Source organism: uncultured Campylobacter sp., from assembly GCF_938039205.1.
Lineage (GTDB): Bacteria > Campylobacterota > Campylobacteria > Campylobacterales > Campylobacteraceae > Campylobacter_A.
In genome coordinates, this window is the sequence record NZ_CALHVM010000017.1 from 1 (window position 1) to 53349 (window position 53349).

Annotated in this window: 67 protein-coding genes; 23 read left to right on the plus strand and 44 right to left on the minus strand. The window is 44.8% G+C overall.

Annotated elements, in window-relative coordinates; genetic code table 11:
• Positions 1–140: 140 nt before the first annotated feature.
• Together Q0394_RS01900 and Q0394_RS01905 are read right to left on the minus strand one after the other, a co-directional pair.
• A complete protein-coding gene (locus tag Q0394_RS01900; RefSeq protein WP_002949437.1) occupies positions 141–458 on the minus strand; it encodes a hypothetical protein in 318 nt (105 codons plus the stop codon).
• 222 nt (positions 459–680) lie between these two features.
• Positions 681–1211, minus strand: a complete 531-nt coding sequence (locus Q0394_RS01905; RefSeq protein WP_298945297.1) for a chemotaxis protein — start codon at positions 1209–1211, stop codon at positions 681–683.
• 150 nt (positions 1212–1361) lie between these two features.
• On the opposite strand from Q0394_RS01905, the gene Q0394_RS01910 reads away from it, so the two are divergent.
• The 3 genes from Q0394_RS01910 (at position 1362) to Q0394_RS01920 (ending at position 4464) form a co-directional block, all read left to right on the plus strand.
• Positions 1362–3608 carry a nitric-oxide reductase large subunit gene (locus Q0394_RS01910; RefSeq protein WP_298945299.1) on the plus strand — a complete coding sequence of 749 codons (2247 nt, stop codon included), beginning with the start codon at positions 1362–1364 and terminating at the stop codon, positions 3606–3608.
• Between the two features lie 76 nt (positions 3609–3684).
• The gene (locus Q0394_RS01915; RefSeq protein ID WP_298945301.1) at positions 3685–4230 is read left to right on the plus strand and encodes a DUF1523 family protein; all 546 of its coding nucleotides are present in this window, start codon (positions 3685–3687) and stop codon (positions 4228–4230) included.
• 96 nt (positions 4231–4326) lie between these two features.
• A complete protein-coding gene (locus Q0394_RS01920) occupies positions 4327–4464 on the plus strand; it encodes a hypothetical protein (RefSeq protein ID WP_002949443.1) in 138 nt (45 codons plus the stop codon).
• 66 nt (positions 4465–4530) lie between these two features.
• On the opposite strand, the gene Q0394_RS01925 is transcribed toward Q0394_RS01920, so the two are convergent.
• From Q0394_RS01925 to Q0394_RS01935, 3 genes are read right to left on the minus strand one after another with little or no spacing between them, the layout of a single operon-like run.
• Positions 4531–6966 (minus strand): GGDEF domain-containing phosphodiesterase, encoded by a 2436-nt coding sequence (locus Q0394_RS01925; protein WP_298945303.1) that lies wholly within the window; start codon positions 6964–6966, stop codon positions 4531–4533.
• Positions 6963–7847 (minus strand): cytochrome c peroxidase, encoded by an 885-nt coding sequence (locus tag Q0394_RS01930; RefSeq protein WP_298945306.1) that lies wholly within the window; start codon positions 7845–7847, stop codon positions 6963–6965. The genes Q0394_RS01925 and Q0394_RS01930 overlap by 4 nt, the downstream gene beginning before the upstream one ends.
• Before the next feature lie 43 nt (positions 7848–7890).
• A complete protein-coding gene (locus Q0394_RS01935) occupies positions 7891–8610 on the minus strand; it encodes a class I SAM-dependent methyltransferase (protein ID WP_298945308.1) in 720 nt (239 codons plus the stop codon).
• Between the two features lie 51 nt (positions 8611–8661).
• On the opposite strand from Q0394_RS01935, the gene Q0394_RS01940 reads away from it, so the two are divergent.
• Positions 8662–9057 carry a thioesterase family protein gene (locus Q0394_RS01940; RefSeq protein ID WP_002951634.1) on the plus strand — a complete coding sequence of 132 codons (396 nt, stop codon included), beginning with the start codon at positions 8662–8664 and terminating at the stop codon, positions 9055–9057.
• A 152-nt stretch (positions 9058–9209) separates the two neighbouring features.
• Here the strand turns inward: Q0394_RS01940 and Q0394_RS01945 are convergent, their stop codons facing one another.
• Entirely contained in the window at positions 9210–9584 is a 375-nt protein-coding gene (locus tag Q0394_RS01945; RefSeq protein ID WP_002951633.1) for a transcriptional repressor, read from the minus strand.
• A 112-nt stretch (positions 9585–9696) separates the two neighbouring features.
• Between Q0394_RS01945 and Q0394_RS01950 the strand changes: the two genes are divergently transcribed.
• The 4 genes from Q0394_RS01950 to Q0394_RS01965 all read left to right on the plus strand — a co-directional run bounded on the left by Q0394_RS01950 (position 9697) and on the right by Q0394_RS01965 (position 14185).
• A complete protein-coding gene (locus Q0394_RS01950) occupies positions 9697–10623 on the plus strand; it encodes a zinc ABC transporter substrate-binding protein (RefSeq protein ID WP_298945310.1) in 927 nt (308 codons plus the stop codon).
• The gene (locus tag Q0394_RS01955) at positions 10624–12189 is read left to right on the plus strand and encodes a DUF1007 family protein (protein ID WP_298792470.1); all 1566 of its coding nucleotides are present in this window, start codon (positions 10624–10626) and stop codon (positions 12187–12189) included.
• Positions 12186–12941 (plus strand): ABC transporter ATP-binding protein, encoded by a 756-nt coding sequence (locus Q0394_RS01960; RefSeq protein ID WP_298945312.1) that lies wholly within the window; start codon positions 12186–12188, stop codon positions 12939–12941. The genes Q0394_RS01955 and Q0394_RS01960 overlap by 4 nt, the downstream gene beginning before the upstream one ends.
• Before the next feature lie 446 nt (positions 12942–13387).
• Positions 13388–14185, plus strand: coding sequence for a metal ABC transporter permease (locus Q0394_RS01965; RefSeq protein ID WP_298792466.1), 798 nt, complete (start codon positions 13388–13390; stop codon positions 14183–14185).
• A 115-nt stretch (positions 14186–14300) separates the two neighbouring features.
• Here Q0394_RS01965 and Q0394_RS01970 read toward each other — a convergent pair whose 3' ends face one another.
• Positions 14301–14939 carry a hypothetical protein gene (locus Q0394_RS01970; RefSeq protein WP_298945315.1) on the minus strand — a complete coding sequence of 213 codons (639 nt, stop codon included), beginning with the start codon at positions 14937–14939 and terminating at the stop codon, positions 14301–14303.
• A 39-nt stretch (positions 14940–14978) separates the two neighbouring features.
• Positions 14979–15872 (minus strand): DMT family transporter, encoded by an 894-nt coding sequence (locus Q0394_RS01975; protein ID WP_298945317.1) that lies wholly within the window; start codon positions 15870–15872, stop codon positions 14979–14981.
• Between the two features lie 73 nt (positions 15873–15945).
• Here Q0394_RS01975 and Q0394_RS01980 point away from each other — a divergent pair, with 73 nt between their 5' ends.
• Positions 15946–16107, plus strand: a complete 162-nt coding sequence (locus Q0394_RS01980) for a hypothetical protein (protein ID WP_298945319.1) — start codon at positions 15946–15948, stop codon at positions 16105–16107.
• Here the strand turns inward: Q0394_RS01980 and Q0394_RS01985 are convergent.
• Complete coding sequence (locus tag Q0394_RS01985; RefSeq protein WP_298945320.1) at positions 16099–16986, minus strand: DMT family transporter; 888 nt, start codon at positions 16984–16986, stop codon at positions 16099–16101. The genes Q0394_RS01980 and Q0394_RS01985 overlap by 9 nt on opposite strands.
• 14 nt (positions 16987–17000) lie before the next feature.
• Positions 17001–17765 (minus strand): DUF4197 domain-containing protein, encoded by a 765-nt coding sequence (locus Q0394_RS01990; protein ID WP_298945321.1) that lies wholly within the window; start codon positions 17763–17765, stop codon positions 17001–17003.
• 299 nt (positions 17766–18064) lie between these two features.
• Between Q0394_RS01990 and Q0394_RS01995 the strand changes: the two genes are divergently transcribed.
• The gene (locus Q0394_RS01995) at positions 18065–18631 is read left to right on the plus strand and encodes a manganese efflux pump MntP family protein (RefSeq protein WP_298945322.1); all 567 of its coding nucleotides are present in this window, start codon (positions 18065–18067) and stop codon (positions 18629–18631) included.
• A gap of 56 nt (positions 18632–18687) precedes the next feature.
• Here the strand turns inward: Q0394_RS01995 and Q0394_RS02000 are convergent, their stop codons facing one another.
• From Q0394_RS02000 to Q0394_RS02010, 3 genes are all read right to left on the minus strand, one after another.
• A complete protein-coding gene (locus tag Q0394_RS02000) occupies positions 18688–19182 on the minus strand; it encodes a hypothetical protein (protein ID WP_298945324.1) in 495 nt (164 codons plus the stop codon).
• A gap of 220 nt (positions 19183–19402) precedes the next feature.
• Positions 19403–19729 (minus strand): YnfA family protein, encoded by a 327-nt coding sequence (locus Q0394_RS02005; protein WP_298945325.1) that lies wholly within the window; start codon positions 19727–19729, stop codon positions 19403–19405.
• Complete coding sequence (locus Q0394_RS02010; RefSeq protein ID WP_298945327.1) at positions 19723–20493, minus strand: exodeoxyribonuclease III; 771 nt, start codon at positions 20491–20493, stop codon at positions 19723–19725. The genes Q0394_RS02005 and Q0394_RS02010 overlap by 7 nt, the downstream gene beginning before the upstream one ends.
• A 94-nt stretch (positions 20494–20587) precedes the next feature.
• Between Q0394_RS02010 and Q0394_RS02015 the strand changes: the two genes are divergently transcribed.
• Genes Q0394_RS02015 through Q0394_RS02025 form a run of 3 tightly spaced genes read left to right on the plus strand, consistent with a single transcriptional unit; the run spans position 20588 to position 21919 of the window.
• Positions 20588–21256 carry a hypothetical protein gene (locus Q0394_RS02015; protein WP_298945329.1) on the plus strand — a complete coding sequence of 223 codons (669 nt, stop codon included), beginning with the start codon at positions 20588–20590 and terminating at the stop codon, positions 21254–21256.
• 10 nt (positions 21257–21266) lie between these two features.
• Positions 21267–21521, plus strand: a complete 255-nt coding sequence (locus Q0394_RS02020; RefSeq protein ID WP_122872954.1) for a replication/maintenance protein RepL — start codon at positions 21267–21269, stop codon at positions 21519–21521.
• A complete protein-coding gene (locus Q0394_RS02025; protein WP_298945331.1) occupies positions 21518–21919 on the plus strand; it encodes a sel1 repeat family protein in 402 nt (133 codons plus the stop codon). Before Q0394_RS02020 ends, Q0394_RS02025 begins: the two co-directional genes overlap by 4 nt.
• Before the next feature lie 587 nt (positions 21920–22506).
• Here the strand turns inward: Q0394_RS02025 and prfA are convergent.
• Both prfA and rpsT read right to left on the minus strand, forming a co-directional pair.
• Entirely contained in the window at positions 22507–23574 is a 1068-nt protein-coding gene (prfA, locus tag Q0394_RS02030) for a peptide chain release factor 1 (RefSeq protein WP_298792291.1), read from the minus strand.
• 11 nt (positions 23575–23585) lie between these two features.
• Positions 23586–23852, minus strand: a complete 267-nt coding sequence (gene rpsT / locus Q0394_RS02035) for a 30S ribosomal protein S20 (protein WP_002949506.1) — start codon at positions 23850–23852, stop codon at positions 23586–23588.
• Between the two features lie 400 nt (positions 23853–24252).
• On the opposite strand from rpsT, the gene glmM reads away from it, so the two are divergent.
• From glmM to hemJ, 4 genes are all read left to right on the plus strand, one after another.
• Positions 24253–25596, plus strand: a complete 1344-nt coding sequence (glmM, locus tag Q0394_RS02040; protein ID WP_298945333.1) for a phosphoglucosamine mutase — start codon at positions 24253–24255, stop codon at positions 25594–25596.
• Positions 25589–26116: a signal peptidase II gene (locus Q0394_RS02045; protein WP_298945334.1), complete on the plus strand. Its 528-nt coding sequence runs from the start codon at positions 25589–25591 to the stop codon at positions 26114–26116. Before glmM ends, Q0394_RS02045 begins: the two co-directional genes overlap by 8 nt.
• Positions 26109–26471, plus strand: coding sequence for an NINE protein (locus tag Q0394_RS02050; RefSeq protein ID WP_298945335.1), 363 nt, complete (start codon positions 26109–26111; stop codon positions 26469–26471). The genes Q0394_RS02045 and Q0394_RS02050 overlap by 8 nt, the downstream gene beginning before the upstream one ends.
• Positions 26472–26811: 340 nt before the next feature.
• Positions 26812–27246 (plus strand): protoporphyrinogen oxidase HemJ, encoded by a 435-nt coding sequence (gene hemJ / locus Q0394_RS02055; RefSeq protein ID WP_002949512.1) that lies wholly within the window; start codon positions 26812–26814, stop codon positions 27244–27246.
• A 182-nt stretch (positions 27247–27428) separates the two neighbouring features.
• Here hemJ and Q0394_RS02060 read toward each other — a convergent pair whose 3' ends face one another.
• A complete protein-coding gene (locus Q0394_RS02060; protein WP_298945337.1) occupies positions 27429–27683 on the minus strand; it encodes a helix-turn-helix transcriptional regulator in 255 nt (84 codons plus the stop codon).
• A 96-nt stretch (positions 27684–27779) separates the two neighbouring features.
• On the opposite strand from Q0394_RS02060, the gene Q0394_RS02065 reads away from it, so the two are divergent.
• Genes Q0394_RS02065 through Q0394_RS02080 form a run of 4 tightly spaced genes read left to right on the plus strand, consistent with a single transcriptional unit; the run spans position 27780 to position 30349 of the window.
• On the plus strand, positions 27780–28358 hold the full coding sequence (locus Q0394_RS02065) for a TerD family protein (protein ID WP_298945339.1): 579 nt from the start codon (positions 27780–27782) through the stop codon (positions 28356–28358).
• Positions 28359–28367: 9 nt separating this feature from the next.
• Entirely contained in the window at positions 28368–28970 is a 603-nt protein-coding gene (locus Q0394_RS02070) for a TerD family protein (RefSeq protein WP_297939729.1), read from the plus strand.
• Positions 28967–29335, plus strand: a complete 369-nt coding sequence (locus tag Q0394_RS02075; RefSeq protein ID WP_298945341.1) for a stress protein, tellurium resistance protein TerZ — start codon at positions 28967–28969, stop codon at positions 29333–29335. Before Q0394_RS02070 ends, Q0394_RS02075 begins: the two co-directional genes overlap by 4 nt.
• 9 nt (positions 29336–29344) lie before the next feature.
• The gene (locus tag Q0394_RS02080) at positions 29345–30349 is read left to right on the plus strand and encodes a TerC/Alx family metal homeostasis membrane protein (protein WP_298945343.1); all 1005 of its coding nucleotides are present in this window, start codon (positions 29345–29347) and stop codon (positions 30347–30349) included.
• A 125-nt stretch (positions 30350–30474) separates the two neighbouring features.
• Here Q0394_RS02080 and Q0394_RS02085 read toward each other — a convergent pair whose 3' ends face one another.
• The 9 genes from Q0394_RS02085 to Q0394_RS02125 form a co-directional block, all read right to left on the minus strand.
• Complete coding sequence (locus Q0394_RS02085) at positions 30475–31611, minus strand: PLP-dependent aspartate aminotransferase family protein (protein ID WP_298945345.1); 1137 nt, start codon at positions 31609–31611, stop codon at positions 30475–30477.
• Positions 31612–31627: 16 nt separating this feature from the next.
• Positions 31628–32362, minus strand: a complete 735-nt coding sequence (locus Q0394_RS02090) for an amino acid ABC transporter ATP-binding protein (RefSeq protein WP_298945347.1) — start codon at positions 32360–32362, stop codon at positions 31628–31630.
• A complete protein-coding gene (locus tag Q0394_RS02095; RefSeq protein WP_298085028.1) occupies positions 32362–33030 on the minus strand; it encodes an amino acid ABC transporter permease in 669 nt (222 codons plus the stop codon). The genes Q0394_RS02090 and Q0394_RS02095 overlap by 1 nt, the downstream gene beginning before the upstream one ends.
• A gap of 6 nt (positions 33031–33036) precedes the next feature.
• Positions 33037–33789 (minus strand): amino acid ABC transporter substrate-binding protein, encoded by a 753-nt coding sequence (locus Q0394_RS02100; RefSeq protein ID WP_298945349.1) that lies wholly within the window; start codon positions 33787–33789, stop codon positions 33037–33039.
• Between the two features lie 41 nt (positions 33790–33830).
• Positions 33831–34589, minus strand: coding sequence for an amino acid ABC transporter substrate-binding protein (locus tag Q0394_RS02105; RefSeq protein ID WP_298792271.1), 759 nt, complete (start codon positions 34587–34589; stop codon positions 33831–33833).
• A 472-nt stretch (positions 34590–35061) separates the two neighbouring features.
• Positions 35062–35850: a pyrroline-5-carboxylate reductase gene (gene proC / locus Q0394_RS02110; RefSeq protein ID WP_298945352.1), complete on the minus strand. Its 789-nt coding sequence runs from the start codon at positions 35848–35850 to the stop codon at positions 35062–35064.
• Entirely contained in the window at positions 35847–36476 is a 630-nt protein-coding gene (locus Q0394_RS02115; protein ID WP_298945354.1) for a hypothetical protein, read from the minus strand. Before Q0394_RS02115 ends, proC begins: the two co-directional genes overlap by 4 nt.
• Positions 36427–36687 (minus strand): hypothetical protein, encoded by a 261-nt coding sequence (locus tag Q0394_RS02120; RefSeq protein WP_298945355.1) that lies wholly within the window; start codon positions 36685–36687, stop codon positions 36427–36429. Before Q0394_RS02120 ends, Q0394_RS02115 begins: the two co-directional genes overlap by 50 nt.
• A 98-nt stretch (positions 36688–36785) precedes the next feature.
• Positions 36786–38045, minus strand: a complete 1260-nt coding sequence (locus tag Q0394_RS02125) for a glutamate-5-semialdehyde dehydrogenase (RefSeq protein ID WP_298945356.1) — start codon at positions 38043–38045, stop codon at positions 36786–36788.
• A 187-nt stretch (positions 38046–38232) separates the two neighbouring features.
• On the opposite strand from Q0394_RS02125, the gene nhaA reads away from it, so the two are divergent.
• Complete coding sequence (gene nhaA, locus Q0394_RS02130; protein WP_298945357.1) at positions 38233–39393, plus strand: Na+/H+ antiporter NhaA; 1161 nt, start codon at positions 38233–38235, stop codon at positions 39391–39393.
• Between the two features lie 105 nt (positions 39394–39498).
• Entirely contained in the window at positions 39499–39627 is a 129-nt protein-coding gene (locus Q0394_RS02135) for a hypothetical protein (RefSeq protein ID WP_258031180.1), read from the plus strand.
• A gap of 87 nt (positions 39628–39714) precedes the next feature.
• On the opposite strand, the gene Q0394_RS02140 is transcribed toward Q0394_RS02135, so the two are convergent.
• From Q0394_RS02140 to Q0394_RS02230, 19 genes are all read right to left on the minus strand, one after another.
• Complete coding sequence (locus Q0394_RS02140; protein ID WP_298945358.1) at positions 39715–40185, minus strand: FixH family protein; 471 nt, start codon at positions 40183–40185, stop codon at positions 39715–39717.
• Positions 40178–40747 (minus strand): hypothetical protein, encoded by a 570-nt coding sequence (locus Q0394_RS02145; RefSeq protein ID WP_298945359.1) that lies wholly within the window; start codon positions 40745–40747, stop codon positions 40178–40180. The genes Q0394_RS02140 and Q0394_RS02145 overlap by 8 nt, the downstream gene beginning before the upstream one ends.
• Positions 40748–40853: 106 nt before the next feature.
• Positions 40854–41066, minus strand: coding sequence for a DUF4006 family protein (locus Q0394_RS02150; protein ID WP_087581734.1), 213 nt, complete (start codon positions 41064–41066; stop codon positions 40854–40856).
• Positions 41066–41929: a cbb3-type cytochrome c oxidase N-terminal domain-containing protein gene (locus Q0394_RS02155; protein ID WP_298945360.1), complete on the minus strand. Its 864-nt coding sequence runs from the start codon at positions 41927–41929 to the stop codon at positions 41066–41068. The genes Q0394_RS02150 and Q0394_RS02155 overlap by 1 nt, the downstream gene beginning before the upstream one ends.
• Entirely contained in the window at positions 41917–42129 is a 213-nt protein-coding gene (locus Q0394_RS02160) for a cytochrome c oxidase, cbb3-type, CcoQ subunit (protein WP_298945362.1), read from the minus strand. The genes Q0394_RS02155 and Q0394_RS02160 overlap by 13 nt, the downstream gene beginning before the upstream one ends.
• Positions 42130–42138: 9 nt before the next feature.
• Positions 42139–42804, minus strand: coding sequence for a cytochrome-c oxidase, cbb3-type subunit II (ccoO, locus tag Q0394_RS02165; protein ID WP_298945364.1), 666 nt, complete (start codon positions 42802–42804; stop codon positions 42139–42141).
• Positions 42804–44294 (minus strand): cytochrome-c oxidase, cbb3-type subunit I, encoded by a 1491-nt coding sequence (ccoN, locus tag Q0394_RS02170; RefSeq protein ID WP_298945366.1) that lies wholly within the window; start codon positions 44292–44294, stop codon positions 42804–42806. The genes ccoO and ccoN overlap by 1 nt, the downstream gene beginning before the upstream one ends.
• A 92-nt stretch (positions 44295–44386) precedes the next feature.
• Positions 44387–45070: a response regulator transcription factor gene (locus tag Q0394_RS02175; protein WP_009294849.1), complete on the minus strand. Its 684-nt coding sequence runs from the start codon at positions 45068–45070 to the stop codon at positions 44387–44389.
• On the minus strand, positions 45063–45803 hold the full coding sequence (locus Q0394_RS02180; protein ID WP_298945368.1) for a HAMP domain-containing sensor histidine kinase: 741 nt from the start codon (positions 45801–45803) through the stop codon (positions 45063–45065). Before Q0394_RS02180 ends, Q0394_RS02175 begins: the two co-directional genes overlap by 8 nt.
• Positions 45796–46440, minus strand: coding sequence for a sulfite exporter TauE/SafE family protein (locus tag Q0394_RS02185; RefSeq protein WP_298945370.1), 645 nt, complete (start codon positions 46438–46440; stop codon positions 45796–45798). The genes Q0394_RS02180 and Q0394_RS02185 overlap by 8 nt, the downstream gene beginning before the upstream one ends.
• Positions 46441–46462: 22 nt before the next feature.
• On the minus strand, positions 46463–47581 hold the full coding sequence (gene carA, locus Q0394_RS02190; RefSeq protein ID WP_103570631.1) for a glutamine-hydrolyzing carbamoyl-phosphate synthase small subunit: 1119 nt from the start codon (positions 47579–47581) through the stop codon (positions 46463–46465).
• The gene (locus Q0394_RS02195; RefSeq protein WP_002939254.1) at positions 47581–48132 is read right to left on the minus strand and encodes a DUF507 family protein; all 552 of its coding nucleotides are present in this window, start codon (positions 48130–48132) and stop codon (positions 47581–47583) included. Before Q0394_RS02195 ends, carA begins: the two co-directional genes overlap by 1 nt.
• A 49-nt stretch (positions 48133–48181) precedes the next feature.
• Positions 48182–48622, minus strand: a complete 441-nt coding sequence (locus tag Q0394_RS02200) for an isoleucyl-tRNA synthetase (RefSeq protein WP_298945373.1) — start codon at positions 48620–48622, stop codon at positions 48182–48184.
• 248 nt (positions 48623–48870) lie between these two features.
• Positions 48871–49731 (minus strand): formate/nitrite transporter family protein, encoded by an 861-nt coding sequence (locus Q0394_RS02205; protein WP_103651974.1) that lies wholly within the window; start codon positions 49729–49731, stop codon positions 48871–48873.
• Between the two features lie 183 nt (positions 49732–49914).
• Entirely contained in the window at positions 49915–50361 is a 447-nt protein-coding gene (locus Q0394_RS02210; protein WP_021085388.1) for a hydrogenase 3 maturation endopeptidase HyCI, read from the minus strand.
• Positions 50361–50705, minus strand: coding sequence for a formate hydrogenlyase maturation HycH family protein (locus Q0394_RS02215; RefSeq protein ID WP_148785733.1), 345 nt, complete (start codon positions 50703–50705; stop codon positions 50361–50363). The genes Q0394_RS02210 and Q0394_RS02215 overlap by 1 nt, the downstream gene beginning before the upstream one ends.
• Positions 50702–51526, minus strand: a complete 825-nt coding sequence (locus Q0394_RS02220) for an NADH-quinone oxidoreductase subunit B family protein (RefSeq protein ID WP_298945375.1) — start codon at positions 51524–51526, stop codon at positions 50702–50704. The genes Q0394_RS02215 and Q0394_RS02220 overlap by 4 nt, the downstream gene beginning before the upstream one ends.
• A complete protein-coding gene (locus Q0394_RS02225) occupies positions 51523–52062 on the minus strand; it encodes a formate hydrogenlyase complex iron-sulfur subunit (protein WP_002939210.1) in 540 nt (179 codons plus the stop codon). The genes Q0394_RS02220 and Q0394_RS02225 overlap by 4 nt, the downstream gene beginning before the upstream one ends.
• Positions 52059–53349: nickel-dependent hydrogenase large subunit (locus tag Q0394_RS02230; RefSeq protein ID WP_298945376.1), on the minus strand; the 1291-nt coding region annotated here is incomplete at its 5' end. The genes Q0394_RS02225 and Q0394_RS02230, both read right to left, overlap by 4 nt.

The window sequence follows — 53349 nt, forward strand, 5'->3', positions numbered from 1 at the left end:
TTTTAAATAGCGAGCGGTTTATGGCCGCTCGCTAGCTTGATTTGCTTTCATTTAATTTGATCCGAATTTATATCGCTTAAGTAAAAAACCAAATCTTAAAGGCCAAATTTGGGTGGTTTTATCAGTGCACAAATTTAACGCTAAACCGTCTCCCAAAATCTCGGTTTCGTTTTGATCGTATCCTTATTTTTCTCGTGCAAAATTTGCAAGAACTCTTTAAAATTTGGAGTAAAAATCGAAGCCGCTGGCGCAAATTTATACTCGCTCGTGCCGTCTTTCTCAAACTCGTCCGCAAAACAAATCCGCCAAATTCTAGCGCTATTTATCCATATTTTCGTACTCTCAAGCGCTGTAATTTGCTCAAATTTATACCTAGACGCGAGTTCCTGCCCTCTAAAAACATAGATGTAATTTTGATCAAACCAAAGGCTTTCACGCGAGATGAAAAACCGCTCCAACCAAAGTAAAAATGGCCGTACGGAAAGTCTTTTTATCGCGCTTGATTCGCCTATTGCAGCGAGCTGACGCGGGCTAAGCTTGCTAGGATTTCGCCAAAATATCGTCCAAATAATCCCGCCAAAAAGTAAAACGTTAAAAGTTATGATTAAAATTGCGGTTATTTTTAAAATTTGAGCCCTTTCAAAAATATGAATTTAGCCTCCGTGTCGCTTGCGCCGAGCTCACGCTGCTTTTATGCCGCCATTAAATTTAGCGCCTTTAAATTTGAGTTCGCCGCAAAATCTTTTGCCAAATTTTGCCTCGACGATGAGAACTAGCACGAAAAATATCTTTTCGTCGTTTAAAAAAGAAATTTGGCGCAAGGTTTGATTTGCTCCATTAAATTTGACGCCGTTTTCGCGTAATGTGCGGCAAAACTCGGCCTCATCAAAGCCTAGTTTTTGCGAGATTTCAGCGATCGTATAGGGCTCGAGCGAGGCGATGATGCGGTCCATGTTGCACATGCTAGGATTTTTGCGACGAGTGACGACGTCTGTAAATTCATTTGCGAGTTTGATGAGCTTTTTCTTGCGATTTATCACGTGTAAAACGGCTGCAAGCGCAACCAAAAAGCCCGCAAATTTATGTGCGCCCATCCAAAATTCGCCATACTCTCCGAGCGCGAAATTTACCCCCGAAAACGCGAGCAAACTAAGCCCCAAAATCAGCGTGCAAATGAGGCAAAATTTATAAACAATCTCGAATTTAAGCATAAAATCCCCCAAAATATATTTTCGTAATTATACATTTTTAAAATAAGCAATATTTTAAGGACAGATTTTATCCTTTTATTGATATACATCATTTTTGTGCAAATTTATTTTGGATAAACTTTATACGAATTTTTCAAAAGGAGACAAAGTATGCGTGAATACAAGAAGTATTGGTGGGCGCTGGTAGCAGTCGTTACTATCGCCTTCGGGATACTGGGCTATTACGGCGTAGAGGTTTATCGCGAAGCGCCGCCGGTAGTGAGTTTTGCCGATAAAAACGGCAAAATAATAGTCGAGCAAGAGCAAATTTATAAAGGCCAAGAGGCCTGGCAAAGCATCGGCGGTATGCAGGTGGGCTCGGTGTGGGGACACGGAGCGTATCAAGCGCCTGACTGGACGGCTGATTGGCTACATAAAGAGCTAGTCGCGTTTATGGATATAAAGGCAAATCAGCTTTACGGAGCCAAATTTGACGCTCTAAGCGCCGAGCAACAAGCCAACATCAAGGCTCTAACAAAGAGCGAATATCGCACGAATACGCTAAAAAACGGCGTTATAACGATCAGCGACGAGAGGATCGCCGCAGCAAAGGTAGTACGCGACGAGTATAACGGGCTTTTTGGCAACGATCCGAAATACCAAAAACTACGCGAAAACTACGCGATGAAAAACAACACGTTAGCCAAAGAGGAAAACCGCGAGCAGCTAAATGATTTCTTCTTCTGGGCGACCTGGGCTACGGCGACGAATCGCCCAAATAGCGAGGCTACGTACACGAACAACTGGCCGCACGAGCCGCTAATCGACAACGTTCCGACGAAAGAAAACGTATTTTGGACGATTATCAGCGTTACGATTTTGGTTGCGGGCGTTGGCTTACTGGTTTGGTTTTCAAATTTCTACGGAGAAAAAGATCACGAGAAACTCGCTCCTATCGACGCCGATCCGCTCTCAAGGCTAAATTTGACCCCGTCTCAAAAGGCGCTTGGCAAATACCTTTTTGTAGCGCTAGCTCTTTTTGTTTTCCAGATCATGATAGGCGGCTTCGTGGCGCACTACACAGTCGAGGGGCAGGAGTTTTACGGCATAAATTTATCCCAGTACATCCCGTACTCTTTGGCGCGCACTTGGCACATCCAGGCGAGCATTTTCTGGATCGCGACGGGCTTTTTGGCAGCCGGACTTTTCCTAGCGCCTATCATCAACGGCGGCAAGGATCCTAAATTTCAAAAACTAGGCGTTGATTTGCTATTTTACGCACTACTTTTCCTAGTCGTGGGCAGCTTTATCGGCGAATACATGGCGATAGCGGGCAAGATGGATACTAGCCTGAGCTTTTGGCTTGGTCACCAAGGATACGAGTATATCGAGCTTGGCAGAGTTTGGCAGCTTATTTTGTTTGTCGGTCTTGTTATCTGGATGGCGCTTGTGCTTCGTGGATTTGTCGGCGGATTTAAGGCTGACGGCGATAAAAACCTGCTAGCTATCTTTACGGCTTCTGCTATCGCGGTGGGACTTTTCTACGGCGCGGGGCTATTTTACGGTCAAAGAAGCCCGCTGCCGGTGATGGAATACTGGCGCTGGTGGGTCGTTCACCTTTGGGTCGAGGGCTTTTTCGAGGTATTTGCGACCGCTTCGCTTGCGTTCGTGTTCGCATCTTTAGGCTTAGTTGGCAAAAAATTCGCGACCTATTCGACCTTGGCAAGCGCTAGCTTGTTTTTGATTGGCGGTATCCCTGGCACTTTCCACCACCTTTATTTTGCGGGAACGACCACTCCGATCATGGCTGTGGGCGCTAGCTTTTCCGCGCTTGAGGTCGTGCCTTTGGTGCTTCTTGGAGCCGAGGCGTTTCATCAGTATTCGCTTCAGTTCGCGCAAAGCTGGGCGAAAAATCTCAAATGGCCACTTTACTGCTTTATAGCGGTGGCGTTTTGGAATATGCTGGGTGCGGGCGTATTTGGCTTCCTTATCAACCCGCCGCTATTTTTGTTCTACATCCAGGGTCTAAACACCACTTCGGTGCACGGACACGCGGCGCTGTTTGGCGTTTACGGATTTTTGGCGCTAGGTTTTGTTTGGCTCGTGGCGCTTTACCTTTTCAAAGGGCAAGAGTTTAACGACAAGCTGATGAAAGTAGGCTTTTGGTCACTAAATGCGGGACTAATGCTGATGATCGTAGCGTCGCTGCTTCCGATCGGTCTTTATCAGGCGGTCGCTGCGATAGATGTCGGCATGTGGTACGCTAGAAGCGCGGAGTTCTTGCAAATGGATCACTTGCAAAATTTACGCTGGCTAAGGATGATCGGCGATACGATCTTCATCATCGGTGGCGTTTGCTTCTTTATCCAGATTCTTAAATTTATCGCGGGGAGCTGCGGCTGCAAGGCCAAAGCCTAATCCGCCTAAGCCCCTGTTTTAGGGGCTTAGCTTCTTCTAAACTTCTATCTTGTAAAATTCGTCCCAAAGGACGAAAATGCAAAAATTTAAAAAATACCTTCAAATTTTCATCATTAGTTTTCTGTTTGCTCTGCATGCCTTGGTATTTACGGCGATAAACTACGCTTTTCCCCACTACGACGAGGCGATCATTACGGGCGGTGAGGTCAAGCGCATGGACAAAGACGGCTTTATCGATGCGCAAAATCCGGCCGATGGCCCGACGCGCGATGTTTATTTTATCTACACGCGCGAGATTAACGGTACTAAAGTAATGCCGTATCGCAACGAAGACACGGGCTGGGGCTTGCCGCTTTATTTTAAATTTAACTCCGCCGACGTCCAAGCCGCCGCGCAAAGCCTAGTGGGCGAAGGCAGGGCACAGATCAAATACTACGGCTGGCGCATCGCGATGTTTGATATGTTTAGAAACGCCGTTTCGGTTAAAAAGCTAAAAGAGGGCGAGACCCGCGCAAATCCTATTTTTAGCTATATCTTTTACGCTTTGACGGCAGTTTCGTTTGTAGTTTGCGCTGTTTTTGTTAGAAGGAAATTTAAAGACGAGCCAAGCTCAAATTTATAATCCAATCCAAATTTGAGCGGCTTTTCGTCGCCTCGCTCAAATTTGACTAGGCAGTAGTAGCAAATTTGACGTAAAATTTGAGGCCAAAGGATATGCGTGAGCGAGCTATACATCTTTATTTCCGAGCTTTGCGCTCTGATAAACGAAAATTTAAAAAAGAATTTCTATTTTCAGGCGGGATTATTTTTGGTTATATTTTTGCTCGGATTTTTGGCGGTCTGGATACAGGATTAGTCAAATTTGAGCGGGCAAATTTGACTAAGACGAGCTAAATTTAACGGCTCAAAGCCACCGCGCGTTTTACTCCTCGATATTGCTCGGCGAGGTCGGCTTGCCCAGCAAAAACCCTTGCGCGTATTTGATGCCAAATTTCTTTATCTCGGCGAGGATCTCCTCTGAGCTAACAAACTCCGCCACGACGTTGTAGCCCTGTCTTCCGGCAAAGTCGATGATAGTTTGCAGCAGATAGCGCGCGTTTTTGTCGTACGGGAGCTTTTTGATGATCGAGCCATCGATCTTGATCGTGTCGATATCAAGCTCTAGGATGCGGTAGTAGTTTGAGTAGCCGCTACCGAAATCATCGATCGAAATTTTGCAGTCGTAGGCGCGGATCTTGTTGATGAAGTCATTTACGATCTTATAATCATCCACGCCCTCGCTCTCTAATATCTCAAAATACACGTGCTCAGGCCTTGAGCAGACGCGTAGCTTTTTCTCGATGAGATCCCTTATGCTTTCGTTTGCGATATCGCTGCTAGAAAGGTTCATAGAAAAGCTTGTATTCGTAAACTTCTCAACTAGCCTAAATACGTGCTCGATGACCTTTTTCGTGATATCGTTATAAAGCGAAATTTTCTTTGCTATGTCCAAAAACTCGCCCGGATAGCGGATCTTGCCGTTTTCGTCGATGAGGCGCACGAGCACTTCGTAGTATTTGACCCGCGCCGTTTCACCAGATACGTCGTAGATCGGCTGACACTCGACGATCACGGTATCGTTATATAGCGCGTTTTCGATGGTGCGCGACATGATTTGGTTGTGGTAGTACTGCTGCTCGATGTGGCTGTTTTCGGTGTAGAACTGCACCGTTTCGCCGTTTTGCTTAGCTTCGTGGTGAGCCAGCATGGCTTGAGTTAGGCGGTTTGTTTGCGGAGTGTCTTGAGGCATGCTAACGCCGATGGTTATTTTGATATTTGGGATAAACTCTCTTGTTCCCTCAACCGTGATATAGAGATTATTTGCCTTAAAATAATCGATAAATTTACGCACTACACGCTCTGCATCGTCACCGCCGTACCAGATACAAAACTCGTCAAACTGCACTCTATAAATGTTCGCATCAATTTTATAAGTATCGATACAAAGCTGAAGCGTCGTCGCAAATGAAGCGATGATGGCGTCCACGGTCTTTGTTTTGTAAAAAAACCGAAAATCCATAAAGTTGTTGATGTTTATATAGATGACCATGCCGCCTGAGCCCTGCTCCATCCTTTGCGTCAGAGCAAAATAACTGCCAAGCCCCGTTAGCTTGTCTTTTAGCGCTTCGTTTTGCAGCTCTTTGTTTTTGTTTTCGAGCTCTTTTGTCATCGCGATCTCTTTGGTTTTATCAAATTTGATCGACATATAGCCGTCTTTGTCGCCGCTTTCGTTAAAAAGCGGAGAGAAAATAACCTGCTCGTATATGAGTTCGCCGCTTTTTGTTTTACTCACCAGCTCGTCGGCTCGCCAAATTTGATCCGATTCTATCGTTTTTAGCATATCTTGATAAAATTCGTTTGAGTGCTGATGGGACTTTATGATGTTTATATTTTGATCTTTTAGCTCCTCAAATTTATAACCGAAATTTTGCTCGAAAATTTTATTTACGTATTTGACCTTTCTATCTAGGTCGGTAAAGGTTATGGCGTTAAAGCTATTATCGACGGCTTGCTCGAAACGGTTTAGTAGCCTGATGTTGTTTCTAGCTCTAGCATAAGAAATATAAACAAATATCGACGCAAGCCCAAACAACACAAACACTAGCGCCATCGTCCTACGTAAATTCGATAAGACGTTTTGTATGTAGCGCTCGCTACTTTCTTTGAGGTCGGATAGTTTATTGTAAATTTCAAGCGAAATTATATCGCGGTAAAGCTTTTGCGCCTGCTCGTAGTGGCCGATCAGTTTTTGTGTGCTCGATAAAAATCCTACGTCGTTTTTAGTTAGTTTTGGGTTCTTTAAATACTCGTTTAAAAGCTTTTTGGGTGCCGCTAGATCAGTGTTTAAGTCGTATCTAAACATCAAAATTTGCGGCATCAGCTCGTTAAAATACAGCCCGTCTAAAGCCTCGAATTTTAAGATTATTTCGTTATAAACGAGCTTTGCCATTATCGTCACGGAGTTAAATTTATCCGTTAGCTCGACTCTTTTTTCAACCGCTTCCTCTAGCTCGCTAAAAGTTTTTTCGTTTAACGCTAGCTTTTCAAAGGAGATCAGGTTACTTGAATCAAGCTTTTTTAGAGCCTTTTGAAACTCCGCCGTATGGCGCATGATCGCGTCGTAGTCGGCCTCTAGAAGGCTTTTTTCGAGCAAGAAATTCGCCTCGTCGTTAGCTTCCATTGCGCTTTCTATCGTGCCTTTCCACTCATAGGCGGTTACTAGGTCCTTGGTGGCCTTATGGGTCATCACGGTTCCAAAAAATACGATACAAACGATAGTAAAAAATAAAATTTTATGAAAGATTATCTTGTGTTTCATTTTAAAATTTCCGGTTTTTCGCCGCTTAAAGTCAGCAAGAATTTATAAAGCGCGTGCGTCTGCTCGTCGCTTAGATCGTAGTTTATGCGCATTTTAGCGATTATTTTTAGCGCCTCTTTTAGATCGGCTAGCTCGCCGCTATAAAGATACGGCGCGGTTTTTTCGATATTTCGAAGGCTGGGTACTTTGTAGCGGCCGGTTTTGTTGCCGTCTGCGTCAAATTTTAACTCGTAGTAGAGATTTGCGCCCATATTTGCGCCGCTGTGGCAGTTTATGCAACCGATTGTTTTAAAAAACTCAAATCCGCGCTTTTCCTCTTCGTCAAAAACGCTCTCGTCTCCGCTGATAAATTTATCAAATTTGGCATTTGGCGTGACGAGGGCTTTTTCAAAATTTACCAGCGCATCGACGATACTTTCAAAGCTTACCCCATCCTCATAAAGCTCTTCAAATTTATTCCTATAAACGGAGTTTTGATTTACCTTTTGGACTAGAAATTTCGGCTCGCTAGCAAGCTGATTTTTATCGGTCAAGCTCTGTCTAACCTGCCCCGCTAGATCCTTAACTTCGCCGTTTTTAAAAAAGATAAAATTTAACGCCGAGTTTAGCGCAGTTGGCGGGCTAATCTCCTCGTCGGCGGAGATTTTTACGTTTTTTTTGCTAGTACCGCTTAAGTCCCAGTAAAGGTTGTGGCATTTCTCGCAAGATAGCGTTCCGCTCGGGCTTAGCGAGGCGTCGAAAAATAGCTCCTTGCCTAGTCTGGCTTTTTGTTCGTCAAATTTCGGCTGAGCGACCGGAGATAAAACGTGCGAAGCGGCGAAAGTTTGAATGCAAAAGAAGTATAAAACGCACGAAAATATCTGCAAAAACGCTCGCGACAACTAAAATCCTTTTTAAATTTTAAATAAATATCGCGATTATATCTTAAAAAACTAAAAGCTTCATTGAAGAGACGATTTTTTCCGTAACCAAGCCGTCCTGCGCGATGCTCTGTAGCCGCGATCTGACCACGTTTTCATCGTGCGTAAAATTTGCGATTTGTAAATGCCAAAGTGCGTTTTGCGTCATCTCTTCAAGCGTGCGTTTTTGCTCGCGAAACTCTTCAAGCACGCAGGAGTTAAAAGCGATATTTTCGCGGCGCAAGTACTCTTCGAAAAAATTTGCCTTTTCTTTAAAGCACCCTCTCTGCGAGCCCTCGTAAAAAAGCTCCAAAACGCTTGAATAACGCGGTTTGTTCCACCAAAGATAGACCCTTTTTTCGCCCAAATTTATAAATTTGACAAAATCCTCCTCGTCCGCGATCGCGGGGCTCATTGTACTGAAAGCCACGTCGTAAACGCAGTTTGGATTAAAGTTTTTAAAATCGCTTTGAACGGCGGTTAAATTTGAAATATTAAATTTGGCCGCGTCTTCAACCATGACTTTTAGCATCTCGCCCGAGATATCCATACCCGTTATCTCGCGGCAAATTTGCGCCAAAAACAGCGTATGCACGCCCGTGCCACAGCCTATATCCACGACACTTTTGCCCTCAAATTTGATGCCAAACTCGGCGATCTTAGCGTAAAGCCCTCTATGAAAAACGCTAGGTTCGCCCGTAAATCGCGGATAGCTCGCCGCCTTTTTGTCCCACATCTCTTTCATTTTGTTTGCCTTTAAATTTTTGCTACAATTTTAGCGTTTTTAGGAGCGAAAATGAAAATTTTTTATTACGAATTTACAGTGGGCGAGGACGCCATCGACGTGAATCATCATGCAAACAACGCTCACTACGTCATCTGGATGCAAGAAGCGGCCAACGCGCACTCAAACGCCGTTGGCGACCTCATCGAGACAAATCTCGCGCAAAACCGCACGTGGATGGTGCGCAGGCACGAGATAGACTATCTGGGGCAGCTGTTTTTGGGCGATAAAGTGCGCGTGAAAACCTGGACGCAGCCTGAAAAAAGAAGCTGCTCGAAGCGTTTTTACGAGTTTAGCAAAGATGGCGTATCTGTCGCTAGCGCGGTGACGACTTACGTGTTTTTTGATCTTGCGCGCGGTCGTCCGATCGCGATACCGCCAGAGATTGCAAAGCTTTACGAGGATTAGTTTTATAGAGCCCGCGTCAAATTTGAGTTTTTAAATTTGACTAAGCGGCCGCTTTAAATTTAGTAGATCGTATTTTTATAAAATTTGCGACAAAATTTGCTCGGCAAGCGGATTTAAGCTGCAAAATTTGCCGTCAAATTTAAGCGAAAAATTTAAAAGCACTCGTCGCAAACACCCTTAACCACGACGCTTTTGACGTGATTTTGTTTTAGACGAGGCATGTCGATGTTTGTCATCTTGTGGCAGACGTCGCAGACGAAATACGCCTTTGCCCCGCTTTCAAGCTCGTAGAAATTTTTGCGGTTATTTTCGCTTTTTAGCACGATGCCCTTAGCTTCAAAAAGGTCCATACAGCGGTAAAACGTGGTTTTGTTCGCGTCGATTTGCGCTAAAATTTCATCATAACTAAGCGGTGCGGCGGCGGCGTGTAAAATGTGCAAAATCTCAAGTCTAAGCGGAGTGATTTTGATATCATTTTTCGTTAAAAGCTCCTCAAAACCGGCTTTTTCTTCCAAATTTTCGCCCATATTTTTCCTCCGCGTTAAGAATTTTAGGGTATTATACCTTGAGAAAAATTAATTTGCAACTAAGTTGCTTTTGATATAATTTCGCCCAAATTTTAACACGGAAAGGATAAAAATGAGAAAAATTTTCGCGTTTTTATGTTTGGGCTTAGTCGCGTTATACGCCAAAGGGCAAGTTAGCGTCAGTATTTTGCCGCAGCATTATTTCGTCAAGCAAATCGCAGGCGACGCGGTCGAGGTAAACGTAATGGTAGGCAAAGGAGCCGATCCGCACACGTACGAACCAAAGCCAAAACAGATGACCGCGCTTGAAAAAAGCGACCTTTATTTTGCTATCGGGATCGAGTTTGAGGAGGCTTGGCTGCCTAAATTTCAAAAATCCTATCCAAATCTCAAAATCGTAAAAACCGATGAGGGTGTGGAAAAGATCAAATTTGAAGGTCACCACGAGCACGCGGACCACGATCATCACCATGACGCCAAGCACGAACACGCTCACCACGATCACAAACACGAGCATGCAGGTCATGACCACCATGACCACGAGCATCACCACGGCGAATTTGACCCGCACATCTGGCTAGATCCCGTCTTGGTAAAAATCCAAGCTAAAAATATCGCCGCCGCGCTAAGCGAAAAATATCCTGAGAACAAGGCTCTTTTCGAGGCGAATTTGGCTAAATTTGAAGCTAAGCTCGACGAGCTTGACGGCTTTATCAAAAACACTCTAGCAAATGTCAAAAACCGCGAATTTATCGTATATCACCCGTCTTGGGGCTACTTTGCTAAGCGCTACGATCTGGAGCAAATCGCGATCGAAGTAGATGGCAAAGAACCAAAACCGGCCGAGCTAAAAGAGCTCATCGAGGAAGCCAAAGAGCACGGCGTGAAGGTCATTTTCGTCGCTCCGCAGTTTTCTAAAAAAGCTGCGCAAACCATCGCTAAAGAAAGCGGTGCTAGCGTCGTAGAGATCGATCAGCTGCCGCTTGATTGGGATGCCGAGCTACGCAAAACGGCGCAAATTTTCGCAAAGAGCCTATAAATGAAATTTGGACGCATACTCGCTATTTTCGCGCTTTTTGCGTCCTTTTTTAGCTTTGCGCACGCCTGCGCTCTGTGCTCGCTTTACACTCCGACCGCGCATGCCGACATTAAATTTAACCTGCAAGGCGACATGATAAAAACAGCCGTCGTAACATGGACGTTTTCTGAAAATTTCACCGAACTAACGCTACAAAGCTACGACGAAAATGCCGACAAAGCGCTTAGCAAAAACGAAGCGTGGAAGGTGCAAAAATCCCTGCTCGACTACATCGTGCCGCGCGGATATCTAACTAGCGTGGGTTACTACGACGGCGCGGGCGAGACCGTAAACCTGCATACCAAAACGCTCTCGCAGCGGGTTTATCTGGATGGGGGCAGGCTAAATTTCGAGTATATTTTAGAGCTAAATTTAGCGGTCAAGGACGGCCGCGTCGTCACGGTCGAGGTTTTTGACCACGAGGGATTTTTTAACTTTAAAATAAGCTCGCCCCAGCCCTACGCACTCACGGATAAAATTTATCTCGTGCCAAACGTAAATTTGAGTACGGCATTTTTTGAGATGACCTCAAAAGCGCCTAAAATAGAGCCTGCAAAGCCCGAGCTTAGCTCGCTGGTTAAGCCAAAAAATAAGCAAAATTTAGAACAAATAGACGCCGAGGATAGGGCGAAATTTGACTCCGTTTCGGGTATGAGCCTTCAGTTTTTAGAGCGCTTAAAAGAGCTCATCAAGATAAACAGCGCCGAGCTAAACGCGCTAAATTTCGCCTTGCTAGCCGCGGTCAGCTTTTTTTACGGATTTTTGCACGCAGCTGGCCCTGGGCATGCAAAGATGCTAACGGCTAGCTACTTCGTCGCAAACGGCGGCAGCTACTCGCGCGCGCTGGTTTTTGCGATGAAGGTCGGATTCGCGCACGTTACGGGAGCGTTTTTGCTCGTACTTTTTAGCTACGTTTTTTTAAACGCGTTTTTGACGGACAAGGTCAGCGACATAGCGGGCGCGATGACGAAAATCTCGGCCGTAACGATCGTTTGTGTGAGCCTTTATATGATCTATGCTAAGATTAAAAAAACGGCGCTAAAGCCTAAATTTAGCTTTGCCGCCGCGCCTGTCTCGGGCGAAAAAGGCGCAAATGGGGCGAGTAAAGTTTTTGGTTCAAATTTAAACTCCGTGCCAAATTTGAGCGCAAATTCCGTCAAATTTAGCCCTATCGCCCACGAAAGCGAGTGCGGCTGCGCAGCCTGTAGGGCCTCTAACGAGGCGCCAAAAACAGCTAGCGAGTGGCTGGTGGTACTAGCTGGCTCGCTCGTGCCGTGTCCTGGCACACTGCTGGTTTTCGTGCTAGCATTTAGCCTAAACAGCTACGCGGCGGGGCTTGCTAGCGGCCTGTTTATGGGGATTGGGATGGGTGCGGTGATATTTCTGGCGGCCGTTTGCGGCTTTAAGCTAAAGGGCGCAGTGAGATTTCGCGCGCTGCGGACTTGCTGCGAGTTTGCCGCGCTTTTTGTGATGCTTGGGCTTGGCGTTTTTATGTTTTATATTTCGGGTAAGGTGAGCGTTTTATGAGCGACATTTCGGTGCGAAATTTGAGCTTCGGTTACGATGAGAACCTCGTGTTTGAGGGCATAAATTTAGAATACGACTGCAAGGATTTTCTAGCCGTCATAGGCCCAAACGGCGGCGGTAAAAGCACGCTTTTAAAGCTAATGCTAGGCCTAAACAAGCCAAGCGGTGGGACGATCGAGGTGTTCGGTCAGGAACCCGCTAGCGTGAGCAAGGCCGTGGGCTACGTCCCGCAAAATATCCCGATAAATCAAAGCTTCCCGATGCGCGTGCTCGAGGTCGTTTTGATGGGGCGGATAGATAAAAAGCTATTTGGATTTTACGGAAAGGACGACAAGACAGAGGCCGAAGCGGCGCTCGAGCGCGTCGGGATGGGCGAATTTACGCGGCGAAAGATCGGCGAGCTAAGCGGAGGACAGCGCCAACGCGTCTATATCGCGCGTGCGCTTTGCGCGAAGGCTAAAATTTTGATGCTAGACGAACCCACCGCCAGCATCGACACGAAGGGTCAAGCCGACGTCTATAAGCTGCTAAAACAGATCAATGCTGAAGGCACTGGCGTCGTGCTCATCAGCCATGACGTAAATTTGACGCTAAATTTTGCCACCAAGGTCGCCTACGTCAATCACGATCTTTTCATGCACGAGATCTCGCACGGTTCCAAGCAGGATTTTATCGAGCATTTGGCGAGAGATCATAGGCATTTTTGCGATGTGGAGGTGGCGTTGAAAGAGTGCGGCTGCGGAAAGCACTAAGTAATTTGCGGCTTGTCTTTTGAGCGTCTTTGAATGAGTTTGCAAAAATATCGCTGCGGCAACCTATTTGGTTAGCCTTGCTCATTTTTGCTTCACAACATTCAAATCCATCTCAAAATACTTCGCCTTAACTTTTTGCATTCAAATTTGAGTTGCCGAAACCCGCACCTTGAAAATGTAAATTTAAAACCTGCGACGCTTTGCGGTAGCAAAGCAGTGTCGCCACATTAAAAGCGTCGTAGGGAGAGGGGGATTAAAGGGGGTGGGGAGCGACTTCGCAATTTAAGCCCCCAACCCCTTTACAACAAAGTAAAAAACAACCTTAGATGGTTGTTTTTTACGAAAAGAATCTAACTAAATTTGACTAATTCAAATTTAGCACCTTAAAGATGCGGGTCTCGGCGAATAACATCAAAAAGCGCCGAAAAAAATAAAAAAGGAAACAAATGCTAGAAGCTCTTAGCTTAAATTTCATGCAAAACGCCCTGCTGGCGGGCATCCTCGTTAGCATCGCTTGCGGCGTGATCGGCACACTTACGGTCATAAACCGCATGGTTTTCATCGCGGGTGGCATCGCTCACGGCGCATACGGCGGGCTTGGCATCGCGTTTTATTTTTCGCTCGAGCCGCTGCTTGGAGCGAGTCTGTTTTCGCTGTTTTTGGCGCTACTCATCGCCACGATCACGCTCAAAGACAAAAGTAAGATGGACTCCGTTATCGGCGCGCTGTGGGCGTTTGGCATGGCGTTTGGCATCATTCTCACCGACCTGGCGCCCGGCTACAATGTCGATCTAATGAGCTATCTTTTTGGTTCGATTTTGGCCGTGCCGCAGGGCGATCTTGTTTTCATGGCGGTCGCAAACTGCGTCATACTAGCGTCAGTCGCGCTATTTTACCGCCAGTTTGAGGCGCTTAGCTTTGACACGGAGTTTGCGCGGCTGCGTGGGGTGCGCACGACGCTGCTATACTACGCGCTAACGTGCATGATGGCGCTAAGCGTCGTGATGACGATACGCGCGGTCGGACTCATCCTGGTTATCGCGCTGCTCACGATCCCGCCCTATATCGCGGGTGCGGTCTCGAGCCGCCTGGGCACGATGATGCTAAACGCCGCGCTCATCTCGGCCGCGTTTTGCGTGAGCGGGCTGTGGCTGAGCTTTGAGGCGAATCTCACTAGCGGCGCTAGCATTATCCTCATCGCTTCGGTTTGCTTTTTTATATTTACCGCGGTAAAAAGGCGGTAGATTCGGCGTTTTGGGTTAAATTTGATGAAATTTGACTCGCGATCTGCGGCTTAAATTTGATGTCAAATTTGCAGTCGCTAGCATATACGGGCAAATTTGACCAAGCAAAGCCAAATCAGATAAATTCCTTCTCCAAAGGCTGCTTAGCGTTACCGTCGGCATCGAAAAGCACACGCCCGCATACTTCGCAAACCTCATCCCTGGGCGATGACTCGTCCTCATCTAGTTGCCATACGGACATTTCGCCGCACTTGCAGTTTATGACGTAAAGGATCTGTCTTTTGCGACGCTTGCCCCACGGTGCGATATCCCAAAACAGCTCCTCGCGCTTTGCCATTTTCTTAAAGTCTTTTTCGGCGTCCTTGTGTGCTATGAGTAGGCAATAAGCGTCGTTATGCAGATCCAAAGTAAATAGCCTAAAATCGCTCTTTTTGAGCGCCTTTTGAAACTCGTTCATCAAAAATAGGCTCGCGTCGCCGCGCTCAAAACCATCTTTTTTTGCCTCTTTTTCGAGCCTTGCGTAAATTTTATCACACTCTATCGTCACGCTGCTTTGTAGCTCATCAAGCCTAGATCGGATAAATTTACCCACGTCACCCGTGCTGTCTTCGCCGGCCCAGTCAAGCATCCAAATAAGCCCTTTCCCGATAAGCAAGTCTAAAAACTCGCCGTCGCCCAGCTCGCCCGCTTTTTCAAAGCCACCCGTTTCGCCCGCCGTCAAATGCTTTAGGACGCAGCACTGATCTTTCGTCATTTTCGCTCCTTTGATTAGATTTGTCAAATTTAGCCGCCCTTACGAGCCGGCTACTCGCGATCTTTTGTTTTTATAGTAGCTGCCCACCTCGCTAACGACGATGCCAAAGAGTATGAGTCCGGCTCCTGCTATCTGCATGCCGCTTAATATCTCGCCGCCGAAAAAATACCCCACGATCCCCGCGCTCACGGGCTCAAATGTAAAGATGAGCGAGGTTTTAACGGGCGTCGTGTAGCGCTGCGCCGCGGTTTGTACAAAAAACGCCAAAACTGTCGCAAACACCGACGTCACCGCAACCGCGACGAAAAACGCCTCGTCTAAAACGGGCACGACGCCGCGTGGCTCGAAAATCTGTGCCGCAACAAAACAAAGCGCCGCGACGGCCGTAAACTGCGCGCTCACCATCCAGTATAGCTCGCACCTGCGCACCAAAACGCCCGTGAAAATGATATGTAGCGCAAAGCCAAGCGCGCAAACGACGCTAAGCGCCTCACCCGCGCCAAAACCCAGCTCGCTGCCAGTTAGAAAATAAAGCCCCGCTGCCGATAAAAACGCGCCGATAAATGCGTAAACGACGACCTTTTGTCCGAAAAACGCAAGCGTGATAAATGGCGTAAAGACAGCATTTAGTCCCGTGATAAAGGCGACGGTGGAGCTTGGGGCGTACTTGAGGGCAAAGGTCTGAAGCGTAAAGGCCGCAAATAAAAGCGCGCCTAAAAATGTGCCGAGTCTTAGCGAATTGCGGTCGATTTTTCGAGTAAATTTGAGGCTTATTAGCGCCATCAGCGCGGCCGCAATCAAAAATCGCCAAAACAAAAGCGTAAAAACGCCGTTTGTCTTTAGCGTCTGCGCCATCGGCAAAAACGTCACGCCCCAAACCACTGCGATCACGAACAGCGCGAGGTCGGCCTTAAATTCGGTTGATTTTTTCATCTGATTTCTTTAGCTAAATTTAAGGGGCAAATTTAACGCAATTTCTCTAAATTCGGGCTTTATCGCGTCAAATTTGAGAGTCGCCGCGCTCTTGCTAGCTGGCAAAAATGGCGATAAATTTAAGAAAGAAAATCGCCGCGAGAGTAAATTTGGCGGCGATTTGATAAATTTGATCTTACGGCGGGTCGGCGCCTTGAGCAAAACGCCAAGCAAAACCCGCCGAAATTTAGGCTAAATTTTCCTTTTTAGCGCGCAGGTAGCTGCCTATCTCGCTGATCAAAACTCCGACCAAGATAAGTGCCGCGCCGCAAAGCCTATATGCGCTGATGTCCTCCGCGCCGACGAAATAGCCCATCGCTCCGGCGGTTACGGGCTCGAGAGTGAAAAATATCGCCGTTTTAACGGGCGTGGTAAATTTTTGCATCAAGGCCTGCGCAAAAAACGCAAACGCCGTACCCAGCACGCCCACGACTAGCATCGCTATGATAAACGCCCTGTCCACGACGGGAGCGATTTTAGCGTCCTCAAAAACCAAAATAGCTACAAAACAAAGCGCGATTAGGGTCAAAATTTCAAAATAAACCATATTTACGAGGTTGCATTTTTGCACCAAGCGGTTGGTGAGAACGATGTGAAAAGAGTAGGCGCACGCACAAACCAGAGCCAAAATCTCGCCCAGGCCAAAACCGACCTTCGTATCGCCTATCATATAAAGCCCCGCCACCGCAAACGCCACGCCCGCATACGCGTAGGAGTAAATTTTATGCCTAAAAAGACCCGCCGCGATAAAAGGCACCAAAGCCACGTTTAGCCCGATGATAAAGGCCACGGACGAGGTATCGGCGTACTTAAACGCGAAAGTCTGACTGACAAATCCCGTAAACAAAAACAGACCCAAGATCACGCCAGATTTTATATCAGGCGCGCTTACGTCTTTTAGCTTTTTATAAAATATCGCGCCGGCTATGATCGCCGCCAGCAAAAATCTCCAAAACAAAACGCCAAAAACGCCGTTAGTAGCAAGCGCTAGCGAGGTAGGCAGATAGCCCAAACCAAAGACTATCGCAACAAAAATCATGCCTACGTCGGCGCGAAATTCCAAACTATTTTTCACTATTCTCCCTTATTTTACTTGAAAATTCCCTGCAGGATTTTCGTGCCCTGCTCCACGGCGCCGCCTCGTAGCGAGCTTTCCTTCTCGCTCATAACGTTAAATAGCCCATCTAGCGTCTTGCGCGTGATGTAGCCATTTAGATCCTCGTTTTCCTGCGGGATGTATTCGCCCGCGCCCATGCTAGTTGCGATGCCTTTTAGCTGTTTTGCGGTATCTGATTTTGCCAGCGCGCTACCAGCGACGAACGAATTTAGCCCGTTATACGCGGTGGCAAAGGTATTATCGCTCATCATTTTGGTGATGATCGGCTTAAATACGGCTTGCAGTTTCTGGCTCGAGTTTTGTTGCAAAAACTTCGTAAAGCTGTCCTTGCCGCCTTCTAGCACCTTTTTCACGTCCGCGTCGCTCATATTTTTTATCACGCCCGAAAATACGTCTGCAGCCCCCGGCACAGCCGCGCTTGCAGCGTTATTTATCGAGGTTACCATCTCGTTAGCCCACTTTTGGCCGCCCACTTTTTTAGCCAAATTTGCCGCCGTTTCCAGGCTCTTTGGCAGCGGGATTTTAGCCGTTGCGTTTTTTAAAAATCCTCCGTTTGATAGCTCCTTAACGGCGGCGTTTAGAGCCGAGCTGACCGCGCTTTTGTAGTCGCCCGAGTTTGCCGCGCCCAGTATCTGCGCGCCTTGATTTAGCGTTTCTTTATTTAGCGCGTCCTGCCAGCCTGCTGCGTGCGCCGAAGCTGCGAGCAAAATAGCGCATAAGATCAAACTTTTCTTCATCGTTTTTTCCTTAAAGTAAAATTCGGCGGTTATGATATTAAATTTCAGCTTTTAAACGGGTAAATTTGGCCTTTTTAGAGCGAATTTACCCGCATTTTTACGGCACGGCGGCTTAAATTTGCAAAATTTAAATCGCAAATTTGAGCCTGGATTTAAGGGCTAAATTTAAGTGCAAATTTATACGGCGCGCTCGTCTGTTTGGCTCTAAATTTCAGACGTCAAATTTAGCCGCAAATTTGAGCGAGATTAACCGCAAGAGGCAAATTTTGAGTTAAAATTAGCCTTTTTGAAAGGATGAAATGGAGCTTTTACTTCTCTCTATCGCGCTTGCTATGGACGCGGCTGCTCTTAGCATCGCAAACGGCGCAAAATACCGCAATCTCGCACTATCAAAGATTTTATTTATCGCGTTTGTTTTTGGATTTTTTCAGGCGGCGATGCCGCTTGCGGGCTATTTTTTGGGTGCTGCGTTTGCTAGATTTATCGCGCAGATCGATCATTTTATCGCGTTTGCGATTTTGGGCTTTTTGGGCGCAAAGATGATCCGCGAAGCCTGTAGAAACGAGCCCTGTGAAGCTGTGAGCCTTGATACGAAGATGCTGCTCTCAGGCGGGTTTGCGACCAGTATTGACGCGCTAGCCGTGGGCGTGACGCTGAGCTTTACGGCCGCAGACATCTACTTTAGCGCCGCTGTTATCGGGATAGTTTGCTTCGCGCTTAGCGTCGCTGCGTTTTACGTCGGCAAATTTGCTGGAGAGTTTTTGGAGCAAAAGGCGCTGATTTTAGGCGGCGCGATCCTCATCGGACTTGGATTTAAAATTTTAATCACGCACCTTTTAGATCACGGGTTTTTGAGTCAAATTTGACGGCGCCTCGCGCTAAGCGCCGTTTTTCTTGCATAAATTTCCTATATTTATATGATCTATATTTCTTTTATGTTTATTATTTTTCTTACTTGAATTACTTTTTCATATTCTGCCGCTTCTTTGTGCGTTATATATTTATCTTGCAATATTTTTTCTTTATCTGGGTTTGATTCGATTTCACATATAGGTTCTTGCATCTCTAAATGAACGTTTGAAAATTTTGTTTGTGGAATAACCAGGTGTTGAATTTGGTGATTTGTTGTCGTAGTCATTCCTGCAATCTTAAAATCTTGGCTATCTTGGTCGTAAAAGAAGACCCATTTATCTGCTTTATCATCTACTTCAAGCATTTTTACTTTTAGATCCGCTACCAAAGCGTCGTATTTAGTATTTGGGTTATCGCAAACCTCTTTTAGGCTTTTTGCTATCTTTCCGCTAGGCTTATCTACTTTGGCGGCCTTGCTTCCGCTAGCTCCCGAATCAAAGCAACCGCTTAGGGTTAAAACGGTAGCTCCTGCTAAAATAGCCGATAATATAGTTTTGTTTGTCATTTTTTCCTTTAAATTTGATTACGTAAAAGCCTTTTGGCTCGCCTATTTGTCGCTTTTTTCGTTAGATATTATAATTATATACGCATATATCGCGGCTTAAATTTAAGCGTTTGGTTTTTAAAAAGCGGGTGCAAAATTCGGACTTAAATTTGGCAAATCGCGCGACGAGTCAAATTTGACCCAAAATCACCCGCCGTAAAAGCGTAAATTTAGCTCAAATTTAACCCCCGCCGCCGTAAAGCACCACGCAAGCACCCAGTAGGCAAATCGCGCCGCCGATTAAGTCCCATTTGGTAAAGGCTTGCTTTTCTACAAAATGCAGCCAAAGCAGCGACGAGACGATGTATATACCGCCGTAAACGCAGTAAGCGCGTCCGGCGAAGTCTAAATTTACACGCGTCAAAATATAAGCAAACGCCGCGAGCGACGCCCCACCGAGCCCCAAAAACAGCGCGCTTTTGCCCAGCCTAAAATACGCCCAAAAGCTAAAGCAGCCCAAAATCTCAAAAAATGCCGCCGCAAAATAAAGCAAGATTTCTTTTAGCAAAGCCTGTCCAGATCGATCTCGATACCGACGGGGCAGTGATCGGAGCCCGTGATATCGCTCAGGATAAACGCGTCTTTTAGGCGGTCTTTGAGGCTTGCCGAAATGAAAAAATAATCGATCCTCCAGCCGACGTTTTTGGCGCGGGCGTTAAAGCGGTAGCTCCACCACGAATACGCGTCCGCTGCATCGCCGCGCACCTGCCGAAAGGTGTCGATAAAGCCGCGTGCGACGACCTCGTCCAGCCACGCGCGTTCGATAGGCAAAAAGCCCGAGGTTTTGGCGTTTGCTTTTGGGTTTTTGAGGTCGATCTCGCGGTGAGCGGTGTTTACGTCGCCGCAAAATATCACGTCTTTGCCCTGTTTTACGAGCTCCTGGATGTAGGCTAGAAATTTAGCGTAAAAATCCATCTTGTAGGCTAGGCGCGCGTCGTCTTTTTGGCCGTTTGGAAAGTAGATGTTAAAAAGCACGACGTTGCCGAATCTATGCTCCAAAACCCGTCCCTCGTCGTCGTCAAAAAACGCCGCTTTTTGCGTAACGGAGCTAAATTTAGCTAGGCTCATCACGCCCGAGTACCCAGCGCGAGCTGCCGAATTTACGCTGATTTCGTTAAATCCGAGCTTGTAAATCTCCGCAGGCACGTCGCTCTCGCGCACCTTGATCTCCTGAAGGCCCAAAAAATCGGGCTTTTGTTGCTCTAGCCAAGCAAAACCGTCTTTTGCCGCGACCGCGCGCAGTCCGTTTACGTTCCAGCTGATTAGTTTCAAATTTGATCCTTTATTAAATTTGGCGTATTGTATCGCAAGAGCCGTAAAATAAGCTAAAATTTAGTAAAATTAGGTTCATCTTAAGGAGTAAAAAATGAAAAAAATCATCGTTTTATCGCTTGCGCTTGCCGCGTTTTTGGGTGCGAAAGAGGTAAATACTGCCGAGATATTTTTGTCGGACGTTAAGTCTATGCACGCGTTAAAATCATTTTTAAAAAAGAATAAAAACGATATCGTAAAGCTAAAACTAAGCTACTGCGTCAATGAAAACAGCATGCAACACTTAGAAGCCGAGGCAAGCAAGCGCAAAGAGGACGAAAACTATAGTCGTCTGGGCGAAAATTTCGTTATGGCAGACGGCAGCAAAATAACCTACGAAGGAAAAAATTACGACTTTGGCGAAGGGTATGACGGAGATATAAACACCGGCATAGAATACGGCGAACTAATGCTGGACGAGCCTAACAGCAATCATCTCAAAAATATATTTTTAAAAGTCGGAAATTCAAATTTTGGGCAAATATACAAATGGGAATACGAATGGCCTAATGAAGAAAGCGAGAGCAAAAAATGTAAATTTGGACAAGTCGTCCTAGACGGTGCGTTTTACGTTTATCATGAAGACGAAAATGAAAATGGTCGAGAAATGTATAAATACAACATGATACCGGAACTTATGGGGCAGGATCCGGGCGATAAATACGATGCCTTTTTTCTCGATCCTATTGCGAAAAAATACTTTAAACTGCTAGAATACAAGTAAATTTAGCGCGATGACGGAGTTAGAGAGGGAGATTTTCGGTCAAATTTTGGGCGAGAAAAAGATGGAGATCATCTTGTTTTTAGCCCAAAATGTGGATGAAAACGGCTTCATAACAGTTAAAATTTCAGATATCTGCGAGCAGACGGACGCCAGCAAGCCCACAGTCACGCAGACCATCAAGCTGCTTGAAAATCGCAAAATTTTCGAGCGAGTGAAAAACGGGATTTATAGATTTAAAAATTTAAAAGAGTTGGATAAAAAATGAGGAAAATTTGGATACTAGCCGTCGCAGTTGTGCTCGCAAATGCCGCTATAAACGAGGCCGGACTAAATGCCTGCATAAACAAAGGCGACGCCGCAAGCTGCGAAAAAACGCTCGCTGCACTAGAAAAAAGCTGCTCGGGCGGCGACGCGCTGGCTTGCTACCTTTCCGCGGAGTTTTACGCCAAAGGGCTAACGGGCTACAAGGACGGGGCGAAGGCATTTGCGATCTACAAAGACGCCTGCGCCGCCGGGAGCGCGGAGAGCTGCTACGAGGAGTCGGTGTTTTATCTAAAAGGTGACATCGCGCCGCAAAGCTTTGAGCTATCGGGCGAGCGTCTCAAAAAGGCCTGCGAGCTTGGCTCTAAGCGAGCGTGCAATATACTTGAACTGGCGAAGTGAAGCTATTTTGCTTGCTAAAAAAACGAGCTTTAATATGCGGCAAACATGTGAACGCGGAGTCAAATTTTAGCTTCGGCGTGAAATTTTAAATTATTTCTAGTTATTAAATTTGGATAATTTGCTGCAAAAACTTCACTCAAATTTTACAAAGCCGCTTGCAATAAATTAGACGCCTTGTTTATGGTTATAAATTTGAGAAATTTACGGGTTTTTGATTTTAACAAAACCAGATTTCAAGTCCCAAATTTGGCTTTGACGGACGGTTTTTGTTTTGCGTATTGACGGCGCGATAGGCTGGAACTTTGATAAATTTTAGTCGGATAAATTTGAAAAAACTACGTGTTAGCGCGACTAAAAATTTATCGGTTTACATAATTCAACTTAGTTTTTATTTGATATTTTTAAAGCTAAATTTTAAAAAGCAGATCCGAATTCGCTACTATTTTTCAGAGATTTTACCTAAAACGCGAAGATAAGTTGTTTTCAAATTTAACTTGCATGACGACTCCGTCTGCAGCAAAATTTACATCCAAATTTAATGAAAATATCGTATTGAAAATGCCAAATTTTTAGTGAATTTTAGAGCTTTACAGATCGGCGTCCGAGATCGCTTCAGCCTGATAATGCGCAATCAGCGGCTCGATAATCTCGTCAAAAAGTCCCGCTGCCATTATCGCGTCGAGGCGGTAAAGCGTCAAATTTATGCGGTGGTCGCTGATGCGATTTTGAGGGAAGTTATAGGTGCGGATACGCCCCGAGCGGTCGCCCGTGCCGACTTGGCTTTTGCGTTCGCTGGTTTCTTTGGCTAGGCGTTCCTCTTCTTGTATCTCATAAAGGCGCGCTTTTAGCACCTTCATCGCGGCTTCTTTGTTTTTGTGCTGACTTTTGCCGTCTTGGTTCGTGACGACTATGCCCGTCGGGATATGAGTGATTCGCACCGCCGAGTCGGTCGTATTTACCGACTGTCCGCCGTGGCCTGAGCTGCGCATAACGTCGATGCGAAGGTCGTTTGGATTTATCTCGATCTCGCTATCTTCGACTTCTGGCATAATAGCGACTGTGACGGCCGAGGTGTGTACGCGGCCTTGGCTTTCGGTCTCGGGCACGCGCTGGACGCGGTGAGTGCCGCCCTCAAATTTGAGCCTCGAGTACGCCCCCTTGCCCTTTATCAGCAAAATAATCTCTTTAAAGCCGCCCGTGTTGCCTTCGCTTTGGCTCACGATCTCGAATTTATACCCGCGAAGCTCGGCGTATCTGGCGTAGGCGTTAAACAAATCGCCCGCAAAAAGTGCCGCTTCGTCTCCGCCCGTTCCTGCGCGGATCTCTAAAAATACGTTTTTATCGTCGTTAGGGTCTTTTGGAAGGAGTAAAATTTTGATCTCTTCTTCGAGATTTTCTTTTTGGGATTCGAGATTTTTGAGTTCATCTTTGGCTAGCTCGCCAAGCTCGGCGTCATCGAGTAGGGCCTTGTTTTCCTCGATGTCCGTGAGAGTTTGCAGATAGGACTTTGCAGCCGAGGCGATATCTTCTAAATTTGATTGCTCTTTGGAGAGCTTGGTCATATTTGCGATATCGTTTGTGATAGACGGATCGCTAAGCAGACGAGAGAGCTCGTCGTAGCGATCCAAAAAAGGCTGCAGTTTGTCGGCTAGCATTAAAATTTAGATTAAGCAGATAGTTTGTTTACGAGTTTTGCAAGGCGTCCTACGCGGCGAGAAGCTGTTTGTTTTTTCAAAAAGCCTTTGCTAACGAAGCTGTGGAAATCTTTGTTTGCCACTTTAAACGCGTTTAGCGCGGCTTCTTTATCGCCCGCCTCAACGGCTACGCGCACGGCTTTAGTGATATTTTTAAGCCTAGTGCGGTAAAATCTGTTTCTTTCAGTCCTTTTGATAGTCTGTCTGGCTCTTTTTTCAGAAGATTTATGGTTTGCCATAATGTCCCTTTTGTCATAATTTTAGTCCGTGATTATATAAAAACCAGTTTTAAAATCCGCTTAATTTAAGTAAAATTTAAAGCGAGGAAATTTACAACTTAAATTTGGATATTTTTTGATAAAATAGGACGAAAATTTAATAGATTTATGGAATTTGCCAAGCAAAAAGCTGTCCGGCAAATTCTGCGGTGCAGTATTTTGAGATGGATTTGAAGTTGTGCGGAAAATTTCGTTTTAAGGCTAGACCTCTGCTTGCAGTTGCGAGCAAAGCGAAGCAAAGGTAGTCTGCCGCGGGGCGAAAATTTTAAACTCATTCAAAACCAGCGTAGCGACGCCACAGGCGGGGTTTCTATAAAAATGCTCAAAAGACAAGCCGATATAAGTCATAAAAGGAAAAACGATGAAGCTATTTGGCACCGACGGCGTTCGCGGCAAAGCGGGCGAAAAACTCTCCGCCGCAACATCCATGCGCCTTGCTATGGCTGCGGGGATATATTTTAGACAGTTTGCGTCGCATACGAACACTATTTTACTAGGCAAAGACACGCGCAAAAGCGGCTACATGATCGAGACCGCCATTGTCGCGGGACTCACGGCCGTGGGCTACAACGTCCGCCAGATCGGCCCGATGCCTACTCCTGCGATCGCGTTTCTCACCGAGGATATGCGCTGCGACGCGGGCATCATGATCAGCGCCTCGCACAACCCGTACTACGATAACGGCATCAAATTTTTTGGCAGCGACGGCAATAAACTGGGCGAAGAGGCCGAAGCGCAGATAGAAAAGATTTACTTCGACGACGCACTAATCGAGAGATCGCAAAAACAGATGCTCGAAATCGGCGCCGCAAAGCGCATCGACGACGTCATCGGCCGCTATATCGTGCAGATCAAAAACTCATTTCCTAAAAACCTAAGCCTGCACGGATTGCGCGTGGTTTTAGACGTCGCAAACGGCGCGGCGTATAAGGTCGCTCCGACTATATTTAGCGAGCTTGGCGCCGAAACCATCGTCATCAACGACGAACCAAACGGTAGCAACATAAACCTAAACTGCGGCGCGCTCTATCCGCAAAATTTAGCCTCCGAGGTCGTGCGATTAAGGGCGGATCTGGGGTTTGCGTTTGACGGCGACGCCGATAGACTCGTAGTTGTAGACGAGTGCGGCGAGGTGGCAAACGGCGATAGTTTGCTAGGCGTCATGGCGGCATTTTTGCAAGAAAACAAAGCCCTAAAAGGCGGCGCGGTCGTGGCTACCGTGATGAGCAACGCGGCGCTCGAAGACTACCTAAAATCCCACAAAATCAAGCTCCTGCGCGCAAATGTCGGCGACAAATACGTGCTTGAAAAGATGAAAGAAAACGGCACGAATTTTGGCGGCGAGCAGAGCGGCCACATCATCTTTAGCGACTACGCAAAAACGGGCGACGGGCTCGTGGCGGCGCTGCAGTTTGCAGCACTGGTGCTAAAAAAAGGCAAAAAAGCGAGTGAAATTTTAAGCGAGATAAAACCGTATCCGCAAATTTTGCTAAATTTAAAGATAACCGAGAAAAAGCCGCTTGAAAGTATCGCAGGGCTAAAAGAGCTTGAAGCAAGCCTCGCAAAAGAGGGCATCCGCTCGCTATTTCGCTACTCAGGCACCGAAAATCTCATCAGACTTTTACTCGAAGGCAAGTGTGCCGACGCGCTAAAAACCCGCATGGACGAGGTCGAGAAATTTTTCGTAAAAGCGCTAAATGGCTAAAATTTTAGGCGTTTTTTTCGCGGCGTTTTTCGCCGTTTTCGCGCTCGATCAGGCGGTCAAGCAGATATTTTTGAGCGGTTTTTCGTGGCAGGGCGAGTACTTTTCGCTAGTGCTTGCATACAACCGAGGCGTGGCGTTTTCGATGTTTGCGTTTCTGGGAGAATGGCTCAAATTTATCCAGCTGGCGTTGATTGCGGGTGTTTGCGGCTATCTACTTTGGCGGCTAAAGCGCAAATTTGACGCGCGAGCTGCGGCAAAAACGGAGCCAAATTTGAGCGCAAACGGCGAGAAAAAGGAAATCCTAGAGGAGCATGCGCTAGGAGCGGGTATAATCCTGGGCGCAGGCAGCTCAAATTTGCTCGACCGTTTCGTTCACGGCGGCGTCGTGGACTACGTTTATTGGCACAAGTGGTTTGAGTTTGCGATATTTAACCTCGCAGACGTTATGATCGACGTCGGAGTCGTGCTCATACTCTGGCAGAGCTTCGCCGCTGGGCAAAAAGGTGCTAAAAATGGGTGATAACGTTTATATAGCCTACGCGCTTTGGCTACTTACGGGCTGGTTTGGCGGGCATAGATTTTATCTGGGCAAATTCGTGAGCGGCTTTGCGATGATGGCTCTGTTTTTCATCGGATATAGCCTGGCGTGGGCGATCGTGGGTTACGTATTTTGGGCGCTTTGGGGCGTGTGGTGGCTCTTTGATCTGCGTTTAACTGGCGCGGCCGTCGAGAAAAATCAGAAAAAAGAAGCGCTAAAAGACAAACTGCGCGCGCAAGACCTCGAGGAGCGGCTTAGACGCCTATATGAGCTGTACGAAAGCGGCGCGATAAGCAAAGAGGAATTTGAAGCGAGGAAGGAAATTTTGCTGGGATAAGGCTCGGCTAAATTTACGAGAATTTGATCGATTTTTTAATCGCAAAAGGTCAAATTTAGTATTTTCGGGGTACGGGTTTCGACAACTCAAATTTACAAATCTGACTTCAAAATTTTGAATGTAAAGCGACAAGGCGAAGTATTTTTCTACTTCGCTGCGCTCGTAGCTTTTCAAGAAGTTCTAGACGAGGCGCTTTTAAATTTGGCGACGGGAATTACCCGGTCGGTAATGACCGAGCCAAATTTAAAAGCCTCTGCTTGCAGTCGCGACCGCAAGGGAAGCAAAGCGAAGTATAGGGCAAAAAGACAAGCCGCTAAAATAAAAATTAAAAGGAGAAAAAATGGCAGAGTATTACAACCTCATCAAGTATTTCCACTACTTGTGTTTCATCTCGTGGATGGCGTTTTTGTTCTATCAGCCGCGCCTCTACGTCTACCACGCAGAGAATATGGACAAGCCTGATTTCGTGCGCGTCGTCGAGGTGCAGGAGTACAAGATGTACCACTACATCGGCTGGGTCGCGCTGATCGGCACGTTTTTGACGGGCATTTTGATTATCGTCGCGATGCCTGAGCTTTTGCGTAGCGGCTACATGCACGTCAAGCTCACCGTCGTCGTTATCCTTGCGGCGTTTCATCTGGATCTTGGCCGCTATATGGTGCAGCTGCGCGAGAAACGCTGTAAAAAAAGCGGTATGTTCTTTCGCGCTTACAACGAAGTGCCGACTATCGCGATGGTCATCATCATCTGGATGATGGTGTATAAGCCGTTTTAACCGCAATAAATACGCGTTCCGAGGCGGAGTAAGCTCTCTTTGCCTCGGGATCGCGAAGTTAAATTTAGCCTTGAGTTTTTGAGCCGTATCTTACAAATTCGGCATACAAAATTGAACCGATTTTTCATCACTAGGCCCAATTAAACCCGGTCTCCCAAACGACATCAGCTCAAATTAAATCGCTAAAATTTGAAAATCTCCCCAACCTCTACATCTAAAATTTTTGAAATTTTATAAATATGCTCAAGGTTAAAATGCTTATCATAGCGGCAATTCTCGCAGTTTGAGTAAAATGCGACCGACTTTATATCCATGCTTAAAGCCATATCAAGCTGACTAATGCCTTTATTTTCACGTAACTTGCGGACGTTTGTAGAAATTTGCAGATAGAAATTTCGTATCTCATCGGCGCTAAAAAAAGCTAAATTTTCGCCCATTATTTTATCCTATAGGTAAAGTTAAACTTAAACTTTATTTAAATAAAATCTTCAAATCTATATCCTATAGAATAAATAATTTTAAAGGAGGCCAAAGTGGCGGTAAATTTATCAAAGGGCGGTAGAGTTAGTTTAAGCAAAGAAGCTCCCGGGCTAACTAAAATTTTAGTAGGTCTTGGATGGGATACAAATACTAGCGATACGGGAGCGGAATTTGACCTAGATGCGAGCGCGTTTTTGTTAGGAGCTTCAGGCAAAGTAGAAAACGAGAAGAATTTCGTCTTTTACAACAATCTAGTTAGCGCAGACGGCTCGGTAGTCCACACCGGCGATAACCGCACTGGAGAGGGTGACGGAGATGATGAATCCATAAAAATCGACCTAGCCAAAATTTCGCCAAACGTCAAAGAGATCGACATAGTCGTCACCATCCACGAAGCAGCCGCAAGAAGGCAAAATTTCGGTATGGTAAGAAATTCGTTTATGCGAATCGTCGATGAAAGAAGCGGCAAAGAGATAGCCAGATACGATTTAGAAGAGGACTTTTCTACCGAAACCGCAGTATCTTTCGGTAAAATATACTTTAAAGACAACGAGTGGCGTTTCGCAGCTAACGGAAGCGGTTTTAAGGATGGACTGGCTGGATTTTGTAGACAGTTTGGACTAGACGTATAGGGGCAAGCCATGGCGATAAATTTGGTCAAAGGACAAAAAATATCGCTCGCCAAAGACGACGGCGGGCATCTACACAGCTTTTGCGTAGGAGCAAACTGGGGCGCCATAACCGAAAAAGGCTTTTTTAGAGATAAGATAAAGCCTGTAGATTTAGACTTAAGCGCTGCTATGTTTGACTCAAACAAACAGTTTTGCGATGTGGTTTATTTTGGCAAAAAATCGGCCCCGGGCGTATTTCACAGCGGCGATGACTTGGTCGGAGACGTAGGGGGCGACGACGGACTGGATAATGAAATAATCAGCGTCGATCTTAGCCGTTTAAACTCAAACGTAGAGCAGATATTTTTCGTGCTAAATTCTTATAATCAAATAGATTTTGATAAAATTCCGTTTGCTAGCATTAGACTTTACGAAGGCACGCCGACTAGGGTAAATAAAGTCTTTGCGTCGTATAATATCGTACGAGATAGCGCATTTGCGTATAAGGTTGCGATGATTTTAGGCAAGCTATATAAACGAAACGGCGAGTGGAAATTTTCGGCTATCGGCGAACCTACGAGCGATAGAAAGCTTGATGAGCTGATTTTAAATTCCGTAGTGAAGTACTTATGAAAATTTTATTTTTCTTAGCGGCTACGATTGCGATTTTAGGCGCATTTGAGATAGAGGGCGGTTACGAGATCCCGCCCTCGGCGCAAACTTACGGCAACGCACCCGTAATAAGCGATGAAATGATGAAAGAGTGCGTAAAAATTTACAACAAAGCGCTTGCAATAGAAAGAGCGTTAAATTCTACTTTCGTAAATAGATATTCAAGCCATGAAGTAAATTTATACAATCAAAACGTCCGTATGCATTCGCAGCTCATAGACTGGTTTAATGCAAATTGCGCCGGCAAACAATCATACTCGGCGTGCAAGGCGGCGCAAGAGCTAAACCGCCAAAGAGGGCTTCCCGAACAAAGCTGCGGGTATTAAGGAGAATTTTTGGATAGTTTAGAATTTCAAACAATGATCGTTTTTATCATATTTGCCGTGGCGGCATTTGCGGTAGATTTTTTTGCGCACAAAAAAGACGAAAAAATCTCGCTCAAACAAGCAGCGCTTTGGTCTATTTTTTGGATAGCCGTTTCCGTAGCGTTTGGCGGATATTTGTATTTTGCGCGCGGAAGCGAAACGATGAGTCTATATTTTGCAGGGTATATTTTAGAAAAATCGTTATCCGTGGATAATTTATTTGTTATGATGGCAATCTTTTCTTGGTTCAAGATTCCTGAAATTTACCGTCATAGAGTGCTGTATTTTGGCATTATAGGCGCGGTTATATTTAGACTCGTCTTTGTAGCCGTCGGAACAAGTCTGCTCGGGATTTCGCCGTGGATGGAGTTTGTTTTTGCTGCTATGGTAGCTTATAGCGCGGTAATGATGATGAAAAAGGATGATGATGAAGAGCAGATAGAGGACTACTCAAACCACCTGGCTTACAGGGCGGTTTATAGATTTTTCCCTGTTTTTCCGCGTCTTCTAGGGCATAGCTTTTTCGTAAAAAATAGCGAGATTTCAGCTCAAATTTCAGCAGACGAAAAGACGAAACTGCAAAATCAAATCTCCAAACTAAACGCAAAATGGATAGCTACGCCGCTATTTTTGTGTCTTTGCGTTATAGAGCTTAGCGACGTTATGTTTGCTTTTGATAGCGTTCCGGCCGTTATCGCCGTGAGTCGTGAGCCGCTTATAGTTTATTCGGCGATGATTTTTGCGATCTTGGGGCTTAGGACGCTTTACTTCGTGCTAGAAGCGCTAAAAGACTATTTGGTATATTTAGAAAAGGCCGTTATAGCGCTTTTGTTTTTTATCGCAGCAAAGCTCGCCCTAAACGCGTCGGCACATATCTTTCATCACGGATTTGAGATTTCGGCACAGGTTAGCTTGTGGATCATTTTGGGGATTTTAAGCATCGGAGTTTTGGCTAGCTTATTTAAAACAAAATAGTAGAACGATCAAATTTATGCACATGACCGTTTTGATATGCTCTGTAGCCAAGTTTGAGCAAAACTCGGTACGCCTATTTTGCGCACCGAGTATAAAGTTAAATTTGTTCGAGCTTGCAAGCAAAATTAAATTTTAGCTTTATTTATTGCCTGCTCCAAATCCGCGATCAAATCATCCGAATTTTCGATACCGACAGCAAGGCGTAGCAAACCTTGAGTAATGCCGATTTTAGCTTGTAAATCCTGCGAATAAGATTCATGAGTCATTGAGGCCGGATGGCAGATTAGACTCTCTACGCCGCCAAGACTAACGGCCAGGTCAAAAAGTTCTAGACTTTTAGCAAAAATTTTATAGTCGTAGCCATCCTTTAGCTCCAGCGAGATTAGCGCGCCGATACCGCTAGCTTGGGTGTTTTGGATGCGTTTTTCCTCGGCCGAAAATGAACCTGCGTAATACACGGCTTTAACAGCCGAGTTTTTTTCTAAAAATTCTACGATTTTTAGCGTATTTTCGCTTTGTCTATCAAATCTCACGCTAAGAGTTTTGAGGCCTCTTATTAGATTATAAGCATCTGCGGGGCTTAGCGTCGCGCCGAGAGTATTTTTCATAAAAGCTATACGCTCGGCTAGCGCATCGTCGTTCGTAGTCACGATTCCCGCAATTACGTCGGCATGTCCGCCGATATATTTCGTCGCGCTATAAACGACGATATCGGCACCAAATTTGAGGGCTTTTTGATAATACGGCGTCAAAAAAGTATTATCGACGACGACAAGCGCGCCGTTTTTACGAGCTAGCTCGGCTAGCCGGGCGATATCCGTTACTCGCAGTAGCGGATTTGACGGCGTTTCGATAAATATCATCTTAACGTCTTCGTCTAGACGAGAGATTTTATTTAGATCTTCAACGAGTTCAAATTTGATCCCGAAATTTGCGAAAATACCGTTTGCGTAGCGGTAAGTACCGCCGTAAACATTGCTGTTTAAAAGCACTTTGTCGCCGCTTTTTAGCAGGTTAAAAACAGCCGAGGTCGCCGCCATGCCCGAAGCTAGAGCAAATGCGTATTTGCTATCTTCAAATTTGGCAAAAAGCTCTTCAAATGCATTTCTTGTTGGATTTGCGCTACGAGAATAAGCGTACTTTTGAAAGTCGTCTAAACCATCTTGCGCAAACGTCGTGGCTAGATAGATAGGCGGAACGACCGCGCCGTAAGGATTGTTTTTGGCTTCGAGGCCTTTTACGATTAGTGTATCTATTTTCATTTTTTTCCTTTAAATTTTAAAAATCCATCGCCGAAATAAATTTGACTATACGCGGCGAATCGCTGCTGAAAAATTCCTCCGCCGTACCGTCAAATTCGATATTGCCGCGCTCTAAAAATAAAATTCGATCCGCGACTTTGCGGGCGAAGTTCATATTATGCGTAACGATGATGAGCGAGTCGCGCTCCTTGCTAAGCCCGCCGATAACCTTCAAAACCTCCGCCTCAAGCTCCGGATCAAGCGCGCTCGTGGGCTCGTCCAAAAGCAAAAAATACGGCTTCATCGCAAGCGCCCGCGCTATCGCCACTCGCTGCGACTGGCCGCCCGAGAGCCTGCTTGGATACTCGTGCTCCTTGCCCTTTAGCCCGACCTTTTCAAGTAGCGCCAGGGCCTCAATTTCTGCCTGCTCTTTCGGGATTTTAAGCACCTGCACGGGGCCTTCCGTTACGTTTTGCAAAGCCGTTAGATGCGGAAATAGATTAAAGCTCTGAAAGACCATCCCCGTGTGTTCGCGAAACGGCAGCATATCTTTTTTCGAAATTTTACCGGCGAAGCTTATCTTATCGCTTCCAAGCTCAAGCTCGCCGCCGTCCGGGATCTCGAGTAAATTTATGCAGCGCAGCAGGGTTGATTTGCCCGAGCCCGAGCTTCCTAAAATAACCGTAGTCTGCCCGTCTTTAAATTCTAAATTTAAGCCGTTTAAAACGACATTATCGCCGAATTTCTTAGTCAAATTTTTAAATTTTATCATCACACGTACCTTGAAAATCTCTTCTCGAGCCTAGCTTGCAAAAACGTCAAAAACGTGCAAACGATCAGATAAAAAAGCGCGGCTAGCACGTAAAGCGTGAGCGGATCGAAAGTGCGCGCGGCGATGCGCTGAGCGACCATAAACATATCGACCATCGTGATAGAAGCCGCAAGCGAGGTGTCTTTTAGCGTGCTGATAAAGATATTTGAAAGCGGAGGCAGCGAGATACGAGCGGCTTGCGGAGCGATGATACGGCGTAAAATTTGCGTATAACTCATCCCGAGCGCCGTAGCCGCTTCCCACTGGCCTTTGGGCACCGAAAGCACGGCCGCCCTAACGGCTTCGGAAGCGTAAGCGCCGATATTTAGGCTGAAAGTTATGATCGCCGCGCTCCAAACATCGAGCGTAACGCCCACGATCGGCAGACCGAAATATACGATAAAAAGCTGCACCAAAAGCGGCGTGCCGCGAAATATCCAGATATAAAATTCGCTAAGTTGCTTTAAAATTTTGATATTTGCTATGCGCGCAATCGCCGTTAGCACCGCGATAAGAAGCCCCAGCGAAAAGGAGATCGCCGTAAGAGGCAGCGTCACCTTTATCATCGCCAGCGCCATAGGTTGTAGCGAGCTTAGCAAAAGCTCGCTTATGCGGTCAAATTCGTTCATCGCCATCTACCGCGAGACATCTTTGCCGAAATACCTGATCGAAATTTCAGCCAGCTTGCCTTCGTTTTTTAGCTCCTCTATCGCCTTGCTGATCTGCCCCGCAAGCTCCGTATTGCCCTTTTGCACGATAGGTGCGGTATAGTCGGTATCGCTTCCCTCGGCGGCTATTTTAACCGGAGCGCCCGGGCGCTGCTTGATGAAGTCGTAAAATACGATATTATCGCGCACGACGGTATCTACGCGCTTGCTAACGAGAAGCTCCATGCTCTTGCTAAAGCTATCGACCGTGACGTTTTGCGCTCCGTAGCTAGCGGCCACCTTCGCCCAGTTGCTGGTAGCGGAGTCCGCGTTTTTCTTACCTTTTAGATCATCAAAGCTTTTGATGTCGTCGTTATCTTTATGAGTGATGATGGCGCCGTGCACGACCGTATAGGGCTGCGCGTAGTCGTATTTTTTCTTGCGCTCATCGGTAACGCTTACTTGATTAAATACCGCATCGGCCTTGCCTGCATCAAACGCCGCAAGCATCGCATCCCACGGAGCGGTTAAAAACTCGATCTTTAAATTTAGCTTCTTAGCGACTTCGCGGGCGATATCTACGTCATAGCCCTTTAGCTCGTTTTTATCGTCGTAGTATGAAAACGGCGCGTAAGTACCTTCCGTAGCGATCGTTAAAACGCGCTCTTTTATGGTTTTTGCGTTTAAATTTAGCGTAAGAAGCGCACCTAGAGCCAAAATTTTTAGTAGTTTTGAAACCATCTTTTATCCTTTAAATTTAGCTGCTTTTATGCGAGTAAATTTTACTCCGAGATATCTTTGCCGAAGTATTTGACCGAAATTTCTTTTAGCTTGCCTTCGCTTTTTAGCTCGCTAAGAGCCTTGTTTACGTCATTTACGAGCTCTTCGTTGCCCTTTTTTACGATGGCTGCGGAGTAGATCGGCTCATTGCCGCTAGCGGCTATTTTTAAAGGTGCGTTTGGACGCTGATTTATGTAATCGTAGAAAGTCACGCTATCGTTTATCGTCGCATCTGCACGGCGGCTGATGATGAGCTCCACGCCTTTGCTAAAGCCGTCCACGGTGACGATTTGCGCGCCGTATTTTTGCGCGATGCCGGCCCAGTTGCTGGTTGCCGAATGCGCGCTTTTTTTGCCTTTTAGATCCTCGAAGCTTTTGATTTCGTTATTATCTTTATGTGTGACTAGCGCGGCGTAGGCGACGGTGTATGGAGCGGTATAGTCGTATTTTTTCTTACGCTCGTCCGTGATACTTACTTGATTGAACACGATATCGGCCTTACCCGCATCAAATGCCGCAAGCATCGCATCCCACGGAGCTTCGACGAATTCCGCTTTTAAATTTAACTTCTTTGCCACTTCGCGTGCCACTTCTACGTCGTAGCCGGTTAGCGCGTCGTTTTTATCGTGGTAGGAGTAGGGTGAATACGTGCCTTCGGTCGCGATTTTCAAAACGCCGTTTTCGAGAGTTTTTGCATTTGCGCCGGTTAAAAGAGCGAAGCTCGCCAAAGCAAGTAGAGAAGATTTTAGTAGTTTTTTCATTTTTTATCCTTTTTAAATTTATCGTTGGCTATTCATCTAAAAAGGCCCGCGAGTGCGGAGTTGAAAATATCTTTTTAAATGTTTAGCGACCTGCTAAGCACTTAAAGAGATATTCGTGCCTAGCGCCCTAGCTTTTCATTTCGCAACAACACATGTCGCACATATCGTTTTTCATAGCGTACCTTTCGAGTAAAATTTGGCGGTGATTTTATGCAAAAAAAGTTTAAGATAAAATAAATTTATATCAAAATTTTGGATTTTATTTTTTAAATGATATAAATTTTGGATACAAAATCGGCTCAAATATTGACAGGACCGAGCTATAAGTTAAATTTCAAATTTTACGAAAATTAAAATTTTGATTAGAATTTTTAAATTTAACTCGTAATCTAGAACAGGTCGCGTCTATAAGTAAAAATCCACGCCTTTAAACTCTAAAAATCGTTTTTAAGCGTCGACCAAAGCAGTAAATTTACTTAGTGCGCGCCTTTTTGACGCACGCACCCACTGCATCCAACACCGCCGCGCGAAACCCGCCGTTTTCCAGCGCTTTGACCGCTTCTATCGTCGTGCCGCCAGGCGAGCAAATTTCGTCTTTTAAGGCTGCAGGATGCTTGCCGCTTTTTAGCATGAGTCGCGCCGAGCCTGCAACGCTAGCCGCGACGGCTTCGTACGCCAGCGCTCTAGGCAGCCCCTCTAGCACTCCCGCGTCCGCAGCCGCCTCGATAAACATAAAAACATAGGCCGGCAGGCTACCCGCGATGCCGGTAAATGCGGCAAATTTAGCCTCCTCCAGCTCATAAACGGCGCCGAAATTTTCAAATATCTCACGCACCGCCGTCCGCTCGTCCGCACTTAAATTTTCGTTAAAGCACAGCGCGCTAACGCCCTCTGCGATTGCCGCGGGAGTGTTTGGCATCGCGCGCGCGATCTTAGCCTGTGCGCCTAAAATTTGCATGCTTTGCTCCAGGCTAAAGCTCGGGGCGAGCGTGACTATAACCTTACCTCTCGCCACCTCTTTTATCAAATTTAATATACCCTCATACGCCGCGGGCTTGGTCGCTAGCACCGTGATATCGGCCGCCGACGCGACCGCGGCCTCGCTCTCGCAGGCGTTTACGCCGCACTTTTCGCGTAGAGCCGACGTTTTGCTCCTAGCATAGACGAACACACTCTCGCCGCCCAGCCTTTGCGCCAAATTTTCGATCATCGCGCCGCCCATATTTCCGCCGCCGATAAAGCCGATTTTAGGATTTTTCATTTTGCCGCCTTTCTTAGAGCTCCGATTTTGACCGCCTTACCGGCAAGCGCCTCGCGTATCGCGATATTTTCCGCCCAGATGGCACCCGTGACTTGCCCCGGCGTCAAGATATAAACGCCGCCCGTTTGCGCCTCATCGCTAGCCTTAAAGTCGTTGCCCACAACCACCTCATAGACGTCCTTCGTGTCGTTTTCAAATTTTATCGCCGCTTTTAGCGTCGGCGCTTCACCCTGTTTTGCCGCACCCGCGTACTGCTCAAGTACGTTTTTACTAAGCTTGCCGTAGACGCCGCCAAATTCATCCAGATACATCCGCACGGCGCGCTTGTCCGAGTTTTTGCCGCCTTTTTCGCCACTACCGACGCTCACGCTCATCTCGTAGGCGGTCTGCCCAGTCGGAAAGTCCTTAAATTTTGCGTCCGGGACGAAAACACGCACGTTATCCGTTACTACTTTTTCGTCGTGCGTCTGCGGCGTTACGTCCGTTAGCACGAGAGTGGATTTCACGTCCGCGCCTTTGCCTGAAACTAGCGCCGAGATCGGCACGCGCGTGAGCAAGGTCGTCTCGTAGCAACCGCTAAAAACAAATGCCGCGGCAAAAGCAAAGATAAATTTTAGTTTTTTCATCGGTTTCCTTTAAATTTACGCCGATTTTAGCATAAATTTTGCCTTTGCGTACCTGTGCGCCGACTCGAGACGGGTCAAATTTCATCGCCGAAAAAGTCGCCGCGGGTATCGCAAATTTCAATGTTTTATCGCACCACGAAAATGCAAATTTGGTTTTCAAATTTGACTCCAAATTTGAACGTAAAACGATAAGGCGAAGTATTTTTGTCATAGACGAGGCGGATAAGCAAGGGCAAAGGAGCGTATATGTAATACGTGACTACAGCCCGTAGCGAAATCCAACGAAGTATATGACAAAAAGACAAGCCGCTAACGAATTTGCCCGTCTCCGCGGACGACGTATTTATAGGTCGTAAGCTCCCTCACCCCCATCGGCCCTCTGGCGTGTAGCTTTTGTGTGCTGATGCCGATCTCGCCGCCGAATCCAAACTCGCTGCCGTCGCTAAAGCGCGTCGAGGCGTTGGCGTAGACGACCGCGCTGCCCACTTCGTTTAAAAACCGCTCGACATTTGCGTAATCCGCGCTTAAAATCGCGTCCGAATGCCCGCTGGAATGCGCGTTTATAAAGCGGATCGCTTCCTGCGTATCCCGCACCGCGCGCACGGCTAGCACGAGATCCAAAAACTCCGCGCCAAAGTCGCTATCGCCTGCGAGCTTGACGTTTTTCGCGCCTCGCAGCTCCGACCTGCACGCGCCCAGTAGCTGCTCGCTCACGCGAAACTCGACCTCTGTCATTTCGCGCACCAGCTTAGGTAAAATTTCGCCCGCCACGCGCTCGTGTAAAAGCACGCACTCTACGGCGTTACAAACGCTTGGGCGCTGGGTTTTGGCGTTTTTGATTATCCTTGCCGCCTGCTTTAAATTTGCGCTCTCATCGACAAAGATGTTGCAAACCCCAGCGCCCGTCATGATGATCGGCACGGTCGCGTTTTGTGCGATAAAATCTTTTAAGCTCTTGCCGCCGCGCGGTATCAAAACGTCGATGTACTCGCTCATTTTTACCATTTGCGCCACTACTTCGCGTTCAGCGCTCTCCACGAGCTGCACTGCACCCGTCGGTAAGCCAAATTTCGCCCCCGCTTCGTTAAATAAATTTACTAAAAAAATGTTCGAATTTAGCGCGCTGGCACTGCCTCTTAGGATCGCTGCATTGCCGCTTTTTAGCGCCAGAGCCGCCGCGTCGATGCTGACGTTTGGACGGCTCTCATAGATGATACCAAGCACCCCCAGCGGCACGCGCACGCGGCTGATTTGCATGCCGTTTGGATGGCTCCAGCCGCCTAGATTCTCGCCCACGACTTCGGCGAAGCCCGCCACCTCGCGCACACCCTGCGCCATAGCATCGATGCGGGCGTCCGTTAGTCGCAGACGATCGAGCAATGCCGCGCTAAGGCCCGATTTCTCGCCGTTTGCAAGGTCTTTGGCGTTCGCCGCTTTTATAGCCTCTTTTTGCGCCAGCAGCTCGTCTGCTACGGCGTTTAAAATTTCAAATTTAGCCTTGCTACCAAGTCTCAAAAGCTCGCTACAAGCGACCTTTGCGCGCTTACAAATCTCTAAAATTTCATTCATTTTCGCTCCTTAATTTATAAAGCGCCCTCTCTTAGGCGCAAAGAAGTAACAAGACAAAGCAAAATTTAGCGATGCGTCTACCAAATTTTAGCTTTAAATTTGACTTGATTATAGCTAAATTCGCACGAATTTCATGCGACCGCAAAAATACGCTATAATCCTTAAAATTTTATGAAAAGGAAGCAAAATGGGCGGGATAAAAGAGTTTTTAAAACACGAAGCCAGCGGCGGGATTTTGCTGATGATCGCTACGGTCGCGGCGCTACTATGTCAAAACACGTTTTTGAGCGATTTTTACAACGAGTTTTTAAAGACCAAATTTACCGTGAGCTTCGGCGAATACGGACTAAGCAAACCCCTGATCTTGTGGGTGAACGACGGGTTGATGGCGGTATTTTTCTTTCTCATCGGACTTGAGCTAAAGCGCGAAGTTCTGGAGGGCGAGCTAAAAAATCCGTCGCAAATCGCGCTGCCCGCTATCGGCGCAGCAGGCGGCCTGATAGTGCCCGCGGTTATATTCTATCTTTTTACGAAGCACGACTCCTTCGCGCTTGGCGGCTGGGCGATACCGACGGCGACGGATATCGCGTTTGCTTTGGGGATTTTGAGCCTACTTGGACCTCGCGTACCGACTAGTTTAAAAATTTTCCTCATGACGCTGGCGATCGTCGACGACCTTTGCGCGATCGTGATTATCGCGCTATTTTACACGAGCGAGCTTAGCGCCCAAATGCTTGCGGTCGCGAGCGTTTGTCTAGCCGCGCTTTTCGTGCTAAACAGACTCGGTGTAAAGAGCAAGGCGGCGTATCTGATCGTAGGCGCGGTGATGTGGGTATCGGTGCTAAAATCAGGCGTTCACGCCACGCTTGCCGGCGTCGTGGCGGCCTTTTTCATACCGCTTAGCTTTAAAGACGAGCCGGGCAAATCTATGCTAAAAAGCATCGAGCACGACCTGCACGGCTGGGTGACGTTTGGCGTGCTGCCGATATTTGCCTTCGTAAACGCAGGCATCTCGCTGCGAGGCGTCGGACTGGACGAGATTTTGTCTCCGGTCGCGCTAGGCACGGCGCTGGGGCTTTTCGTCGGCAAGCAAGTCGGAGTATTTGGATTTAGCTTTTTAGCGATCAAATTTAAGCTAGCCAAGCTGCCCGAGGGGTCAAATTTCATCCAGCTTTACGGCATCGCCGTGCTTTGCGGCGTAGGATTTACGATGAGCCTTTTCATTAACGGCCTAGCCTACAACGACACGGACGCCTTTGCCTACACCGACAAGCTCGCTATCTTGCTAGGTTCGGTAGTTTCGGGTGTCGCGGGGTTTATATTGCTTAAATTTAGCGCCAAAAACTAAAGCGCGCGCATAAAAGAGTGCAAGATACAGATAGAAACGATCGTAGAAAAGTGTGAGATAAAGGAGTGGTTTTGTATAGTTACTTGCAAGATAGTTGGCATCTTTGTGGATGAAAATTTGTTAAAAGATGAAAAAATCGATACGCAAAAATACTCGCCACTCATTTATAAATTTAAAGAATACGTCACAACTAGCAAGCGTTTGGGCTTAAATTTTGGCTTTAAAGAGGTTTGAGGCGTTTTGGCTGGCTAGAAAGTAAAATTTGCAGATAAATTTATTTGATTTTGACTTTGCAAAAGTGACTTTAGATGCAAATTTAACTTACTTTGTGGCATTAAAATCAAATTTATAATATCTTGTATCTTGCTTGTCGCTTAGCCTTAAAAGTAGCTGCCACCTGCCCTCTTTTAGTCCAACACTCTCGCTTACAAGCTCATTTTCTTGCCATGAGGCGTTTAATGTTTTGTTGTCTTTGTTTGTTTGTGGGCGAGTTAGTAAAATTTCATAGCTAAGGCTTGAAATTTCGCCACTTCTTGTCGTTAGAAGAAATTTAAACTTACCCTGCAGGCCTTTAAATTCTGGCTCAAATTTAAGGTCAAATTTCTCATCAAATCTCGCCTCGCTCTCTTTTATAAATGTGATATTTTCATCGACACTTTGATGACTTTGCATATAAGCGCTATCCATCTCGACTGGGTTGTTGATCGCAACAACGATGGTCGCGGCGCAAGCTAAGATGATAGCAACTATGCTAAGCACGATGCCATAAGGCCAAAAGCTCTTTTTAGCCATTTTTTACCTTTTTGTAAAAGATGATGACGACAAAGAGGCTAATTAACGCGTAGATAAAGATACGTAAGAAATTTAGCGTCGTCTTGTTTGAGCTACCGATGCCGCTTTCTAGTTTTAAATTTAAGCTCTCAGCGATTTGCTCGGCGATATCAGCGTAGCCGTTTAAGATAGCGGCGTTATAGACATCTTTGCCGTTTTTTGAGACCAAAATGGGGATAATGGTGCCTGATTCTGGATTTACACTTAGAATTTGCTCCTTGTTAAAGAGCTTTGAAGTGTTTGTATCGCTAAAAATTTCAACCTTTTGCTTATCTTTTATGAGTGCTAAAAATACAAAAGGAGAGCTTAAATTTTGCTCTTTAAAAAGCGTGTCCAGCTCGCCATCTTTATATAGACCAACTACTAAATTTATGCCACTTTTTTGATAAAGCTCACTGCCGATCTCATTTAGCTTTTGGCTCACTTTTTGGCTTAAAATTCCATCATCATTGATAACAAAATTTGCACCCCAAGCCAAATTTTGCCATAGCAAAATGATAAAAATGAGTGCAAATTTCTTCAAATTTAACCTACAAATAGGTGATTTGGCGTAAGTACTGACCAAGCACAAATGGCGCCTGCGACGACTATTAGCAGGATAATGGCTTTTTCTATTATGCCTAGCATCGCTACTCCTTTACAATGACGTGTTTAGCGTTATCTACGCTCTTCATCTCGATGCTAGCTGCATCTTTTAGTGAGTAAGGCTTGGTTGCGACCTCTTTTTGCAAGCCGATGCCAACGTATGTAAGCACCGCTAGGATAGAGAGCAAAAGCACCACCGCTATTAAAAATCCGCTAATGCCGTTTAAGGCAAAGACATTTCTATTGTTATTTTCCATTATTCGCCCTTTGATAGCGATATGACGTACTCGCCAACTGCGCTTTGCTGGATCTCATTTAGCCTGCCATCATTAAATTTAGGCATAGTGCCGATCGCTCCTTTTTTGCCACGATTTAGCACGTCAGCCACAAAGCTAGCCGAGCCATATTTGCTAAGATCAACCGACATGCCATCCATACCCTTGCCATCTTCGCCGTGGCATGCCGCACAAGCTGCGTAAAGCTCTTTGCCAGTGGCTACTAAATTTTCATTTTTAGTGCTTTTTATCGCGCTTATCTCTTTAGCTACGTATGCTGCAATCGCCTTTGCGCCATCAGCGTCAGCTAAACCTGCTGGCATCTCACCCATAGGATAATCAAGCCCTTTTGAGCCATTTAGTATAGTCTCAACTATGCCTTTTTCGCTACCCCAAATTTGTAAATTTGCAGCCTTGCCGCCTATGCCATCGCCTGTGATGCCGTGACATGCTGAGCACTGCACGAGATATATGCTCTCACCCATAGCGTGAAGCGTCTCTTTGCTTGGATTTGCATACTCTTTTTCAAATTTGGCATTTGCCTCCTTGACCTCTTTATTATACTCGCCGATTTGTGAGTAAGAATTTAAAGGATAGCCTAGTAAATAGTACCAAACCGCCCAAACTAGCGTTAGCAAAAAGACGACCGCCCAGCCAAGTGGGACAGGATTTTTGTACTCACCTATGCCGTCCCAGTTGTGCTCGCTAAGTTCAACGCTCTCATCTTTTTTAACCTTCATCTGCCCAACATACCTACCAGCTACAACGATGGTAAGCACGATGATTAGAGCCGCTCCTATAAGAGCTAGTAAATTTACATTATCTTCTAAATTTAGCCATTGCATACGCTCTCCTTTATAGCCTTGCGCTCTAAAATTTCTCCGCCGATCTCATCATTAAGTGCGAGCTTTGAGTACTTTTCGTAGTTTCTTCTGCCAGTTTTTTCGCTCTTATAAAGATGAAAAAAGTAGGCATACAAAGTGATCGCCAAAAATGCTGTTAAGAAAAAGTAGCCATAAGCTTGAAACTCTCTAATGTTCTCCATCTTACGCTCCTACTTTAGGCTATTTAGATAAGCAATAAGCGCTACGATCTGGCGAATTTCACCTTTTTCAAATGCACTTTTTACCTGCTCATCTTTCATATTTTCAACTATAGCTGCAGCCTCGGCCTTGACGTTAGCATTTGTCTGCTCTAGCGTGCCAAGTGCTGGCATATCTTTTTCGTCATAAGGCGTGTTAAAGACCTTTTTAACCGTTAGCGCTTCAGCGTATGCAGTCTCTATGTCAGCATTTTTCTTAAATAAAAATGGATATGCTGGCATGATCGAGCCTGGCACTACTGAGGCTGGATTTAGCATGTGATTTTCATGCCAGTCAGTCGTTCTATAGTTGCCCACACGCATAAGATCAGGTCCTGTTCTTTTTGAACCCCAAAGGTGCGGACGATCGTATGCAAATTCGCCACTTAGTGAATACATGCCATATCTATCAGTATCTGGTTTTAGTGGACGAATTTGCTGCGTGTGGCAAGTGTTGCAGCCATTTTGCATATAGATGTTTTTACCAGCTAGCTCTAAAACAGTGTAAGGCTTTGTGCCCTCAAGCGGTCTAGCTCTGTTTGCAAAGTCTGGCAAAATTTCAACTATGCCAGCGTAAGCGATGACTATAAAGACGCAAACTGCAAAAAAGAATGGATTTTTTTCTAACCAAGCAAACATCACATCACCTCCGCACTAGCTTTTGCCCCGCCGCCCATTGGCGAAGCGCTTTTTGGCTCTGCTAAGATAGCTTTAGCAGAAGTTGATTTGTAGATGTTATAAGCAAACATCAAGAAGCCAACTAGATAAAGAAGTCCGCCAATAGCCCTTATATAGTAGTATGGGATAAGCACAACTACCGTATCTATAAACGAGTAGAGTAAATTTCCATAGCTATCAGTCGCTCTCCACATCATACCTTGTGTGATACCAGCGATCCACATAGATGCAAAGTATAAAACGATGCCTGTTGTTTGTATCCAAAACTGAGCTTCCATTAGCGACTTTGAGTAAATTTCACGCTTAAACACGCGCGGCGTCATGTGATAAAGTGCCGCCATGATCATAAAGCCAACCCAGCCAAGAGCACCGTCGTGAACGTGTCCTGGTACCCAGTCAGTAAAGTGCGCTAGGGCATTTACAGACTTGATAGAAAGTATCGGGCCTTCAAGTGTCGAGAACATATAAAATGTCGAAGCTAGAACCATAAATTTAATAAGCGGACTCTCTCTAAGCTGCGCCCACTCGCCCTTCATCGTAAGAAGGATGTTTATCGCTGAACCCCATGAAGGCAGGATCAAAACGATAGAAAAGACTGACCCCATAGTCTGCATCCAATCAGGCGTAGCAGAGTAAATAAGGTGGTGTCCGCCAGCCCAAAGGTAGATAAACATCAGACCCCAAAATGAAAATAGTGATAGTTTATATGAAAATATCGGCTGTCCGCTCTCTTTTGGTAAGAAATAATAAATTTGAGCGATGATCGCCACTGTAAAAACGAATGCAACCGCGTTGTGGCCGTACCACCACTGAACCAAAGCGTCGTTTGAGCCAGCATACATAGAGACAGAGTGTAGCCATGAGCCATATCCGCTAACAAGTCTTGTTGGAATTTCCATGTTGTTAAATAGATATAGCATCGCAACGCCTAAGAATGTAGCGATGTAGTACCAAACTGAGATGTAAAGTGTCTTTTCGCGGCGGATACCGATGAGGCCAAATATACTAACACCCCAAAGCACCCAAACCAAAACCACTGCGATATCTAGTGGCCACTCAAGCTCGGCGTACTCTTTAGCTGTGCTCTCGCCCATAAAAAGCGTAACAACAGCTAAAATCATAACAAGCATATATAGCCAAAAGTGAAGCTTGCCGATAAACATCAAAAATGGCGACTCGCTCATCGAGACCTTTAAAACACGCTGTCCGATGTAGTACCAAGTGGCAAAGATGCCTGAGAGCATGAAGCCAAAAATGATGCCATTAGTATGAAGAGGACGCAACCTCCCAAACGCCGAATATTCGCCGGCTATGTAGTTAAGCTCTGGACAGGCCATTTGAAAAGCTATAACTACGCCAACAACCATGCCTATGATACCAAAGAGTATCGTGGCAAACATAAATAGCTTTGCTACACTATAATCATAGTGTAGTAGCTGAGATGGGCGCATAAAATATCCTCCTAGTTAAATTTATATTAATGATTCGTTATTTTAAAGTATAAGGACTATAAAAAAACTTAATTAATATAAATTATCTTTTACTAAGAGATCTTTCGCTCTATTTTATAACCAAGCCCTGGAACATTTTTTATAAAACTACTGCCAACTTTATCTCTGACACGTTTAACAAAGGTTCTAATAGCAGCTTCTGTAACACTTTCACCAACCCAAACAACACTTTTAATCTCATCATGCAATACAAGAGTACCAAATCTTTTTATAAGCAATGACACAAATGCAAGCTCTTTTTTAGTAAGTGAAATTTCAACACCTTCTCTAATTAATACACGTTTAATCTTATTAAAACTATATCCATTTCCAATTTTGATGATATTTGTTGTTTCTATCTTATTTTTTGCAACATTTTCTATAGTTTCTAAAAAATCACCTGGCATGATTGGTTTGATAAGAAATTTATCAATACCAACATCAATAGCCTTCAGTAAAGTTTCTTTTTCACAATGAGTACTCAAAATTATAATTGGAGTATCTTTAGAAATTTCTTTGATGCATTTCGCCATATCAAGACCATCAATAATTGGCATAAAAACATCGGTAATTACCATATTTGGATTATATTTTTTAAATTTTTTCAAACCTTCATCACCGTTTTGAGCTGTAATAACCTTCTCAAAATTATCAATTAATATATCATAAATAATCTTTTTGCTATCACTATTGTTTTCGACTAGTAAAACGGTTAGATTTTTTAAAATTCTACTCATTTACTTTCTCCTTATGTGGTAACTTTATTAAGAAACAGGCTCCATTATCGCTGTTGCCCGCTGTTATTTCTGCGTTAAATTGATCGATTATTTGCTTTGACATATAAAGTCCTAAGCCAGTGCCTTTACTATCTTCTTTGGTGGTAAAATATGGCTTAAATATCTCATCTATCACATTTTTATCTATGCCACCACCGTTATCTTCTACGCTTAGGTAAGCAAATTTTTCATCGCTATCAATCTTTATTTTTATATTTTTATCTTCTATCTTTTGTAAATTTAGTGCGTCTTTTGCGTTATTTAGTAAATTTATGATGACTTGCATGAGCCTGTTTTTGTGACCATAAATTTTTGAGTCCCCTAACACCTCAAGCTCTATATGAATGCCCTCTTTTTTCATCACGCCTTTTACGATCTGTATCGATGCTCTAGCTGCGTCTGCTAGGCTAAATTCTTGCGAAAGTGTGTTTGGATTTAAAAACGAGCTAAACTCATCAGTAGTTTCTGACATATACTTTATGATCTGCATAGCTCTCTCATAAGAGCCTACAAACTCGCCATCTTCGCTGCGTGCTAGCTTTTTCATCTTATATAAAACTAAACTTAGCTCATTTAGCGGCTGCTTCCACTGGTGAGTTATATTTGCCATCATCTCGCCCATCATCGCAAGCTTAGCAATCCTCATGCCATCGCTACTTGAAAGGAAATTTTCATCTAAATTTAAACTAGGCATTTGCTCTATATCCTAAAAATGATAGATAAAGTCCGTTTAAGATCATTATGCAAGCTGAGAGCTTAAACATGATCTCTTTAAATTTCTCTCTTAGTAAGCCAAAAACAAAGCTAGCTAGCAACATCGCTGGTAAGGTGCAAAGCCCAAAGATAAGCATTATCAGGGATGCGTCAGCCACATTTGCGCTTAAAACCCCAAGCGCTAAGAAATAATAGACCACGCCGCAAGGCAAAAGCCCATTTAAAAAGCCAAGCAGTAAGAAATTTGTCAAATTTCTCTTTTGCACGCTTGTTTTTGCCATTTTTACTATAAATTTAAGTGCTTTTTCGCTCTCTACAAATTTTAAAAGCTCGCCCCTAAAAAGCAAGGCGATACCGATAAATGCGATCACTAAGCCAACTATGAAAAATATCACGCCTCTTGCTTGCATACCAAAACTAATGGCTGCCCCAAAAGCCCCAAACAAAGCCCCCAAAGCCACATAAGCAAAAATTCTAGCTATGTTATAAAGCGTGCTTAGCATTAAAATTTCACTCTTGCTTTTGCCTTTAAAAAATAGAGCTTGCAAGCTCAAAAACCCGCTACACATGCCGATGCAATGACTAAAGCTGCTCAAAATCGCAACTGAGATAATCATGTAAAGGCTTATGTTTTGCATATTATAAAATTTCTAAAAACTGCTTAAATATATATTTGCTCTCGTTAGGGCCGCTGCTTGCTTCTGGGTGGTGCTGGACTGAGAAGATCGGATAGTCCTTGTATCTTACACCCTCGATCGTGTTGTCAAACAAATTTCTATGTGTCACAACCGCTACTTCAGCGATGCTCTCTGGCACGTTGTAGTTGTGATTTTGCGTTGTTATCTCGATCGCTTTTGTCTCTAAATTTAAGACTGGATGATTTGCTCCGTGCTGACCAAATTTAAGTTTATATGTCTCGTATCCAAAGGCATTTGAAAGCAGCTGATGTCCAAGGCAGATGCCAAATATTGGGATTTTTGCCTCTATCATTTTTTTGATCTCAGCGATTTCGGCCTTTAAATTCTTTGGCTCGCCTGGACCATTTGATAAAAATACTCCGTTTATCTCACCATTTTTAAATTTATCTATCAAAACCTCAGCCTTCGTATCGTGTGGTACGACGATGACCTCAAGGCCAGTTTCGCATAGCTCATTTAGGATATTTCTCTTTACGCCAAAGTCAAAAACAGCTATCTTTTTGCCGATACTTTTTAGCGGCTTATATGACTTTAAATTTCTATCCCAAGCGCCTTTTTTGTGCTCATACTCATCCATTGCGCTGACTGTTTTTACGTAGTTTATATTTTCTATGCGTCCGCTGCTTTCAAGTCTGCGTTTTAGCTCGTCTTTGTCGCTTATCTGCGTTGAGATGTAGGCCATAAGTGCGCCTTCATCACGTAGCATCTTTGTTAAATATCTAGTATCAACGTCATAAACGCCAAATTTACCCTGCTCTTCGAAAAATTTGCCTAAAGACTTTTGCGAGCGGTAGTTTGAGGGAATTTCGTTGTAGTTTCTCATTATGACGCCACTTGCATGAATTCTAAGGCTCTCCATATCATCTTCGTTTATGCCAACGATGCCGATCTCTGGCATAGTAAAGACGATAAACTGACCAGCATAGCTTGGATCGCTCATGATCTCCTCATAGCCAGTCATAGAGGTATTAAAAACGAGCTCGCCTGCACACTCGCCGTGAGCACCAAAGGCTTTTGCCTCTAAAAAAACGCCGTTTTCAATGTAAATATAAGCTTTCATTAAAGCATTCCTCTTTTTTTAAGCTCATCTTGATACAAACGCTCGAAAATCAGGTCGTATTCGTCAGTTCCAGGGATAAGTTTGCGTTTGTAGTTTTGCATCATCTCATAGACGCTATCTTCTATCTTCTCATAACTTTTTAGATACTCATCTATCGAGCTATAAATGACATTTTTCACGCGGTTTTCTGATACATTGTACTCGACCAAATCGCTCTTCCAGATAGCTTCAAGTATCTTGTGGGCGACATTGCTAAATCTATCTTCATGAGTTAAAATGACGTCAAATTCGCCAGCAAGTTTCTTTTTAACGAGCCAAAACATATTTTTGCGGTCGATTTGCATAGTTTGCATCTCGTCCTCGTTTTTCTCTAAAAGCTCATTTACTCGCTCATCTAGCGCTCTTTCTTTTTGAACATCAGTAGTTAAAATTTCACTTGCTTTTGCTACGATTGGCTCGATACCTTTGTTTAACTTTACAAAACCACAGTTTAAAAGATCTATTGCTATTTTATGTGATACATAAGGTACGTGTGGAAGTTTTATACGCATTTTAAACCTTTAAATTTTTATGCCATTGTAACTAAATAAAGGTAAAATTTTACTTTGAAATTTTAACGACTTTATCATTGTCACTTCTTAGAAAATAAATTTCTCTTCGTCCGTCATAAAGGACTTTGCCGCTTGTTTTTTGCTCGATTTGTAAATTTGAAGATAGATCTATCTCAAGTGGCTTGCTCATGAAATAAGCCTCACCCAAGCTTCGTCCAAAATCAGGATACCAACTGAGTGCGCAAAGCACAAGTAAGAGCAGATAAAAGGCTCTAAAAATTTTCCTAAATGGCGCGTAAAAGAAACAATATCCAAATATAAAAAACACAGGCAAAAGCCACAAAAAAGGCACATTATCCACAAAAATCACATTGAAATACTCGTTTATGCCGTAGTGTGAAAAGTAGTTGTTGTAAATTCCGACAAATAGCGTAAAAATAGGAGCGAGAACAAATATAATGCCAATAAAAAATGCATTAAAAATTTTCATAAGCTCTCCTTTTTTCGTGGGATTATATTAAATTTTAGCTTTATTATTGCTCTAAATTTATTAACTAAGATATTTTAAACTCCAAAATGTCACAAATTTTCAAATAAAACAGAGTTAAAACGATAAATTTTAAATTAGTGTGACATTTTTAGATTAAAAATAAGATGTTTTTTTGAAACTTTTAAGGTAAAAAAGAGAAATTTAAAATTTAGCCTTTGCCATAAAAGCAAAGACTAAAAGGGAGTTTATTAAGCTTTTTTCTTCATATCAAATTTATTAGCCATGAAGCCAACAAGACCAACAAAGAAAAGACCACCGCAGATGTTACCAAGTGTAACTGGAAGCAAGTTTTTGCTTAAGAAATTTGTCCAGTTGATGACATCTAGTTTATCAGCTGTAGTGTGAAGTAAAGCTGCTGCAGCGTTGATATCGCCACCACTTGCTGCTATATAGTGAGCTTTAGAGATGATAGCTTCAGTGATGATAAACATATTTGCAACGCAGTGCTCCATTGAGCAAGCGACGAATGCGCCGATCATCCACATAATGGCAAAGAATTTACCAGATAGGTTGCTCTCGCTTGTCGCAGTCCAGATAGACATACAAACAAAGACGTTACAAAAGATACCACGAAGAAATAGCTCATGAAATGGTGCTGTGATCTTGCCAATAGCTGCTGGCACGAAGTGTTGCAAGATGTAGCCGTCATACTTTAGTGGCAAACCAGAGTAGTAATACATATAAGCGATCAATGCGCCACCAACGAAGTTAAATATCCAAACGATAGCCCAATAGCCTATGGTTTTGCCAAGTGGTAATTTGCCATCATACGCACTAACACCACTTAAAATAGAGCTAGTAAATAGGTGACCGCCATAAAATACAACCATCATGAGGCCGCAGCTAAATGTGATACCACCGATGAAGTTTGAAAGACCGATAGACTGTTTTTCAGCCATACCAACTGTTGAGTGAGCCCAGAAGATATCACCCATTGCAATAGCAGCTCCAGCCATGATAGCAAGGAAGATAATGCTTACAAGTGGCGTATGAGCTTTGTGCTCCATAGAACTTGACACCGCTTGAGCGGTTTCTGCCGGATTTAACATCACGTCTCCTTTTTATTTAACCTTCTTTGATCTATAAGAAATAAAAGCAAAGAAGCAGTGCCAAAGATAGAGATTTGGCGTTAAAATTTAATGTTTAAAGCTTATTTTTACACTAAATTTCAAATCCAAAACGATCAAATTTATCTTTAGCAAACCCCAGATTAAATTTAGCTCTTGCTAAATTTAACCAACTAAATTTTTATCAATCTCTACAATTCTTAAAAAAGCTTTTCTAGCACTTTTTTTAGCCTGCTCGCTTAGTCCCTCTTCAAAGTCAAGGACATTTTCAAGCAAGACGCTAATGCCAAGAAAAAGCGTCTTTGGGCAAATTTTTCGCAAATAGCTTAAAAGCACCGGCGTTGGGAGGTTGTGGGTTGAGTAGATGTAGTCTCTATCGTCACTTAGGTCAAAAAACTCTATCTTATCCTCATCAAAACCACTCATCGCATCGACTACTATCAAGATATCAGGTGCAAATTCTCTAATAGCTGAAAATTCATTCTCAGGCACATCTTGCCCAAAAAAGACCTTCCACTCTTTTAGCTCCTGCTCTACGATGCGGCCGACTTCATTACCCACATCATCATCGCCACGCATAGGATTACCGATGCAAAGGATGGCCTTTTTCATCAAAAGTCCTTCCTAAGCACGATATAACCCTCTTTTAAATTTGCCAAAATTTCTTTAAGCTTACACTCACAAAGCTGTGGCAAGAGTCTAGCGATATGCTCAGCAAAAATTTCAACTTCAAAATACTTGCTTAAATTTCCGATCTTAAATTTCACATATTCGCCTGAGTTTTTGATCATATCGTCAAATTCCTCATCGCTTAGCTCTAAGATCTTCTCGCTAAAATCAATCGTACCAACACCATGTCCCACGCAAGTGGAGAAAATTTTTATCTCCTTTAGCTCGCGTGGAAGCTTCTCGTTGTCGTCCATATGCCTTTTTGTAAGCTTATAAACTTGAATCATCTTTTACTCCAAACCTCGCTATCAACATCGATCGCAAAATTTTTACCAGCTTTTGCGTATTTTAGATAGACGTCATTATGCAAAAGTGCCATACACTCAGCATATCTAGGATCATCTTCTTTTTTGATAGCTGCTACAACCGCTTCACGTGCAAGCTCTGGGTTGTGGATATCTCTTGAGGCTTTGATAGCGTCCATATATTTTTCAAATAGCGTTCTACCAAAGATATAGCTCATCAGCCTTTTACTTTCAGCATGCAAGTCACGTTCAAACAAGATATCGCCCATTACTGACTTCTCAACTGGTGGAGGCGTAGTGCTGTCATTTTCATAGCTTTTTTTGTGCAATTTTTGATCGATGATGCCAAGAGCCATGCCAAGACCGTAAATAACACTTGCTGGGTGTGGAGGGCATCCTGGGATATAGACATCAACTGGGATTATCTTATCTATACCACCCCAAACGCTGTAAGCGTCGTGGAAAATTCCACCTGTGCTACCACAAGCGCCAAAAGCAACTACGATCTTAGGATCTGGAGCTGCCTCGTAAGCACGAAGAAGTGGGTAGTACATCTGTCTTGTGACTGGTCCTGAGCAAAGCAAGATATCAGCGTGTCTTGGGTTTGCTACAAGCTTAAAGCCAAAGCGCTCTGGATCCCACATCGGAGTGATAGCAGCGAAAATTTCGATCTCACAACCGTTGCAGCTTCCGCAGTCGATCCTATAAACGCTAAAGCTTCTTTTGATATTTTTTAAATGCTCTAGCTTTGCAGTTAGGTCATTTGCTGTTTTTATGTCCTCTGGGACTTGATATAGACTCATTTTATAGCCTCCTCAACGCCTTTTGTTAGCCTTTCAGCAGATTGATTTTTCTTGCACTCTGGGCAGATAAAAAGGTACTCTTTTGCCTCTTCAAGTCTGCCTGGGAGTAAATTTGCTGTGCCAAGCTTTTCAAGAGTGAAATTTATAAGCCTTTTTGGCGTAAATGGCTTGCCGCAGCATTTGCAAGTTTGCATCTCAAGCTCGCCTCTTTGTATAAGAGCGCTCTTGTCAAATTTAACCGCAAGCTCAAAGCTATCGCTAAGTCTTACAGCTCCAGTTGGGCAAACCTCATCGCAGCGTCCGCAGAATATGCAACGACCACAGTCAAACTGCCAAACAAGTCTTGTTTGCTCATCGTTCATCTTAAGCTCTATTGCATTACTTGGGCAAGCGATACCGCAAGCTGCACAACCTATACAAAGATCGTATGTATAGTCTGGCTGACCGCGGAAATTCTCAGGCACAATATATGGCTCAAATGGATAGGCGTATGTCGCCTTTCCATATTTTTCTGTGATGTCAAATAACTTCATCATCTTAAATCCTTCTTACTAACCCCGCCATCTTGACAGAATTTTTTAAGGTCTTTTTCTGTTAAAATTTTACTTTTTTTAGTCCTTACATCAACCAAAGTAACACGCTCGGTGCATGAGTAGCAAGGGTCAAGTGAGCAAACGATAAGTGCAGCATCACTTATGTTGTTTCCTCTAAATTGATATCTTAGGCTTGGCCAGTTGTTATATGTCGCAGCCCTACATCTCCAGCGATATACTTTTTGAGCGCTACCTTGCATGATCCAGTGAACGTTCTCACCACGTGGTGCTTCATCGTGACCAAGTGCGAAATTCTCAGGTTTGATCATAGTCACAGGATCGATCATGATCGGAGTTTGAGGCATCATCTCAAAGCATTGGCGGATGATGTGGATAGAGCTTTTTAGCTCTTTATATCTAACCATCTCACGAGCAAAAACATCGCAACCATGCTCAACTGCTACTTCAAATTCTATCTGTTTGAAGAAGTCGTATGGGTGATCGTAGCGGTTATCACGTTTAAAGCCAGAGCCTCTCATATTTGGACCAACTGGGCTAAAGTCACGTGCTATTTGACGGTCTAAGATACCTACACCTTTCCAGCGTCCGATTTGGCGTTTATCTTCCAAAACTGCATCCCAAATTTCTGAAATTTGAATGTCAAGTTTGTTGATGATCTCTAAGCCTTTTTTGATCTCATGGTTTGTCATATCACGTCTTAAGCCGCCCATAACGACGTTACCGTATGTTTTACGTCCGCCAGTTACAAGTTGAGCTAGCTCCATAGAGTACTCACGAACCCTAAAGATATGCATGAAAGCGTTGTAGTTACCAGTAACCTCACAAGCTAAACCGATATTTAAAAGGTGGCTGTGAAGACGCTCGATCTCAAGACAGATGACGCGTATAGCTTGAGCTCTTAGTGGGATTTCAAGCTTGATAGCTTTTTCTGCTGCTTCGATACACGCAATAGCGTGAGCATAACCACAAATTCCGCAAACGCGCTCTGCAAGATAGCCCATTTGATCATAGTTCATTCTGTTTTCAGCTAGCTTTTCCATACCGCGGTGTTGATAGAACAAGCGATAATCAGCGTCGATGATCTCATCGCCGTCACAGAAAAGTCTAAAGTGACCTGGCTCATCAGATGTAACGTGTAGTGGTCCAAGTGGCACATCAACTACTGCATCGCCTGTTGGGAACAAAAACTCAGCATCTGGCTCATCTCTGTGATCTACTGGATCAGGGCGGTAGCGATAATCCATAGCATCTTTTCTAAGTGGGTGAAGT

Excerpts from the sequence above, each read along its gene's own strand:
- Q0394_RS02215 (WP_148785733.1), bottom strand. The coding sequence starts at position 50,705 with ATGATTCAAGTTTATAAGCTTACAAAAAGGCATATGGACGACAACGAG.
- Q0394_RS01925 (WP_298945303.1), bottom strand. The coding sequence starts at position 6,966 with ATGAAACACAAGATAATCTTTCATAAAATTTTATTTTTTACTATCGTT.
- Q0394_RS01975 (WP_298945317.1), bottom strand. The coding sequence starts at position 15,872 with ATGAAAAAATCAACCGAATTTAAGGCCGACCTCGCGCTGTTCGTGATC.
- Q0394_RS02205 (WP_103651974.1), bottom strand. The coding sequence starts at position 49,731 with ATGTTAAATCCGGCAGAAACCGCTCAAGCGGTGTCAAGTTCTATGGAG.
- Q0394_RS02125 (WP_298945356.1), bottom strand. The coding sequence starts at position 38,045 with ATGAATGAAATTTTAGAGATTTGTAAGCGCGCAAAGGTCGCTTGTAGC.
- Q0394_RS01955 (WP_298792470.1), top strand. The coding sequence starts at position 10,624 with ATGAAATTTGGACGCATACTCGCTATTTTCGCGCTTTTTGCGTCCTTT.
- Q0394_RS02115 (WP_298945354.1), bottom strand. The coding sequence starts at position 36,476 with ATGAAAAAACTAAAATTTATCTTTGCTTTTGCCGCGGCATTTGTTTTT.
- Q0394_RS01940 (WP_002951634.1), top strand. The coding sequence starts at position 8,662 with ATGAAAATTTTTTATTACGAATTTACAGTGGGCGAGGACGCCATCGAC.
- Q0394_RS02160 (WP_298945362.1), bottom strand. The coding sequence starts at position 42,129 with ATGGAGAACATTAGAGAGTTTCAAGCTTATGGCTACTTTTTCTTAACA.
- Q0394_RS01965 (WP_298792466.1), top strand. The coding sequence starts at position 13,388 with ATGCTAGAAGCTCTTAGCTTAAATTTCATGCAAAACGCCCTGCTGGCG.
- Q0394_RS02150 (WP_087581734.1), bottom strand. The coding sequence starts at position 41,066 with ATGGAAAATAACAATAGAAATGTCTTTGCCTTAAACGGCATTAGCGGA.
- hemJ (WP_002949512.1), top strand. The coding sequence starts at position 26,812 with ATGGCAGAGTATTACAACCTCATCAAGTATTTCCACTACTTGTGTTTC.
- Q0394_RS01935 (WP_298945308.1), bottom strand. The coding sequence starts at position 8,610 with ATGAAAGAGATGTGGGACAAAAAGGCGGCGAGCTATCCGCGATTTACG.
- Q0394_RS01915 (WP_298945301.1), top strand. The coding sequence starts at position 3,685 with ATGCAAAAATTTAAAAAATACCTTCAAATTTTCATCATTAGTTTTCTG.
- Q0394_RS02085 (WP_298945345.1), bottom strand. The coding sequence starts at position 31,611 with ATGAAAATAGATACACTAATCGTAAAAGGCCTCGAAGCCAAAAACAAT.
- Q0394_RS02220 (WP_298945375.1), bottom strand. The coding sequence starts at position 51,526 with ATGAGTCTATATCAAGTCCCAGAGGACATAAAAACAGCAAATGACCTA.
- Q0394_RS02155 (WP_298945360.1), bottom strand. The coding sequence starts at position 41,929 with ATGCAATGGCTAAATTTAGAAGATAATGTAAATTTACTAGCTCTTATA.
- Q0394_RS02195 (WP_002939254.1), bottom strand. The coding sequence starts at position 48,132 with ATGCGTATAAAACTTCCACACGTACCTTATGTATCACATAAAATAGCA.
- Q0394_RS02120 (WP_298945355.1), bottom strand. The coding sequence starts at position 36,687 with ATGACAAAAATACTTCGCCTTATCGTTTTACGTTCAAATTTGGAGTCA.
- Q0394_RS01945 (WP_002951633.1), bottom strand. The coding sequence starts at position 9,584 with ATGGGCGAAAATTTGGAAGAAAAAGCCGGTTTTGAGGAGCTTTTAACG.
- Q0394_RS02095 (WP_298085028.1), bottom strand. The coding sequence starts at position 33,030 with ATGAACGAATTTGACCGCATAAGCGAGCTTTTGCTAAGCTCGCTACAA.
- Q0394_RS02180 (WP_298945368.1), bottom strand. The coding sequence starts at position 45,803 with ATGCCTAGTTTAAATTTAGATGAAAATTTCCTTTCAAGTAGCGATGGC.
- nhaA (WP_298945357.1), top strand. The coding sequence starts at position 38,233 with ATGGGCGGGATAAAAGAGTTTTTAAAACACGAAGCCAGCGGCGGGATT.
- Q0394_RS02090 (WP_298945347.1), bottom strand. The coding sequence starts at position 32,362 with ATGATAAAATTTAAAAATTTGACTAAGAAATTCGGCGATAATGTCGTT.
- Q0394_RS02105 (WP_298792271.1), bottom strand. The coding sequence starts at position 34,589 with ATGAAAAAACTACTAAAATCTTCTCTACTTGCTTTGGCGAGCTTCGCT.
- ccoO (WP_298945364.1), bottom strand. The coding sequence starts at position 42,804 with ATGTTTGCTTGGTTAGAAAAAAATCCATTCTTTTTTGCAGTTTGCGTC.
- Q0394_RS01960 (WP_298945312.1), top strand. The coding sequence starts at position 12,186 with ATGAGCGACATTTCGGTGCGAAATTTGAGCTTCGGTTACGATGAGAAC.
- Q0394_RS02050 (WP_298945335.1), top strand. The coding sequence starts at position 26,109 with ATGGGTGATAACGTTTATATAGCCTACGCGCTTTGGCTACTTACGGGC.
- Q0394_RS02015 (WP_298945329.1), top strand. The coding sequence starts at position 20,588 with ATGAAAAAAATCATCGTTTTATCGCTTGCGCTTGCCGCGTTTTTGGGT.
- Q0394_RS01905 (WP_298945297.1), bottom strand. The coding sequence starts at position 1,211 with ATGCTTAAATTCGAGATTGTTTATAAATTTTGCCTCATTTGCACGCTG.
- Q0394_RS02185 (WP_298945370.1), bottom strand. The coding sequence starts at position 46,440 with ATGATTATCTCAGTTGCGATTTTGAGCAGCTTTAGTCATTGCATCGGC.
- Q0394_RS02210 (WP_021085388.1), bottom strand. The coding sequence starts at position 50,361 with ATGAAAAAGGCCATCCTTTGCATCGGTAATCCTATGCGTGGCGATGAT.
- Q0394_RS02060 (WP_298945337.1), bottom strand. The coding sequence starts at position 27,683 with ATGGGCGAAAATTTAGCTTTTTTTAGCGCCGATGAGATACGAAATTTC.
- rpsT (WP_002949506.1), bottom strand. The coding sequence starts at position 23,852 with ATGGCAAACCATAAATCTTCTGAAAAAAGAGCCAGACAGACTATCAAA.
- Q0394_RS01990 (WP_298945321.1), bottom strand. The coding sequence starts at position 17,765 with ATGAAGAAAAGTTTGATCTTATGCGCTATTTTGCTCGCAGCTTCGGCG.
- Q0394_RS02000 (WP_298945324.1), bottom strand. The coding sequence starts at position 19,182 with ATGACAAACAAAACTATATTATCGGCTATTTTAGCAGGAGCTACCGTT.
- Q0394_RS01995 (WP_298945322.1), top strand. The coding sequence starts at position 18,065 with ATGGAGCTTTTACTTCTCTCTATCGCGCTTGCTATGGACGCGGCTGCT.
- Q0394_RS02070 (WP_297939729.1), top strand. The coding sequence starts at position 28,368 with ATGGCGATAAATTTGGTCAAAGGACAAAAAATATCGCTCGCCAAAGAC.
- proC (WP_298945352.1), bottom strand. The coding sequence starts at position 35,850 with ATGAAAAATCCTAAAATCGGCTTTATCGGCGGCGGAAATATGGGCGGC.
- Q0394_RS02100 (WP_298945349.1), bottom strand. The coding sequence starts at position 33,789 with ATGGTTTCAAAACTACTAAAAATTTTGGCTCTAGGTGCGCTTCTTACG.
- Q0394_RS01970 (WP_298945315.1), bottom strand. The coding sequence starts at position 14,939 with ATGACGAAAGATCAGTGCTGCGTCCTAAAGCATTTGACGGCGGGCGAA.
- Q0394_RS02225 (WP_002939210.1), bottom strand. The coding sequence starts at position 52,062 with ATGATGAAGTTATTTGACATCACAGAAAAATATGGAAAGGCGACATAC.
- ccoN (WP_298945366.1), bottom strand. The coding sequence starts at position 44,294 with ATGCGCCCATCTCAGCTACTACACTATGATTATAGTGTAGCAAAGCTA.
- Q0394_RS02140 (WP_298945358.1), bottom strand. The coding sequence starts at position 40,185 with ATGGCTAAAAAGAGCTTTTGGCCTTATGGCATCGTGCTTAGCATAGTT.
- carA (WP_103570631.1), bottom strand. The coding sequence starts at position 47,581 with ATGAAAGCTTATATTTACATTGAAAACGGCGTTTTTTTAGAGGCAAAA.
- Q0394_RS02175 (WP_009294849.1), bottom strand. The coding sequence starts at position 45,070 with ATGAGTAGAATTTTAAAAAATCTAACCGTTTTACTAGTCGAAAACAAT.
- prfA (WP_298792291.1), bottom strand. The coding sequence starts at position 23,574 with ATGCTAGCCGACAAACTGCAGCCTTTTTTGGATCGCTACGACGAGCTC.
- Q0394_RS02200 (WP_298945373.1), bottom strand. The coding sequence starts at position 48,622 with ATGAAAATTTTTAATGCATTTTTTATTGGCATTATATTTGTTCTCGCT.
- Q0394_RS02075 (WP_298945341.1), top strand. The coding sequence starts at position 28,967 with ATGAAAATTTTATTTTTCTTAGCGGCTACGATTGCGATTTTAGGCGCA.
- Q0394_RS02025 (WP_298945331.1), top strand. The coding sequence starts at position 21,518 with ATGAGGAAAATTTGGATACTAGCCGTCGCAGTTGTGCTCGCAAATGCC.
- glmM (WP_298945333.1), top strand. The coding sequence starts at position 24,253 with ATGAAGCTATTTGGCACCGACGGCGTTCGCGGCAAAGCGGGCGAAAAA.
- Q0394_RS02045 (WP_298945334.1), top strand. The coding sequence starts at position 25,589 with ATGGCTAAAATTTTAGGCGTTTTTTTCGCGGCGTTTTTCGCCGTTTTC.
- Q0394_RS02020 (WP_122872954.1), top strand. The coding sequence starts at position 21,267 with ATGACGGAGTTAGAGAGGGAGATTTTCGGTCAAATTTTGGGCGAGAAA.
- Q0394_RS01910 (WP_298945299.1), top strand. The coding sequence starts at position 1,362 with ATGCGTGAATACAAGAAGTATTGGTGGGCGCTGGTAGCAGTCGTTACT.
- Q0394_RS01950 (WP_298945310.1), top strand. The coding sequence starts at position 9,697 with ATGAGAAAAATTTTCGCGTTTTTATGTTTGGGCTTAGTCGCGTTATAC.